This is a genomic window from Pseudomonas sp. GYB4201 (assembly GCF_056312595.1).
Genome location: NZ_JBWGIG010000041.1, coordinates 1 through 56,671, shown reverse-complemented (window position 1 = coordinate 56,671; position 56,671 = coordinate 1). Strand labels below are relative to the sequence as shown.

Annotated in this window: 47 protein-coding genes and 1 riboswitch; of the genes, 22 read left to right on the top strand and 25 right to left on the bottom strand. The window is 67.7% G+C overall.

The genetic code is table 11. The annotated features are described in order from the left end of the window. Positions 1-169: 169 nt before the first annotated feature. Positions 170-970, bottom strand: a complete 801-nt coding sequence (locus AC0Z2B_RS27450) for an AraC family transcriptional regulator (protein WP_476300835.1) — start codon at positions 968-970, stop codon at positions 170-172. A gap of 104 nt (positions 971-1,074) precedes the next feature. Between AC0Z2B_RS27450 and AC0Z2B_RS27445 the strand changes: the two genes are divergently transcribed. The 3 genes from AC0Z2B_RS27445 (at position 1,075) to AC0Z2B_RS27435 (ending at position 3,101) form a co-directional block, all read left to right on the top strand. After that, positions 1,075-1,437 (top strand): cupin domain-containing protein, encoded by a 363-nt coding sequence (locus tag AC0Z2B_RS27445; RefSeq protein ID WP_476300833.1) that lies wholly within the window; start codon positions 1,075-1,077, stop codon positions 1,435-1,437. Positions 1,438-1,610: 173 nt separating this feature from the next. Continuing rightward, positions 1,611-2,735: an alkene reductase gene (locus tag AC0Z2B_RS27440; protein WP_476300831.1), complete on the top strand. Its 1,125-nt coding sequence runs from the start codon at positions 1,611-1,613 to the stop codon at positions 2,733-2,735. Positions 2,736-2,795: 60 nt separating this feature from the next. After that, positions 2,796-3,101: an ArsR/SmtB family transcription factor gene (locus AC0Z2B_RS27435; RefSeq protein WP_416424907.1), complete on the top strand. Its 306-nt coding sequence runs from the start codon at positions 2,796-2,798 to the stop codon at positions 3,099-3,101. A gap of 49 nt (positions 3,102-3,150) precedes the next feature. Here the strand turns inward: AC0Z2B_RS27435 and AC0Z2B_RS27430 are convergent, their stop codons facing one another. Next, positions 3,151-3,642 carry a DUF3237 domain-containing protein gene (locus tag AC0Z2B_RS27430; protein WP_476300829.1) on the bottom strand — a complete coding sequence of 164 codons (492 nt, stop codon included), beginning with the start codon at positions 3,640-3,642 and terminating at the stop codon, positions 3,151-3,153. Between the two features lie 106 nt (positions 3,643-3,748). Between AC0Z2B_RS27430 and AC0Z2B_RS27425 the strand changes: the two genes are divergently transcribed. Continuing rightward, positions 3,749-5,371 (top strand): tannase/feruloyl esterase family alpha/beta hydrolase, encoded by a 1,623-nt coding sequence (locus tag AC0Z2B_RS27425; protein WP_476300827.1) that lies wholly within the window; start codon positions 3,749-3,751, stop codon positions 5,369-5,371. 67 nt (positions 5,372-5,438) lie between these two features. On the opposite strand, the gene AC0Z2B_RS27420 is transcribed toward AC0Z2B_RS27425, so the two are convergent. Beyond that, positions 5,439-6,695 carry an OprD family outer membrane porin gene (locus AC0Z2B_RS27420; RefSeq protein ID WP_476300825.1) on the bottom strand — a complete coding sequence of 419 codons (1,257 nt, stop codon included), beginning with the start codon at positions 6,693-6,695 and terminating at the stop codon, positions 5,439-5,441. Positions 6,696-6,886: 191 nt separating this feature from the next. Between AC0Z2B_RS27420 and AC0Z2B_RS27415 the strand changes: the two genes are divergently transcribed. The 5 genes from AC0Z2B_RS27415 (at position 6,887) to AC0Z2B_RS27395 (ending at position 10,271) form a co-directional block, all read left to right on the top strand. Beyond that, positions 6,887-7,459 carry an N-acetyltransferase family protein gene (locus AC0Z2B_RS27415; protein WP_476300823.1) on the top strand — a complete coding sequence of 191 codons (573 nt, stop codon included), beginning with the start codon at positions 6,887-6,889 and terminating at the stop codon, positions 7,457-7,459. Between the two features lie 192 nt (positions 7,460-7,651). After that, positions 7,652-9,028 carry a nucleotide 5'-monophosphate nucleosidase PpnN gene (gene ppnN, locus AC0Z2B_RS27410; protein WP_416424912.1) on the top strand — a complete coding sequence of 459 codons (1,377 nt, stop codon included), beginning with the start codon at positions 7,652-7,654 and terminating at the stop codon, positions 9,026-9,028. Between the two features lie 390 nt (positions 9,029-9,418). Continuing rightward, a complete protein-coding gene (locus AC0Z2B_RS27405; protein ID WP_416424913.1) occupies positions 9,419-9,673 on the top strand; it encodes a hypothetical protein in 255 nt (84 codons plus the stop codon). Positions 9,674-9,771: 98 nt separating this feature from the next. After that, entirely contained in the window at positions 9,772-10,092 is a 321-nt protein-coding gene (locus AC0Z2B_RS27400; RefSeq protein WP_416424914.1) for a glycine zipper domain-containing protein, read from the top strand. Then, the gene (locus tag AC0Z2B_RS27395; RefSeq protein ID WP_476300821.1) at positions 10,089-10,271 is read left to right on the top strand and encodes a hypothetical protein; all 183 of its coding nucleotides are present in this window, start codon (positions 10,089-10,091) and stop codon (positions 10,269-10,271) included. The genes AC0Z2B_RS27400 and AC0Z2B_RS27395 overlap by 4 nt, the downstream gene beginning before the upstream one ends. A 620-nt stretch (positions 10,272-10,891) precedes the next feature. Here AC0Z2B_RS27395 and AC0Z2B_RS27390 read toward each other — a convergent pair. Next, positions 10,892-11,284 (bottom strand): tautomerase family protein, encoded by a 393-nt coding sequence (locus AC0Z2B_RS27390; protein ID WP_476300819.1) that lies wholly within the window; start codon positions 11,282-11,284, stop codon positions 10,892-10,894. A gap of 108 nt (positions 11,285-11,392) precedes the next feature. Here AC0Z2B_RS27390 and AC0Z2B_RS27385 point away from each other — a divergent pair, with 108 nt between their 5' ends. Continuing rightward, positions 11,393-12,244 carry a LysR substrate-binding domain-containing protein gene (locus tag AC0Z2B_RS27385; RefSeq protein WP_476300817.1) on the top strand — a complete coding sequence of 284 codons (852 nt, stop codon included), beginning with the start codon at positions 11,393-11,395 and terminating at the stop codon, positions 12,242-12,244. Positions 12,245-12,246: 2 nt separating this feature from the next. Here the strand turns inward: AC0Z2B_RS27385 and AC0Z2B_RS27380 are convergent, their stop codons facing one another. From AC0Z2B_RS27380 to AC0Z2B_RS27365, 4 genes are all read right to left on the bottom strand, one after another. Continuing rightward, positions 12,247-12,738 (bottom strand): sterol desaturase family protein, encoded by a 492-nt coding sequence (locus AC0Z2B_RS27380; protein WP_476300815.1) that lies wholly within the window; start codon positions 12,736-12,738, stop codon positions 12,247-12,249. 107 nt (positions 12,739-12,845) lie between these two features. Continuing rightward, positions 12,846-14,285: an efflux transporter outer membrane subunit gene (locus AC0Z2B_RS27375; RefSeq protein ID WP_416424917.1), complete on the bottom strand. Its 1,440-nt coding sequence runs from the start codon at positions 14,283-14,285 to the stop codon at positions 12,846-12,848. Continuing rightward, positions 14,282-15,850, bottom strand: a complete 1,569-nt coding sequence (locus AC0Z2B_RS27370; protein ID WP_476300813.1) for an MDR family MFS transporter — start codon at positions 15,848-15,850, stop codon at positions 14,282-14,284. Before AC0Z2B_RS27370 ends, AC0Z2B_RS27375 begins: the two co-directional genes overlap by 4 nt. Then, positions 15,843-16,949, bottom strand: coding sequence for an HlyD family secretion protein (locus AC0Z2B_RS27365; RefSeq protein WP_476300811.1), 1,107 nt, complete (start codon positions 16,947-16,949; stop codon positions 15,843-15,845). The genes AC0Z2B_RS27370 and AC0Z2B_RS27365 overlap by 8 nt, the downstream gene beginning before the upstream one ends. Positions 16,950-17,049: 100 nt before the next feature. Between AC0Z2B_RS27365 and AC0Z2B_RS27360 the strand changes: the two genes are divergently transcribed. Further along, the gene (locus AC0Z2B_RS27360; protein ID WP_416424920.1) at positions 17,050-17,757 is read left to right on the top strand and encodes a CerR family C-terminal domain-containing protein; all 708 of its coding nucleotides are present in this window, start codon (positions 17,050-17,052) and stop codon (positions 17,755-17,757) included. Here the strand turns inward: AC0Z2B_RS27360 and AC0Z2B_RS27355 are convergent. From AC0Z2B_RS27355 to wecB, 4 genes are all read right to left on the bottom strand, one after another. Next, positions 17,747-18,760 carry a sensor domain-containing diguanylate cyclase gene (locus tag AC0Z2B_RS27355; protein WP_476300809.1) on the bottom strand — a complete coding sequence of 338 codons (1,014 nt, stop codon included), beginning with the start codon at positions 18,758-18,760 and terminating at the stop codon, positions 17,747-17,749. The two genes, AC0Z2B_RS27360 and AC0Z2B_RS27355, sit on opposite strands and share 11 nt — an antisense overlap. A 423-nt stretch (positions 18,761-19,183) precedes the next feature. Next, positions 19,184-20,506 carry an ABC transporter ATP-binding protein gene (locus AC0Z2B_RS27350; RefSeq protein ID WP_416424924.1) on the bottom strand — a complete coding sequence of 441 codons (1,323 nt, stop codon included), beginning with the start codon at positions 20,504-20,506 and terminating at the stop codon, positions 19,184-19,186. A 14-nt stretch (positions 20,507-20,520) separates the two neighbouring features. Continuing rightward, positions 20,521-22,260 carry an ABC transporter permease subunit gene (locus AC0Z2B_RS27345; RefSeq protein WP_473002789.1) on the bottom strand — a complete coding sequence of 580 codons (1,740 nt, stop codon included), beginning with the start codon at positions 22,258-22,260 and terminating at the stop codon, positions 20,521-20,523. 205 nt (positions 22,261-22,465) lie between these two features. Beyond that, the gene (gene wecB / locus AC0Z2B_RS27340) at positions 22,466-23,575 is read right to left on the bottom strand and encodes a non-hydrolyzing UDP-N-acetylglucosamine 2-epimerase (protein WP_476300806.1); all 1,110 of its coding nucleotides are present in this window, start codon (positions 23,573-23,575) and stop codon (positions 22,466-22,468) included. 323 nt (positions 23,576-23,898) lie between these two features. On the opposite strand from wecB, the gene AC0Z2B_RS27335 reads away from it, so the two are divergent. Genes AC0Z2B_RS27335 through AC0Z2B_RS27310 form a run of 6 tightly spaced genes read left to right on the top strand, consistent with a single transcriptional unit; the run spans position 23,899 to position 33,328 of the window. Beyond that, positions 23,899-24,708 (top strand): ABC transporter permease, encoded by an 810-nt coding sequence (locus tag AC0Z2B_RS27335; protein ID WP_476300804.1) that lies wholly within the window; start codon positions 23,899-23,901, stop codon positions 24,706-24,708. Then, complete coding sequence (locus AC0Z2B_RS27330; protein WP_476300802.1) at positions 24,698-25,978, top strand: ABC transporter ATP-binding protein; 1,281 nt, start codon at positions 24,698-24,700, stop codon at positions 25,976-25,978. Before AC0Z2B_RS27335 ends, AC0Z2B_RS27330 begins: the two co-directional genes overlap by 11 nt. Beyond that, positions 25,975-27,300 (top strand): polysaccharide pyruvyl transferase family protein, encoded by a 1,326-nt coding sequence (locus AC0Z2B_RS27325; RefSeq protein ID WP_476300800.1) that lies wholly within the window; start codon positions 25,975-25,977, stop codon positions 27,298-27,300. Before AC0Z2B_RS27330 ends, AC0Z2B_RS27325 begins: the two co-directional genes overlap by 4 nt. Beyond that, the gene (locus tag AC0Z2B_RS27320) at positions 27,287-27,973 is read left to right on the top strand and encodes a 2OG-Fe(II) oxygenase (RefSeq protein ID WP_476300798.1); all 687 of its coding nucleotides are present in this window, start codon (positions 27,287-27,289) and stop codon (positions 27,971-27,973) included. Before AC0Z2B_RS27325 ends, AC0Z2B_RS27320 begins: the two co-directional genes overlap by 14 nt. Further along, positions 27,966-32,141 (top strand): glycosyltransferase, encoded by a 4,176-nt coding sequence (locus AC0Z2B_RS27315; protein WP_476300797.1) that lies wholly within the window; start codon positions 27,966-27,968, stop codon positions 32,139-32,141. Before AC0Z2B_RS27320 ends, AC0Z2B_RS27315 begins: the two co-directional genes overlap by 8 nt. Continuing rightward, positions 32,114-33,328, top strand: coding sequence for a glycosyltransferase family protein (locus tag AC0Z2B_RS27310; RefSeq protein ID WP_476300795.1), 1,215 nt, complete (start codon positions 32,114-32,116; stop codon positions 33,326-33,328). The genes AC0Z2B_RS27315 and AC0Z2B_RS27310 overlap by 28 nt, the downstream gene beginning before the upstream one ends. Here AC0Z2B_RS27310 and AC0Z2B_RS27305 read toward each other — a convergent pair. Both AC0Z2B_RS27305 and AC0Z2B_RS27300 read right to left on the bottom strand, forming a co-directional pair. After that, positions 33,279-34,589: a voltage-gated chloride channel family protein gene (locus AC0Z2B_RS27305; RefSeq protein WP_476300793.1), complete on the bottom strand. Its 1,311-nt coding sequence runs from the start codon at positions 34,587-34,589 to the stop codon at positions 33,279-33,281. The two genes, AC0Z2B_RS27310 and AC0Z2B_RS27305, sit on opposite strands and share 50 nt — an antisense overlap. Before the next feature lie 80 nt (positions 34,590-34,669). After that, a riboswitch (Fluoride riboswitch) is annotated at positions 34,670-34,738 on the bottom strand. A gap of 141 nt (positions 34,739-34,879) precedes the next feature. Further along, positions 34,880-36,430, bottom strand: a complete 1,551-nt coding sequence (locus AC0Z2B_RS27300; RefSeq protein WP_476300791.1) for a carboxylesterase/lipase family protein — start codon at positions 36,428-36,430, stop codon at positions 34,880-34,882. 280 nt (positions 36,431-36,710) lie between these two features. Here AC0Z2B_RS27300 and AC0Z2B_RS27295 point away from each other — a divergent pair, with 280 nt between their 5' ends. Then, a complete protein-coding gene (locus tag AC0Z2B_RS27295) occupies positions 36,711-37,610 on the top strand; it encodes a sterol desaturase family protein (protein ID WP_476300789.1) in 900 nt (299 codons plus the stop codon). Between the two features lie 99 nt (positions 37,611-37,709). Here AC0Z2B_RS27295 and dhbA read toward each other — a convergent pair whose 3' ends face one another. The 4 genes from dhbA to AC0Z2B_RS27275 are packed head-to-tail and all read right to left on the bottom strand — an operon-like array spanning position 37,710 to position 42,191. Next, a complete protein-coding gene (gene dhbA, locus AC0Z2B_RS27290) occupies positions 37,710-38,456 on the bottom strand; it encodes a 2,3-dihydro-2,3-dihydroxybenzoate dehydrogenase (RefSeq protein ID WP_476300787.1) in 747 nt (248 codons plus the stop codon). A gap of 54 nt (positions 38,457-38,510) precedes the next feature. Continuing rightward, positions 38,511-39,383, bottom strand: coding sequence for an isochorismatase (locus AC0Z2B_RS27285; RefSeq protein ID WP_416424930.1), 873 nt, complete (start codon positions 39,381-39,383; stop codon positions 38,511-38,513). A gap of 10 nt (positions 39,384-39,393) precedes the next feature. Next, positions 39,394-41,004, bottom strand: a complete 1,611-nt coding sequence (locus AC0Z2B_RS27280) for a (2,3-dihydroxybenzoyl)adenylate synthase (protein WP_476300785.1) — start codon at positions 41,002-41,004, stop codon at positions 39,394-39,396. Further along, positions 41,001-42,191, bottom strand: coding sequence for an isochorismate synthase (locus AC0Z2B_RS27275; protein ID WP_476300783.1), 1,191 nt, complete (start codon positions 42,189-42,191; stop codon positions 41,001-41,003). Before AC0Z2B_RS27275 ends, AC0Z2B_RS27280 begins: the two co-directional genes overlap by 4 nt. A 288-nt stretch (positions 42,192-42,479) precedes the next feature. On the opposite strand from AC0Z2B_RS27275, the gene fepB reads away from it, so the two are divergent. Beyond that, positions 42,480-43,487: a Fe2+-enterobactin ABC transporter substrate-binding protein gene (gene fepB, locus AC0Z2B_RS27270; RefSeq protein WP_476300781.1), complete on the top strand. Its 1,008-nt coding sequence runs from the start codon at positions 42,480-42,482 to the stop codon at positions 43,485-43,487. On the opposite strand, the gene entS is transcribed toward fepB, so the two are convergent. Then, positions 43,463-44,698: an enterobactin transporter EntS gene (gene entS, locus AC0Z2B_RS27265; protein ID WP_476300779.1), complete on the bottom strand. Its 1,236-nt coding sequence runs from the start codon at positions 44,696-44,698 to the stop codon at positions 43,463-43,465. The two genes, fepB and entS, sit on opposite strands and share 25 nt — an antisense overlap. Before the next feature lie 161 nt (positions 44,699-44,859). Here entS and fepD point away from each other — a divergent pair, with 161 nt between their 5' ends. From fepD to AC0Z2B_RS27250, 3 genes are read left to right on the top strand one after another with little or no spacing between them, the layout of a single operon-like run. Then, positions 44,860-45,846: a Fe(3+)-siderophore ABC transporter permease gene (fepD, locus tag AC0Z2B_RS27260; protein WP_476300777.1), complete on the top strand. Its 987-nt coding sequence runs from the start codon at positions 44,860-44,862 to the stop codon at positions 45,844-45,846. Further along, positions 45,846-46,841 (top strand): iron-enterobactin ABC transporter permease, encoded by a 996-nt coding sequence (fepG, locus tag AC0Z2B_RS27255; protein WP_476300775.1) that lies wholly within the window; start codon positions 45,846-45,848, stop codon positions 46,839-46,841. The genes fepD and fepG overlap by 1 nt, the downstream gene beginning before the upstream one ends. Beyond that, on the top strand, positions 46,838-47,635 hold the full coding sequence (locus AC0Z2B_RS27250) for an ATP-binding cassette domain-containing protein (RefSeq protein ID WP_476300773.1): 798 nt from the start codon (positions 46,838-46,840) through the stop codon (positions 47,633-47,635). Before fepG ends, AC0Z2B_RS27250 begins: the two co-directional genes overlap by 4 nt. Before the next feature lie 162 nt (positions 47,636-47,797). Here AC0Z2B_RS27250 and AC0Z2B_RS27245 read toward each other — a convergent pair whose 3' ends face one another. The 6 genes from AC0Z2B_RS27245 to AC0Z2B_RS27220 form a co-directional block, all read right to left on the bottom strand. Further along, a complete protein-coding gene (locus tag AC0Z2B_RS27245) occupies positions 47,798-51,763 on the bottom strand; it encodes an amino acid adenylation domain-containing protein (protein WP_476300771.1) in 3,966 nt (1,321 codons plus the stop codon). Between the two features lie 13 nt (positions 51,764-51,776). Continuing rightward, positions 51,777-52,001, bottom strand: coding sequence for an MbtH family protein (locus tag AC0Z2B_RS27240; protein ID WP_416424939.1), 225 nt, complete (start codon positions 51,999-52,001; stop codon positions 51,777-51,779). A 34-nt stretch (positions 52,002-52,035) separates the two neighbouring features. Beyond that, on the bottom strand, positions 52,036-53,274 hold the full coding sequence (fes, locus tag AC0Z2B_RS27235) for an enterochelin esterase (protein WP_476300769.1): 1,239 nt from the start codon (positions 53,272-53,274) through the stop codon (positions 52,036-52,038). 9 nt (positions 53,275-53,283) lie between these two features. Further along, positions 53,284-55,470: a TonB-dependent siderophore receptor gene (locus tag AC0Z2B_RS27230; protein ID WP_476300767.1), complete on the bottom strand. Its 2,187-nt coding sequence runs from the start codon at positions 55,468-55,470 to the stop codon at positions 53,284-53,286. Between the two features lie 680 nt (positions 55,471-56,150). After that, positions 56,151-56,468 (bottom strand): hypothetical protein, encoded by a 318-nt coding sequence (locus AC0Z2B_RS27225; protein WP_476300837.1) that lies wholly within the window; start codon positions 56,466-56,468, stop codon positions 56,151-56,153. Positions 56,469-56,473: 5 nt separating this feature from the next. Next, the coding region (locus AC0Z2B_RS27220) for a hypothetical protein (RefSeq protein ID WP_476300839.1) at positions 56,474-56,671 on the bottom strand (198 nt) is incomplete at its 5' end.

Genomic DNA, 56,671 nt, shown 5'->3' with positions numbered 1-56,671 from the left:
CAAGCGGACGACGGCCCGGAATAGAAGCGCCTCCGGTTCCGTCTTCCTCGGCTCCGCCTCGGACCGCTTGCTCGACGCCTCCAGTCGGCCCTGGCGCTTTACGGGGCACACAATCAAGATCAAAGGCCGCACGGGATCAAGATCAAAAGCAGTTGGCGGCGTGGCGCCGCTAACGCGTACCCAACATCCGCAGCCACCTCCCCGGCGCCACCCCATACGCCTGCTTGAACAACCGGCTCATATGCGCCTGGTCATGAAACCCCGCCACCACCGCCGCCTCCACCAGCGAACACCCCGCCAGCATCGCCCGCCGCACACCCTCCAGCCGCCGCTGCACGCTGTAACGGTAAGGACTGGTGCCAAACAACGCACGAAAATCCCGCGACAGGCCCCAGCGATCACGCCCGCTGGCCTGCTCAAGGTCGGCCAGGCTGATGGCCTCGCCCAAGGTGGAATGGATGAACTGTCGGGCACGCTCCGCCGCGACGTAATCCAGAGCGCCACGCGGGCGCTTCTGCCCGGCGGCAGCTGCCAGGGCCTGAGCCACGTCGAACAGGGCGTCGTCCTCGGCCAGCGGGTCGATGGCGCTGTGCATGTCGCCCAGCAGCACCTGGGTGGCCGCGAACAGCCGTGGGTCATTGCTCAGGCCGCCCTCGATGAAGGGCAGCGGCTGGCCGCCCAGCACCTGCTGGATCAACGCCGGCTCCAGGTAGATCATGCGGTACTGGAACCCCGCTTCGGTGCCGGCCTGGCCGTCGTGCACCTCGTCCGGGTGCAACACCAGGGTGCCACCCGGCAGGCTGTGGCGCAGGGCGCGGCGGTAGTTGAAGCTCTGCACCCCGGCCAGGGTGCGGCCGATGGCGTAGGTGTCGTGGCGGTGCGGGGTGAAGCCGTGGCCGGCGAAGCGCGCTTCCAGGCGCTCGAAACGCGTGGGGTGCGCGGCAGGCAGTACCCAGTCGGTGGTGGTCATGCTCAGCTTCCTGCGGGTGATTCGCAACACTGCACGATCATACAAGACCCTGCCTGATGCCGCCCGCTAAGGTTCGCCCATCCACCACCAGAGCGAATCCAAGCATGCCAGCATCCATCAATTTCCAGCAGAAGTTCAGCCTGTTCAGCGAGCAGTGGCAGCCCAAGGTCATTGCCGAGATGAACGACTACCAGTTCAAGATCGCCCGCCTGCACGGCGAATTCGTGTGGCACAGCCACGCCGACACCGATGAGACGTTCATCGTGGTCGAGGGCTGCCTGCGTATCGAACTGCGCGACGGCGCGGTCACCGTCAATGCCGGGGAGATGTACGTGGTGCCCAAGGGCGTGGAGCACAAACCCTGCGCCGTGGACGAGGTAAAGCTGCTGCTGATCGAGCCGCGCGGCGTGCTCAACACCGGCGACCAGGGCGGCGACCGCACGGCCAGCAACGACGTGTGGGTGTAGCCCCGTAGCAGCTGCCGCAGGCTGCGTCCGCCGGCACCACGTTCCCCCGGGCGAGCGCGGTGGGGCGGGACGCGGCCTGCGGCAGCTGCTACGAGGTTAAATTGTGATATTGAGATATATGAATATCTAGTTTACCCTGTCGCCACTTTATCGCTGAACCACAGGCTCCCCCCTTGAAAGACTCCGCGCTGTTCCGCCCCGCCACCCTCGGCCCGTTCACCCTGAAAAACAGCATCGTGCTGCCACCCCTGACACGTTCGCGCAGCAGCCAGCCGGGCAACGTCGCCAACGCGCTGATGGCCACCTATTATCGCCAGCGCAGCAGCGCCGGGTTCATGGTCACCGAAGGCACGCAGATCGAGCCCCGTGGCCAGGGCTACGCCTGGACGCCGGGCATTCACAGCGCCGAGCAGGTCGCCGGCTGGCGCCTGGTGACCGAGGCCGTGCACGCCGAAGGCGGGGTGATTTTCGCCCAGCTGTGGCACGTGGGCCGGGTGTCGCACACCTCGCTGCAACCCAATGGCGACGCGCCGGTGGCGCCGTCGGCCATTGCCGCGACAGGCGTCAGCGTGTTCGTGGAAACCGGCCCGGGCACCTGCGCCCTGTGTCCACCCTCGACGCCGCGGGCCCTGAGCCGCGAGGAAATTGCCGAGCTGGTGCAGCTGTACGCCAGCGCCGCGCGCAATGCCCTGGACGCCGGCTTCGACGGCGTGGAGATTCACTGCGCCAACGGCTACCTGATCAACCAGTTCATCTCCGCTCACAGCAACCAGCGCGATGACGAATACGGCGGCAGCCTGGCCAACCGCCTGCGTTTCCTGCGCGAAGTCACCCAGGCCGTGGCCGCGGTGGTGGGCAAGGAGCGCCTGGGCGTGCGCTTCTCGCCGCTGTTCGAAAGCACCGACGAGGCGCGGGTGTACCTGGGGCTGGTGGAAGACGACCCGCGTGCCACCTACCTGCAGGCCATCCAGGTGTTGGAAGACATCGGCATCGCCTACCTGTCGCTTGCCGAGGCCGACTGGGACAACGCCCCGGAGGTGCCGACGGACTTCCGCCAGGTGGTGCGCGACACCTTCAGCGGCGCCATCATCTACGCCGGCAAGTACACCGCCGAGCGCGGCAACCGCGTGCTGGACGCAGGCCTGGCGGACCTGATCGCCTTCGGCCGGCCCTTCATCGCCAACCCCGACCTGCCGCGCCGCCTGGCCCACGGCCTGGCGCTGAACCCGCTGGATGCGGCGAGCATGTACGGTGGCACCGCACGCGGCTATATAGACTACCCGGTCCATAGCGAGTAAACCCCTGACGCGCCAGGCACAAGTGTCGTAAAATCACGGGATTACCCGACTGTGTGATTTATGAGCATCGATATCAACGAAGCCCTCAAGGCGCTCGACAACCCGACCCGCCTGGCGATTCTTGGCTGGCTGAAAGAGCCGAGCAAGCATTTCCCCGAACAACAGGTGAACCCCGACGAGGTGGGCGTGTGCGTGAGCATCATCCAGGCGCGCGCCAACCTTTCGCAGTCCACCGTGTCGCTGTACCTGGCGGCGCTGCAGCGCGCGCAGCTGGTGACCTCGCAACGCATCGGGCCGTGGACCTACTACAAGCGCCACGAACAGAACATCGAGGCGTTCCAGCAGGCGCTGCGGGCGTTGATCTGAATGGACGCGGCCGTCGTGTAGCAGCGGCCGCAGGCCGCGTCCCCAACCATCACCGCACCCGATACACCTTCACCAGCACCGCCTCCCTCGCCGGCTTGAGGCTGGTCAGGCTGCCCACGTACACCGCCTGGTTCAGCCAGCCATACGGCCCGTCCGGCGCCTGGATATTCACCGTCGAATACGCATAGCGCCCGGCGCCACTGCCATGCACCAGCACCTGGTTGCGCACGGTCAGCACCGCGCCGTCGTCGGTCTGCATCTCATACAGCGCGTCCAGCTGCTTGACGCCGTCGGCACGCAGCAGCTGGCGGTCGGCGCCGCCGGCCAGGATCCTGCCCTTGAGCCCCGCGCCATGGAACTCCCCACCGGTGATCGGCACCCGGAAGCGTTCGCCCAACGGGCCCTTGCCCAGGGTTTCGCCCGGGGCGATGTCGATGACGGCCTCGTACACCGGTTCCAACACCGGCGCGGTGTCGGCGGCGTGGGCCAGGGTAACGGGCAGCAGCAGGCTGAAAGCGAGTAATAGCGGGTGACGGCGCATGAGGGCATCCTTTCGAGTTGTTGTAGGGAAGCGGCTTGACCAGCAAAGTAGTTAATAGTATTAACCATATTGCTCATTCCACCACAACAACAAAAAGGATTTGCTCGTGAAACGACCTTTTGCCCCGACCCTGCTGAGCCTGTGCGTGGTGGCTGGTGCCGCCCTGGCCGACGACGATGCCCAGCGCTGCGCGGCGCTCACCAGCAGCAGCGCCGACGTCACCCTCAGCCTGCACCAGTGGCTGCCCGCCGGCCAGCTACCCCAGGCCAACCCCGGCCGCGCGGCGCTGACCGGCGCCGCCCTGAGCAAGGCCGCGATGCCGGCCCACTGCCTGGTGCAAGGCGTGATCGGCGCCCGCACCGGTGCCGACGGCCAGGCCTACGGCAGCCACTTCGAACTGCGCCTGCCCAGCCCGTGGAACGGCCGCTTCCTGTTCCAGGGCGGCGGCGGCATGGACGGCGTGGTCGGCCAGGCCCTGGGCGCCATTCCGTTCCGCGGCGCCAGCGCCCTGCCCGCCCTGGACCGCGGCTACGCGGTGGTCAGCACCGACTCGGGGCACAGCGGCAAGGACAACAGCGACTCGCGCTTCGGCGTCGACCAGCAGGCGCGCCTGGACTACGCCTACGCGGCCATCGGCAGCGTCACCGCCCAGGCCAAGGCGCTGATCCTCGCCTACTACGGCAAGGCCCCGGCGCACAGCGTGTTCATGGGCTGCTCCAACGGTGGCCGCGCGGCGCTGGTGGCCGCCCAGCGCTTCCCCACCCAGTTCGACGGCATCATCGCCGGCAACCCCGGCCTGCGCCTGAGCCGCGCCGCCGTGGCCCAGGCCTGGGACACCCAGGCCTTCAGCCGCGCGGCGCCGCGCACCGCCGACGGCCAGCCGATCCTGGCCCAGGCCCTGACCCAGGCCGACCAGGACCTGCTGGCCAAGGCCGTGCTGGACCGTTGCGACGCCCTGGACGGGCTCAAGGACGGCAGCATCGACGCCATGAGCCACTGCCAGTTCGACCCCGCCGTGCTCACCTGCAAGGCCGGCCAGGCCAGCGGCTGCCTCAGCCAGGCCAAGGTCGAGGCCTTGCACGCGGTGTTCAACGGCGCCCACGACAGCCACGGCCAGGCGCTGTACAGCGACTGGCCGTGGGACGCCGGCATCGCCTCCGACGGCTGGCGCGTGTGGAAACTGGGGCAGTCCACCACCGGCAAGGCCGACGCCCGCAACGCCACCCTCACCCCCGGCTCGCTGGGGCTGTACTTCATGACCCCGGCGCAGGCCAACCTCGACCTGGCCCACTTCAATTTCGACCAGGCGGTCGCAACCACGGCGCAGACGGCGGCGATCAACGACGCGGTGGCCACCCAGTACTCCAGCTTCACCCAACGCGGCGGCAAGCTGCTGGTGGTGCAGGGCAACAGCGACCCGGTGTTCTCCGCCAACGACCTGCGCCGCTACTGGGCGCGCTTGACCAGCGACAACGGCGGCCGCCAGCAGGCCGAGCAATGGGCGCGGCTGTTCGTGGTGCCCGGCATGACCCACTGCGGCGACGGCCCGGCGCTGGATGACTTCGACCCGCTCACCGCCATGGAAACCTGGCAGGACAAGCAGCAGCCACCGGCGCAACTGCTGGCCCGCGGCAGCGCGTTCCCCGGGCGCACGCGGCCGTTGTGCGCCTACCCGCAGGAGGCGCATTACCAGGGCCAGGGGGATGTGTTTGCTTGCCAGGAGCCTTGATTGAGTGGGACGCGGCCGTTGGCCGCTGCTACAGGGACGTAGCAGCGGCCAAAGGCCGCGTCAGGGCTCAAAACAACTTGATCGGATACCCCACCGTGAACCGCGTCTCATCCAGGCTGCTCTGGAACGTCGACCGCAGGCTGTACAGGCTCAACGACAGGCTCAAATCCTTCCACTGCCCCGACTGAATCACGTAGCGCACGTTGAAATCGCGCTCCCACTCATGCCCGTCCACCGCATTGCTGCGCTGCACGCCCCAGCCGTGCACGTACTTGGCCCCGGCCACCAGCCCCGGCACGCCGCTGGCGGCGAAGTCGTAGTCATAGCGCAGCTGCCAGGAGCGCTCGTGGGCGTAGCCGAAGATGTTGTTGACGTGGTTGGTCATCACCGTGGGGCTGTCCTGCAGGCCCACGAAGTCGTCCTTGCCGAACATTTTCTGCAGCCCCAGCAGGAAACTGTGGCCGCTCTGCCGCCAGCTAAGCCCGGCGTAGGCAGCGCGGTTGTCGAGGTCGCCAGCCTTGGCCGCGCCCTGCTCGGTGCTCACGTACAGGCCGGTATCCAGGCGCAGAATACCGGTGCCCATGGGCTGGTCGTAGGTGAAGCGGTAGAGGTCCTGGGCGTAGATATCCTTCAGCTCGGCATGCCAGTAGGCTAGCTGCAGGCGGCCGTCCACCAGGCGAAATTCACCGCCCAGGTAATCAAAGTAATCACCGTCGATGCTGCTGCCGTGCATGTGCAGCTTTTCCTGGTTGGTGGAATCGCGGTTGCTGAAACTGTCCAGCCGGCCGCCGTACAGCGTCGCCCATTTCACCGGGTCGGACACCAGGGTGGCGCCCACGTAGGTCTGCGGCAGCAGCCGCGCGTCGTTAGTGCGCACCACCGGCAAGCTGGGCATTTGCTCGCCCACCTTGACCAGGGTGTTGAAGCCCTTGAACTTCAGCGCCCCACCCAGCCGCCCGTACTCGCCGGGGGCACCGCTGGCGGTCTTGGGCAGCAGCCCGGAACCGGCGGTGCCGGGGCCGCTGTCCAGGCGTACCCCCCACTTGCCGATCACCTCGACGCCAACCCCGACCACGCCGGGGGTAAACCCTGACGTGCCCTGCAGGATAAAACCCTGGGCCCATTCCTGGCGCTTGTTCTGGGTGGCGTCGCTGTTCTTGAAATTGCCCTGGTAGAAGGCGTTGCGGGTGTTGAGGGTCGCGCTGGCGTCGTCGAAGAATCCTTCGGCCTGCACCCCGCTGGCCTGGGCCAGGCAGCCGACACTCAAGGTGACGGCCAGGGTGCAGGCGCGACGCGGCCTGCGCGGCATGAAAGGCTGTGCCATGGGCAATCTGACTCCGTTTATTGTTTTTGTCGGAACACGTGCCGATATCCTTCGGCACACCCGGAGTATGACCAACCGGATAATATTATTAACCATTAAGAACATTAACTGTTCGATCATCGCCCGCTATGTGTTCGGCGCCTGCGAACCGGGCTGGTACACTGCCTCTTCGTTTTTGCCCAAGGACCGCCATGATCCACATCCACCCCATGACCGACGCCGATTTCGACGCGTTCTGGCCCACCTTCCAGGCCGTGGTCGCCGCCCAGGAGACCTACGCCTACGACCCCGCGGTAACCGCCGAGCAAGCCCGCCAGCTGTGGCTGGGCCTGCCGCTGCACACCCTGGTGGCCGAGGAAGACGGCGTGCTGCTGGGCAGCTACTACCTCAAGGCCAACGCCGCCGGGCCCGGCAGCCACGTGTGCAACTGCGGCTACATGGTCACCGAGGCCGCCCGCGGCCGTGGCGTGGCGCGCTTGATGTGCGAGCACTCCCAGCGCCTGGCCCGCGACAGCGGCTTCCTGGCCATGCAGTTCAACTCGGTGGTGGCCAGCAACGAAGTGGCCGTGGCGCTGTGGACCAAGCTGGGCTTCGACACCGTGGGGCGCCTGCCCAAGGCCTACCGTCATGCCCGCCTGGGGCTGGTGGATTGCCTGGTGATGTACAAGTGGCTCGAGCCACAAAACCCGCAGGCCATGCTGATTGGCCGCAAGAACATCGAATCGGTGGTGTCGCGCCCGCGTCGCAAGCCTTCGGCCCGGTAAAAAACCACAAATTTGATAATCCACGGCATTGATGCCACTCTCGGGTTATCCGGTTTTTTCCATCATCGTCATCCGGTTCAAAGAGGAGGCTTTCTTCTGTCGTGCAGCAGTTCCGGCCCGTGCCAGGCCGGATTCACAACGTTTGAATGAAGCCAGCCGCGGGTTGGCTCCATTGCTCTCAAGGAATGTGCAATGACTCAACAACGACACGTAATCAATGCATCCGTCAGCCCCAAAGGCAGCCTGGAGACCCTGTCGCAACGCGAAGTGCAGCAACTGAGCGAAGCCGGTTCCGGCAGCATCTATACCCTGTTCCGCCAGTGCGCCCTGGCCATCCTCAACACCGGCGCGCATATCGACAACGCCAAGACCATCCTGGACGCCTACCAGGACTTCGAAGTGCGCATTCACCAACAGGATCGTGGTGTGCGCCTGGAGTTGCTCAACGCCCCCGCCGACGCCTTCGTCGACGGCGAGATGATCGCCAGCACCCGGGAAATGCTGTTCAGCGCCCTGCGCGACATCGTCTACACCGAGAACGAGCTGGACAGCACGCGCATCGACCTGAGCACCTCCCAGGGCATCACCGACTACGTCTTCCACCTGCTGCGCAACGCCCGCACCCTGCGTGCCGGTGTCGAACCGAAGATGGTGGTGTGCTGGGGCGGCCACTCCATCAACAGCGACGAATACAAGTACACCAAGAAGGTCGGCCACGAGCTGGGCCTGCGCAAGCTGGACGTCTGCACCGGCTGCGGCCCGGGCGTGATGAAGGGCCCGATGAAGGGCGCCACCATCGCCCACGCCAAGCAGCGCATGAGCGGCGGCCGCTACCTGGGCCTCACCGAGCCGGGCATCATCGCCGCCGAGGCGCCGAACCCCATCGTCAACGAGCTGGTGATCCTGCCCGACATCGAGAAGCGCCTCGAAGCCTTCGTGCGCGTGGGCCACGGCATCATCATCTTCCCTGGCGGCGCCGGCACGGCCGAGGAGTTCCTGTACCTGCTGGGCATCCTCATGCACCCGGACAACGCCGGCCTGCCCTTCCCCGTGGTGCTCACCGGGCCGAAAAGCGCGGCGCCGTACCTGGAGCAACTGCACGCCTTCGTCGGCGCCACCCTGGGCGAGGCCGCCCAGCGCCACTACCAGATCATCATCGACGACCCGGCCGAAGTGGCGCGGCAGATGACCCAGGGCCTCAAGGACGTGAAACTGTTCCGCCGCGAGCGCAACGATGCCTTCCACTTCAACTGGCTGCTGAAGATCGAGGAAGGCTTCCAGCGCCCCTTCGACCCTACCCACGCGAACATGGCCAGCCTGCAGTTGAGCCGCGCGTTGCCGCCCCACGAACTGGCGGCCAACCTGCGCCGGGCGTTCTCCGGCATCGTCGCCGGCAACGTCAAGGACAAGGGTATCCGCCTGATCGAGCAGCATGGCCCGTACGAGATCCACGGTGACCCGGCCATCATGCAGCCGCTGGACAAGCTGCTGAACGCCTTCGTCGAACAGCACCGCATGAAACTGCCTGGCGGCGCGGCGTACGTGCCGTGCTACCGGGTGGTGCAGTAAGCCCCGGACGCGGCCTGCGGCCGCTGCTACGCCCTGTAGCAGCGGCCGTCAGGCCGCGTCACCCACCACCATCAATTCCATCGATAACCACCATCGCACGCTTCGTCTTCCGCCTTTCCCCCAGCGGCGTAACATCCCCTGCATACACCACGTATCGGGAGGAACCGCCCCATGCTTATCCATCTGCTCACCTGCCTGGCCTTGACCGCCGTCACCCTGCACCTGTTCGTCCTCCCGGCCGTGGACATGGCGCGCGCCGCTGTCAGTAGCCAATAGCTATCAGCTTGTACATGCACAAACGTTCACTTGAGTTTCACCCGCCTGCGTTCGAAGCTCAGCCCAACGAATATCAACCACGTTGATGATTCCTACTGCCCCGGAGCCTGCCCCATGATCCGACCCGTGACCCTGAACGTCCGCTTCCCTCGTTTTGGCAAGAACTACTACGTGCAAGACGTGGTGTCGCTGAAAGCGCCGCTGCAACTGATCACCAACAACGGTTTCGACTCGGTGCTGATGCCCCAGGCCAGCCAGCACTTCAGCAACGAGGTGGTGGGCCTGAACGACCAGTTCCGCTTCCTCAACAACATCCTTGCCGCTCATCTGCTCGACGCGCCGCAGCCCCGTGGCAACGCCCGGTCTTGAGCCCTTGCCAGCATTTGTAGCATTCCAGATACCTTGATTAGCTTGCTATCTAACTAGTGGGTTCGCAGAATTGCGACTCTTTTCAACGAGTTAACGAAATGCGCATTCTTTCCGCCCTGGTACTTTCCCTGAGCCTCTGCAGCACCGCCGCCATGGCCAACGACGTCGTTGGCGCCGTAGTCGGTGCCGCCGGTGGCGCGGTCGTCGGCAATCAGGTTGGCGGCACCCAGGGCGCGGTCATCGGTGGTGTAGCCGGTGGCGTGCTGGGCGTGGCCGTTTCCAACCTGCTGGAGCATGATCACGGTGGCCACCACCACGATCACGGCGGCCCGGCCCCAGCGCCGATGCACGGCGGCCCAGGCCCAGGCCATGGCCCCGAGCACTTCCACCACGAAGGCGAAGGCGGCCCACGCCCTTGACGAAAAAACCCGGCGAATGCCGGGTTTTTTATAGCTGCGCGGTAGCTTTTGACGTGGCTTTTGATCTGGCTTTTGCTTTTGATCTCGTTTTTGACCTGGCTTTTGATCTGGCTTTTGATCTTGGCCCCGTTAAGCGCCCGGGCCGACTGGAGGCGTTGATCAAGCGGGCCGAGGCGTAGCCGAGGGAGACGGAACCGGAGGCGCTTCTATTCCGGGCCGTCGTCCGCTTGAGCGACGCCGGAGGGAGGGGACCCGTAGCGCAGCGGAGGGCCCAAGCAGGGGCGAGCCCTTTTTGCTTCCTTTTTGGGGCGACTGCCAAAAAGGGAGTCGCCGTAAGGGCGAAACGGTCGGTAGTCGCGCCACGAAAATGGATATGTCCACGATTTGAAAAGCGCTTCGAAGACCCTGGACATATCCATTATTTAGGGTGATGCACAATCACCTTTCCGCCCTTACGGCGGCTCACTTTTTGACAAACGCCTCAAAAAGTAAGCAAAAAAGGCTTGCCCCTGCTTGGGCCCTCCGCTGCGCTACGGGTCCCCTCCTTCCGGCGCCGCTCAACGGGCAGACGGCACCCGCTATAGAAGCCTGCGGGTTACCGTCTCTTCGGCCTGCGGCCTCGGCCCTTCGGGCAGCCCGTTGATCGACGCCTCCAGTCAGCCCGGGCGCTTTACGGGGCATACAATCAAGATCAAAAACCAGATCAAGATCACAAGCCAGAGCAAAAGCCAGGGCAAAAGCCAAGGTCAGCCTGGCTGCTAGAGGCCTGTGGAACAAGAAAGCTCATACTGCATGGCAATCACGATCGTGCCCCCTCCCCATTCATCCGCCCACCCCCAAACGACCATTCCTGCGCCGCCGTAGTAGTGATCACCACCATCACGTCCTCAGGGTCCAGGTCCACCGCATGCTGTAAACGCCGCACCAACGTCTGGTAAAACGCCCGCCGCGTACCATCGCTGCGCGGCTTGCCGGCGGTGATGGCGATGAGCACGAAAGCATCGCTGCGCGGGCCGGCCAGGTAGTTGCGGTCAAACAGCAGCTCGCCCGGGGCGTGCTGGTGAATCAGCTGGAAGCGGTCGCTGGGCGGTACGTCGAAGGTGTCGACCATGGCCTGGTGGATGCCGGTGGACAAGGCCTGCAGGTACTCTGGGGAGCGGCCCTGCAGCAGGGAAATACGCACGAACGGCATGGCTGAAATCCTTGATGGGCGGTTGACGTCCAGCAGGCTAGCAAGGGACGATACTTCCGAATATCAGATAAATCGAAAGCATCAATCCACTTTTTCAGGATTATCAATATGCGCCTGCCCGCCTTCGACCTCGACGTACTCCGCACCTTCGTCACCGGTGTCGAACTGGATAGCTTCGCCAAGGCCGCCGAGCGCCTGGGCCGCTCTACCTCGGCGGTGAGCGCGCAATTGAAGAAGCTGGAGGAGCAAGTAGGCGCGCCGGTGCTGGCGCGCTCGGGGCGCGGGCTGGTGTTGACGCCGCTGGGGGAGTTGCTGCTCAGCCACGCGCGGCGGTTGCTGGCACTCAATGACGAGATCTTCGGCCACCTGCACGGCACCCAAGCCCATGGCACGCTGCGCCTGGGGGTGCAGGAGGACTTTGGCGAGCACCTGCTCAGCGAACTGCTGCAGCGCTTCGCCAGCGTCTACCCGCGCATCGACCTGGAGGTGCGGGTAGGCCGCAGCGCCGAACTGCTGCCGCTGATTGAAAGCGCGCGCCTGGACCTGGCGCTGACCTGGGACACCGGGGCCATGACACCGTGGGCGACGCGGCTGGGCGACACACCCATGCAATGGATCGGGCGCAGCGAGCAGGCGTTCATGGACGAGCCCTTGCCGCTGGTGCTGTTCGACGCCCCGTGCGTGCTGCGCAGTGCCGCCATTCAGGCGCTGGACGCCGCCGGCATTGCCTGGCGCATAGCGCTCACCAGCCCTAGCGTGGCGGGGTTGTGGGCAGCGGTGAGCGCCGGGCTGGGGGTGACGTTGCGCACCCGCGTGGGCCTGCCGGCGCAGCTGCGGGTGATGGCGGGCATGCCGGCGGTGCCGCGCCTCGGCTATGTGCTGCATCGCGCCCGCGAGCAAGGGGGTATGGCGGTGGATGACCTGGCGCGAATGACGGCGCAGGTGATGCACAACAGCTGAAGTCAGCGTTGTTGCGCAGGGCCAGCGCAGCCTTCGGCAGCGGCTACGGGGCGGTCGCGCAGCTGTTTTTCCAGGGTGGCGATGGGCGGCGCGTAGAGGAAGCCGAATGACACGCTGTTGTGCCGGCCCTTGACCTTGTGGTGCAGCAGGTGGGCCTGGTACAGGCGTTGCAAATACGGATGCCGCGGGCTGGGGCGCACCGGCCAGTGGCGGTGAACGATGCCGTCGTGGAAGAACACGTAGACCAACCCATACCCCGCCACCCCGGCGCCGATGCACTGCAGCGTGGCGCTGCCCAGCACCAGCAGGCTCACCGCGACCAGCGCCAGCACCAGCAGGAACAGGTCGTTGTGCTCCAGCGCGCCCAGCTGTGCCTCGTGATGGGAGCGGTGCAGCCACCAGCCAGGGCCGTGCATGATGTACTTGTGCGCCAGGGTGCCAACGGCCTCCATGGCGCACAGGGTACTGAGGAAGATGAGGAAGTGGGTGATCATGGGGTGGAAGAATACCTGTGCGCCAGGTAAATGTCCCGTGCGCGGCGCCCAGGACGCAGCCTTCGGCAGCTGCTACGCATGACCTGTAGCAGCGGCCGCAGGCCGCGTCAGACGCGCCACCCCAGCCCCAGCGCCTTGTGCAACGCCGCGAAGTCCTTGAGCAGTTGCGCATCGCCGCTGATGCGGTTCTGCTCGGCGTCGAAGCGGGTGCGCTCGGCGTCCAGCCAGTCCAGGGTGCTGGCGGTGCCGGCCTTGTAGCGCTCGCGGGTGAGGCTGGCGGCGCGGCCCGACGAGGCTTCGATATCGCGCAGCAGCACCACGTTCTGGCGCTGGTGGCCGTAGCGCGCCAGGGCGGTGTCGGCATCCTTAAGGGCTTGCAGCACCACGCTGCGGTAATGCGCCTGGGCTTCGTCGCGGCCGGCGGTGGCGCTGTCGACGCTGGCGGCCACGCGGCCGAAGTCCAGGGCGTTCCAGGTCAGGCGCGGCAGCAGCAGCCAGGTGCCGTTGTCCTTGCGCAACAGGTGCGAGGGTTCGGCCGCGCTGAAGCCCAGGTCGCCCATCAGCGACAGTTTGGGGAACCAGTCAGCCTTCTTCTCGCCGATCTGCGCGTTGGCCGAGGCCAGCTGCCGTTCTGCCGTGCGGATGTCCGGACGCGCCTTGAGCAGGGCCGCCGGATCCGCCACCGGCACCTGCGCCGGCACCTTGGGCAGGTCCTTGGGCTGGCCCAGCTGGGCGTCGAGCTGGCCCGGCTCCTGGCCACACAACACTGCCAGTTCGTCCAGCGACTCGACGATCTGCGCCTGCAACGGCAAGCGCTGGGCCTGGGTGGTCTGCAGCTGGGTGGTCACCTGCTCCAGCTGCAACTGCGAGGCCACGCCGCGGGCGCGGCGCTGCTGGGTGAGGTCGAGCACCTGGCTTTCCAGGTCGGCGGTGGCGTCCACCAGGGCCAGGCGCGCCTGGCGGTCGCGCAGGTCGACGTAGGCCTGCACCACTTCGGCGGCCAACTGCACCTGGGCGTCGGCGAGGTCGGCCATGGACGCGTCGGCGCTGGCCGACGCCGCCTCGATGGCGCGGCGGGTGCCGCCGAACAGGTCGACCTCCCAGCTGGCGTCGAAGTCGGCCAGGTAGAACTGCACCGGCCCACGGCCGCCGCCGCTGTCGCCACCGGTCAGCGACGACAGGTCCGGCGAGCGCATGCGCAGGCTGGTGGCGTTGGCGCTGAGCTTGGGCATGGCGTCGGCCTGCTGGCTGTGCAGCCCGGCACGCGATTCACGCAGGCGCGCCTCGGCCGAGGCGATATCAGGGCTGCCCTTCAGCGCGGCGTCCACCAGCGCGTCCAGCTGCGGGTCGCCCAGGCCGCGCCACCAGTCGGCGGCGGCAGGCATCGTGGCGGCACCGGCGTCGGCGTGGGGCAGCTTGCCGGCGGCCAGGGTCTTGTCGGCCACCGTGGGTGCGCCGTGGTAATCAGGGCCCACCGTGCAGCCGGCCAGCAGGGCCAGCGCCAGGGCGCCAATCAGGGTCTTGTCGAACTTGCCGCTGTCGCTCATGGATGGCTCGCCGGTTTTTTCAGAAGAAGCGCCAAAGGCACGCAGACCACCAGGGCAATGCCCAGCAGGTAGAAGCATTCGTTGAAGGTCATCACCGTGGCCTGGGTGGCGATGTTGCTGGCCAGCTGCGCCGAGGCCTTGAGCTGCGCCAGCGCCTGGTCACCGGTCTGCGCCAGGAAGGAGGCCGTCTGGCCGGCCATGTAGTCCTGGCCCTGGGTGCTGTTGGCGGTCAGCGACTCGCGGATAACGTCGTCGTGGTAGGTGTTGCGGCGGTCGATCATCACCCCCATCAGCGCCAGGCCGATGGAGCCCCCCAGGTTGCGCGACATGTTGTACAGCCCCGCCGCATCCCCTGCCTCGTGGGTGGCCACGGCCGCCATGGACGCCTGGTTCAGCGGCATCATCGCCAGAATCTGCGCGAAGCCGCGCAGCAGCTGCGAGCCGTAGAAGTCATGGCCCACGCTAAGCGCCGTAAGGCCCACGTCCATGGCGCAGCTGATGGCGAACATCACCAGGCCGATGCTCACCAGCCAGCGGCTGTCATAACGCTGCAGCAGCGCCGGCAACACCGGCATTAGCAGGAACGCCGGCAGCCCCGACAGCAGCATGATCGAACCCGCCTGCTGGGCGTTGTAGCCGGCCACGGTGCCCAGGAACTGCGGCAGCAGGTAGGAGATGCTGTAGATCGCCGCGCCCACCGTCGAAACGATGAGGATGACGCTGGCGTAGCGCGGGTTGCGCAGCAGATTCAAGCGCACGATGGGCTTGCTGGCCGTGACCTGCCCCACCGCCACCAGGCAGAAGCCCAGGAACGACAGCAGGCTCAGCCACACGATCATGTGCGACTCGAACCAGTGCTCGCGTTGGCCCTCCTCCAGCACCACGGTCAGGGTGCTCAGGCCCAGCGCCAGGCCGAGGATGCCGATCCAGTCAGCCTTGATGAATTGCTGCAGGTCGGCCTTTTCCGGGCGCAGGCCGCTCCACAGCAACGCCACCAGCGCCAGGCTGATGGGCAGGTTGAGGAAGAAGCACCAGCGCCAGCTGGCGTTTTCGGTCAGCCAGCCGCCCACCACCGGGCCCATCAGCGGCCCCAGCAGCACGGTCAGGCCGAAGATGGCCATGCCCGCCGACATCTGGTGCTTGGGCAGGCGGGTACGGATGATGGTCTGCGCCGTGGGGATCATCGCGCCGCCGGCAAAACCCTGGCCGATGCGCCCCAGCACCATGGCCAACAGGCTGGTGGACAGGCCGCAGTACATGGAAAACAGGGTGAAGATGATGGCGTTGCCCATCAGGAAGCGGCGCAGGCCGAACACCCGGGTGAGCCAGGCTGCGAGCGGGATCATGACGATCTCGGACATCAAGTAGCCGGTGGAAATCCACGTGCCTTCGGTGCCCGAGGCGCCGATCTGGCCCTGGATCTGCGGCAGCGCCGAGTTGGTGATCGAGATGTCCAGCGTCGCCAGCAGCGCGCCCAGGGAGCCGGCGGCCACGGCCACCCAGTCACTGAGCGAGGCGTTGGCCTCGCGCGGCGCCGCGGCCGGTGCAGCCAGTGCCTCAGCCATGGGTGCGCACGTCCACGTCGACAGTTACTGACAGGCCTGGCACCAGCACCTTGCGCACGTCATCGGGCACGTCCATCTGGATGCGCACCGGCACCCGCTGGACGATCTTGGTGAAGTTGCCGGTGGCGTTCTGCGACGGCAGCAGGGCGAACTGCGAGCCGGTGCCCGGCGACAGGCTGTCGATATGCCCGGCCAGGTCCTGGCCCGGCAGCGCGTCGACGTGCACGGTGACCTTTTGCCCGGGGCGCATGTCGCCGATCTGGGTTTCCTTGAAGTTGGCGGTCAGGTACAGCGCCTGCACCGGCACCACGGTCAGCAGCCGCGTGCCCGGCTGGGTGAACTGCCCGACCCGCACGCTGCGGTCGGCCACGCGCCCGGCCAGGGTGCTGACCACGGTGGTGTCGTCCAGGTCCAGCTGCGACTGGCGGGCGCTGGCCTGGGCCACCACCAGCTGCGCACGGGCCTGCTGCAGCTGCGCCTTGAGAATGCCGGTGCGCGTCTGCGCCGACTCCAGCGCTGCCTGGCGCGCGGCCTGGCTGGTGCTGGCCTGGGCCAGCTTGTTGGTCAGCTCGGCCAGGCGCTCTTCGGTCTCGGCGCCGGACTTGGCCAGCGGCGCGTAGCGGTTGACCTCGGCCCGGGCGTGCTGGGTGTCGGCGCCCGCCCCGGCCAGCTCGGCGCGGGCCTGGGCAATGCTGGCGTCCTGCTGCACCAGGTCGGCCTGGGCCTTGGCCACGTCGGCCTCGCGTGAAGCCACGGTGGCCAGCGCCTCGTCCAGGGCGGCCTGGTACTTGCGCGCGTCGAGGCGCACCAGCGGCTGGCCCACTTCGACGGTCTGGTTGTCGGCCACCAGTACCTCGGTCACGTAGCCGCCCACCTTGGGCGCCACGGTCATGCTGTCGGCCGCCAGGTAGGCGTCATCGGTGCTTTCGATGAAGCGCCCGTGCAGCCACCAATAGCCGCCCCACACCAGCGCGGCCAGCACAATCAGCAGCCCCAGGCCCAGCAGCACCTTGCGCGGGCCGGCGCGCTGGGGCTCCTTGGGGTCTTCGGCCACGGGGGAGAGTTGCTCTTGCGGACCGAGAGGGCGATCGACGGACATGCCAGGGGCTCCAAAATATTCCAGTCGATACAAAATGTGACGGTAGCGAAATTATGTCAAGTGATATATTTTGCACCTGACTCACTCAAGGCACTTCGACATGGCACGACATCGACCGGCTAAGGAAGGCGGCTACCAACGCGGCGAAGAGACGCGCTCGCGCATCATCGACGCCGCCCTCGGGCTGTTCGCCGAACGCGGCTTCGACGGCGCCTCCACCCGCGACATCGCCACCGCCGCCGGGGTCAACGCGCCGGCGCTGCAGTACTACTTCGACAACAAGGAAGGCGTGTACGTGGCCTGCGTGGACCACATCCTCACGCACATCTGGGAACAGCTGAGCGGCGTGGTGCTGCACGCCGAGGCGCTGCTCGAAGACGCCGACGCCAGCGATGAGGCGTTGATCGACGCCTACCTGGAGGTGCTGGGCGGCTTCGTCAGCTTTATCCACGACACCCCGCAAAGCAGCGACTGGCGCCGCTTCATGGCGCGCGAGCAGGCCGGCCTTGGCCCGCCGGCGGCGTTCGAGATGATGAACCAGGGCTTCAACCAGCGCCTCAGCGCGGTGACCCGTGGCATCCTCGGCCGCCTGACCGGGCGCAGCGCCGACGACGAGGTGACCATCATTCGGGCAATGGCCTTCAACAGCCAGGGCATGGCCTTCCGCGTGCTGCGCCGGCCGGTGCTGCGGGCGCTGAACTGGGACACCATCGACCGGGCGCGCATGGAGACCGTGCGCGACACGCTGCTGTCGCAGAACCGCCTGACCCTGGAAGCGCTGGTGCGCGAGCGCGACGCTAGCCGATGACCACCTGGTTGCGGCCCTGGGCCTTGGCCTGATACAGCGCCTGGTCGGCGACAGTAAAGCTGTCCCGGGGCACGCTGGCCGGGGTGGCGAAGGCGGCGCCGATGCTGACCGTGACGTGGCCGAAACTTGAGCGCCGGTGTTCGATGCCCAGCTGCTGGATGCCCTTGCGCAGGGCCTCCAGCGCCTCCCGCAACGCGTCCGGCTGGGCGCTGCTGGCCAGCAAGCCGAATTCCTCACCGCCCAGGCGCCCGGCGATCATGTGGTGCGCGTCAGCCACCGCCTGGATCACCGCCGCCACCTGGCGCAGGCAATCGTCGCCGGCCGGGTGGCCGTAGGTGTCGTTGTACTGCTTGAAGTAATCGATATCCACCATCACCGCGGCCAGGGGCTGGCCCGCCGGGGCTTCCTGCCATTTGCGCTGGATGCTTTCGAGCATGAAGCGGCGGTTGAACAGCTGGGTCAGCGGGTCGATGGCGGTGGCCGTGCGCAGGGTCAGGTCGTTCTCGATCATCGCGCGCAGGTGGCGGAACACCTCGCGGCGCGGCTCGTCCAGCTCGCCCGGCTGCGGGTCCATGGCACACAGCGCACCCACCAGCTCGCCGCCGGGCGCGCGCAGGGGAATGGCGGCGTAAAAGCGCACGAAAGGCGCGCCGCTGACCAGCTGGCACTCGGCGTAGCGGGCATCCGCGCGGGCGTCCTCGACCACAAACACATCCTGCTGGCGCACCACGTGGTCGGCCAGGGAGCGGCCGCGGGGAATGCTGTCCAGCACCACGCCGGCCTCGGCGCGGTAATGCTGGTGCTCGGCGTCCAGCAAAATCACCGCGCTGTAGGCGGTGCCCAGCACCGTCTTCAAAATCGCCACGGCGTGGCGGAAGCACTCGCGCATCACCTGGTCGTCGTGCAGCAGCCATTCGATAATCCCGTGCTCGGGTTCGGGCGGCGCGCTGGCGGCGGTGTGCACACGGCTGGCGGGGCGATCCAGGGGGGAGATGAGACTCACGACATGCCTCTGAACGGATGGGGATGTGATCGTATCGACATGCGTTCGACAAGCTTGAGTCCGATGGTCGGGTATGGCCTCCCAATTACCCGTAGCAGCGGTGTGCCCGGGCGAAGGCGTGGCGCCCCCGACGCAGCCTTCGGCAGCTGCTACGCCGACCTGTAGCAGCGGCCGCAGGCCGCGTCACGGGCGCCGCGGTGTGCCTGGGCGAATGCGTTAGGCCCCCGACGCAGCCTACGGCAGCTGCTACGCCGACCTGTAGCAGCGGCCGCAGGCCGCGTCACGGGCGCCGCGGTGTGCCTAGGCGAATGCGTTAGGCCCCCGACGCAGCCTACGGCAGCTGCTACGCCGACCTGTAGCAGCGGCCGCAGGCCGCGTCACAGGCGCCGCGGTGTGCCTGGGCGAATGCGTGGCGTCCCGGCGTCAGCTCTCCCCTTCCACATCCTCAAGGCTGAACGTTTCGGTGTGGTCGTCGTAGGAGAAGATCTCCGCGTACCGCCCCCAGCTGATCACGCTTTCCAGGGTCTGCTCGACGAAGGCTTCGGTCAACGAATCTTCCAGCTCCTGCTCGAAACGCACGCGCGGGGCGTGGTGGCCGCGGCGTTCCTGCAGGATCAGGCGGATGCGCGCCGCCAGCGGCACGTTGCGCACCAGGTGCTCGGCGAACAGGGTCTTGCGCTCCTGGGTGCCGAAGTCGGCGAACAGCTTGCCCGGCTCGGTCAGGGTGATGTCCGCGCCCTTGAGCTCGACGAAGCCCAGGTGCTCGAGCATTTCCGCCACCGGGAACAGGTCGTCCACCTCCAGCAGCAAACGCTCGGCCACCATCGGCATGCCGGCGTGGCCGTGGTACGGCTCGGCCGCCAGGGCCTCCATCAAACCGGCCATGAGGTTGGTGGACACGTCAGGCAGCGGGCTGCCGACTTTCAGCTCGGCCCTGCCCTTGCTGGCGTCGGCGCTGCGGCGGTCGGTCATCAGCGCGTAGATGTCGTCGATCATGTTGCGGAAAGTGGGGTCCAGGCGGTTGCGCGGGTGCGCGAACGGCACGCGGATCTGCGCCACCACCCGGCCTGGGTTGGAGGACAGCACCAGGATGCGGTCGCACATCAGCACCGCCTCCTCGATGTTGTGGGTGACGATCAGGATCGACTTGATCGGCAGCTGCTTGTCGCTCCACAAGTCCAGCAGGTCGGTGCGCAGGGTCTCTGCGGTGAGCACGTCCAGCGCCGAGAACGGCTCGTCCATCAGCAGCAGCGTGGGGTTCACCACCAGCCCCCGGGCGAAGCCCACGCGCTGGCGCATGCCGCCGGACAGCTCGCGCGGGTAGGCGTTCTCGAAACCGTCCAGGCCGATCAGGTCGATGGCCGCCAGGGCCCGCTGGCGGGCTTCCTTGCGCGGCACCTTGAGCGCATGCAGGCCGGCCTCCACGTTTTCCAGCACCGTCAGCCAGGGGAACAGCGCAAAGGTCTGGAACACCATGGCCACGCCCTCGGCCGGGCCGGTCAGCGGCTCGCCGCGGTACAGCACCTCGCCCGCGCTGGGCTCGATAAGGCCGGCGATGATGCGCAGCAAGGTCGACTTGCCCGAGCCGGAACGCCCCAGCAGGCCGACGATTTCACCCTCGCGCAGGGTCAGGTCGACGTCGCTGAGCACCTGCAGGGTCTCCTTGCCCTTGCCGAAGCCGCGGCTGACGTTGCTCAGCGAGAAAATCTGCGCGGTGTTGCCCGGGTGTTGGTTCAAGGTATTCATCCACGGTTCCCCATTCAATTCATGCGCAGCTTGTTTTCAGCCATGGCGTACATCGGGCGCCACACCACCCGGTTGAACAGCACCACGAACAGCGACATCACCACCACCCCCAGGGTGATCTTGGGGAAGTCGCCGTCTGCCGTGGTTTGCGCGATATAAGCGCCCAGCCCGTGGGCCACGACCTTGTCCTGGCCCCAGGCGACGAATTCGGAAACGATGCTGGCGTTCCAGGCACCGCCCGACGCGGTGATCGCGCCGGTCACGTAATAGGGGAAAATCCCGGGCAGCATCACCGTGCGCCACCACTGCCAGCCGCGGATGCGGAAGTTCGCCGCCGCCTCGCGGAAATCGTTGGGGAAGGCACTGGCGCCGGCGATGACGTTGAACAGGATGTACCACTGGGTGCCCAGCACGATCAGCGGGCTCAGCCACACGTCCGGGTTCAACTGGTAGCGCAAAATGACGATGACGAACACCGGGAACAGCAGGTTGGCCGGGAACGCCGCGAGGAACTGCGCCAGCGGCTGGACCTTCTCCGCCCACTTGGGCCGCAGGCCGATCATCACCCCCAGCGGCACCCAGATCAGCGACGCCACGACGATCAGCAACAGCACCCGTAGCAAGGTAATCAGGCCCAGGCCCACCACGTGCAGGCATTCATCCAGGCCCACTTCACTGCCCACGTACTCGACGATGTGCCACAGCGCATACAGGGTCAGCGCGCCGATGGCCAGGTTCCACACCCAGTCCACCAGCCGCGACGCGGCCGGGTTGACGCTGGCCCGGCGCTGGCGGCGCGGCAGGCTGAAGCGGCGGTTGCCCAGGCGGCCGATGGTGCGGGTGACGGGCCGCAGCATGCGCTGTACCAGGCGCGTGCGCTGGATCAGGTTGAGCACCCAGGACTCCGGCGCGCCGGCCTGGGAGGCGGTGTTTTCCATGCGGAACTTGTCGGCCCAGGCCACCAGCGGGCGGAACAGGAACTGGTCGTACAGCAGGATCACCACCACCATGGCCAAAATCACGTAGCCCACGGCCTTGAGGTCCTGCTGCAGGATGGCGGTGGCCAGGTACGCGCCCACGCCCGGCAGGGTGATGGTCTTGTCACCCACGGTGATCGCCTCGGACGCCACCACGAAGAACCAGCCGCCGGACATGCTCATCATCATGTTCCACACCAGCCCCGGAATGGCGAACGGCACGTCCAGCTTCCAGAAGCGCTGCCAGGCCGACAGCTGCATGTTGCTGGCCACCTCGGCCAGGTCGTTGGGCACCATGCGCAGCGACTGGTAGAAGCTGAACGTCATGTTCCACGCCTGGCTGGTGAAGATCGCAAAGATCGCCGCGCACTCGGCGCCCAGCACCCGGCCGGGGAACAGCAGCAGGAAGAAGGTCACGGTGAACGAGATATAGCCCAGCACCGGCACCGACTGGAGGATGTCCAGCACCGGCACCAGCAGCTTCTCCGCACGCCGGCTCTTGGCCGCCAGGGTGCCATAGATCAAGGTGAACACCAGCGACGCGGCCATGGCCGCGAGCATGCGCAAGGTGGTGCGCACGGCGTACTCGGGCAGGTCGGCCGGGTCCAGGGAAATCACCTGGGTCTGCAGGGTGGAGATCGGTGCCCAGGTCTGGTGGGCGCCAATGGAGAAGAACAGCAGGAAGCCCACCACCAGTGGCAGGGCCATGAGGTCCCAGCGGTTGGGCAGCAACCGTAGCGTCGACGCCGGAATGTAGTGACGCAGTACCTTGTTCATAGGGCAAGTTCCGGCATTAACCTGCGCGCACGCCGCACGGCCACGCGGACCGTTACAGCACAGCACAAGATCAGGGGTTGGTAAAATAATGTCGGCGCGGCGCCGGGCGGGCGCCGTCGACGCGGAGTATAGGTAGGTGATTGTTACAATGGCGTAAAATAAGCGTCACGTTTGCCGTTCGTTCAGGTTCGGCGCTACCCCTGCGCTACCCCTGCCCTGCCAGGCTCGCCGCCAGCACCTCGACAATGCGCGCGGCGCTGTGGCCATCACCGTAGGGCGACACGCCGCGGGCCATGGCGACGTAGGCCTGGCGGTCGTCCAGCAGCCGTTGCACCTGCTCCACCAGGTGCTGGGTGTCGGTGCCCACCAGTTTCACCACGCCGCAGGCCACCGCCTCCGGCCGCTCGGTGTCCTCGCGCAGCACCAGCACCGGCCGGCCCAGCGCTGGCGCCTCCTCCTGCACACCGCCCGAGTCGCTGATGATCAGGTAGGCACGCTGCATGGCGGCCACGAACGAGGCGTAGTCGAGCGGGTCGCACAGCACAATGTTCGGGCAGTCGGCGAGCATGCCGTAGGCCACGTCGCGCACGTTGGGGTTGGGGTGCACCGGGTACAGGAACTGCAGGTCGGCATTGCGCTCGGCCAGCAGTTTGAGCGCCGTGCAGATCGCCACGATGGGCGCACCAAAGTTTTCCCGGCGGTGGGCCGTCACCAAAATCATCCGCGCCCCCGGGGCCAACTTGACGTCGAGGGTTGGTTGGCGAGCGCTGACGGCCAGCAAGGCGTCGATCACCGTGTTGCCGGTCAGGGTGATGGCCGCCCGGTCCACCCCCTCGGCCACAAGGTTGGCCACCGCACCGTCGGTGGGCGCGAAGTGCCAGCGCGCCAGGCGGCTGGCCATCAGCCGGTTGGCCTCCTCGGGAAACGGGCTGTCGAGGTCGAAGGTGCGCAGCCCGGCCTCGATGTGGCCGAACGGAATGCGCTGGTAGAAGCTGGCCATGGCGGCGCTCAGCACCGTGGTGGTGTCACCCTGGGCCAGCACCACGTCGGGGGCCTCGTCTCGCAACACCCGGTCCAGCTCCAGCAGCAGCCGGGCGTTGAGGCTGGCCAGGGTCTGGTTGGGCTGCATGATGTCCAGGTCGATATCGGGCTGGATGTCGAACAGCGCCAGCACCTGGTCCAGCAGCCCCCGGTGCTGGGCGGTGGCCACCACGCGGCAGTCGAACTGTGGATGTTGCTTCAATTGGTTGATCACCGGCGCCATCTTGATGGCCTCCGGGCGCGTACCGATCACGCAGACTACCTTGTGCCTCATCCTGTTCACCGTCATATCCCTATGCCATCTGCACCCCGCAGGATGCCAGACCCGGCCACTGCGTCAATTGCCCCGCCACGGCCGACGCCAGCCACCAGCGTGTTGCCAAGGTGCAATTTTTCGCTCAACCCACTGAATTTTATACAAAATATTTCATGACCGGCTTCTTCGTCGAATATGTCGCCATTTTGCCTAATTTAGTATCCAAATAGATACATTTAAGTATCTATTCTATTATTGATGCAACGCACTTGCGCAGCCCTGCGGCTCGGTTAACATGCCGGCCATGTGTGCGGGACGCATGCTCCAAAGGGTCGGCTTCAATGATTGAAGAGTTGCAGGCAGGGATGTTCAGCAGCCCATGGCGGCACCGCGAATTGCTGGTGGCCATGATCAGGCGCCAGGTCAGCGGCCGCTATCGCGGCTCCATCGCCGGCACCTTGTGGTCGGTGCTCCACCCCATCTTCCTGTTGTCTATCTATACGCTGGTGTTCAGCGCCCTGTTCAAGGCGCGCTGGCAGGGCAGCGACTCCAACGCCAACTTCGCCCTGATCGTGTTCGCCGGCTTCCTGGTGTTCAACCTGTTTGCCGAGTGCGTCAACGCCGCCCCCGGGCTGGTGGTGGGCAACGCCAACTACGTGAAGAAAGTGCTGTTCCCGCTGGAGATCCTGCCGTGGGTCAGCCTCGGCGCGGCGCTGTTCCATACCGTCGCGGGCCTGGCCGTGTGGCTGCTGTTCCACCTGTGCGTGGCCGGTTGGCCACCGCTGACGGCGCTGGCCCTGCCGGTGCTGTTACTGCCGCTGGTGCTGTTGACCCAAGGCCTGTGCTGGGCCCTCAGCTCGCTGGGGGTGTTCCTGCGCGACATCGGCCAACTGACTGGGGTGCTGACCACCGCGCTGATGTTCGTCTCGGCGATTTTCTACCCGCCTTCCGCCCTGCCCGGCAGCTGGCAGCACTGGCTGTTCCTCAACCCCATGGCGCTGTTCATCGACCAGGCACGGGCCGTGCTGATCCAGGGCCGGTTGCCCAGCCTGCAAAGCTGGTGCATTGAACTGCTGGCGTGCACGGCCGTGGCCTGGTTGGGCTTCCTGTGGTTCCAGAAAACCCGCAAGGCGTTTGCCGATGTCCTCTGAACTGCTGATCGACGCCCAGGCACTGAGCAAGTGCTACCAGATCTACGACCGCCCCAGCCATCGCCTGCTGCAATTGCTGCTGCGCAACCGCAAGCGCTTCTACCGCGAGTTCCATGCGCTGCACCAGGTGTCGCTGCAGATTCGTCGCGGCGAGACGGTGGGCATCATTGGCCGCAACGGCAGCGGCAAGTCGACCCTGCTGCAGCTGCTGTGCGGCACCCTCACGGCCACCAGCGGCAGCGTGCGCCGCCAGGGCCGGGTGGCGGCGCTGCTGGAGCTGGGCTCGGGCTTCAACCCCGAGTTCACCGGCCGCGAGAACGTCTACATGAACGCTGCGGTGCTGGGCCTCAGCCGTGCGCAGATCGATGCGCGCTACGAGGAAATCTGCGCCTTCGCCAACATTGGCGAGTTCATCCACCAGCCCACCAAGACCTACTCCAGCGGCATGCTGGTGCGCCTGGCCTTCGCCGTGTCGGTGTGCGTGGAGCCCGACATCCTGATCATCGACGAGGCCTTGTCGGTGGGCGACGCCTCCTTCCAGTTCAAGTGCCTCAACCGCCTGGAAAGCCTGACCGCCAGCGGCGCCACCCTGCTGTTCGTGTCCCACGACATGAGCATGGTCAAGCGCTTCTGCCAGCGCGTGTATTACCTGCGCGACGGCCAGCTGCTGGCCAGCGGGCCGGCCGAGGAGATGGCCGAGTTGTACCTGCTGGACATGCGCGACGAGCAACGGCGCTGGGCCAGCGGCGGGGGCACGCCGGTCACGCGCAAGGCCTTTCTCGACACCCGCGACGGCATGGCCTTCGGCACCGACGAGGGCCACATCAGCGCGGCCTGTTTCACCGTGACCGGGCAGTTGTTCTGCAGCTACCGCCACGGCGACGAGATCGAGCTTCAGGTGCAGGCACGGCTGCGCGCCAGCGTGGCGCGGCCCAACCTCAGCGTGACTATTCAGGAAGCGCGACTGCTGGTGATCGGCGGTGCCAATTTTGCCCTGCGCGCTGGCCCCGAGGAAGACGGCTGGTACCCGGCCAGCCTAAGCGTGCGCTTCCCGGCGCGCCTGGGGCCGGGGCGCTACCACATCACCCTGAAATTGATGAACGGCGTCACCGAAGACAGCTCGCAACTGATCGAGAAACAGGTCGGCCTGCTGGCCTTCGACGTGCTGCCCAACGACAAGCATTTTCTCGGCGTGGTCGACCTGGGGCTGCAGGGCCACGACGGCGCGAGCACCGACAGTAAGCGTCTGGACGAGGTAACCCCCCTGTGACTGAAGCGATCCGCCACATCGCCATCGTCGGCACCTTCGACGTGCAGAACTACGGCGACCTGCTGTTCCCGCTGCTGGCCGAGGCCGAGCTGCGCCGGCGCCTGGGCCCGATCCAGCTGCACCGCCTGTCCTACCACGCCCGTGATGCGCAAACCTGGCCCTTTGCTGTGACCTCGCTCAGCGACCTGCCGGCGTTGGCCAGCTCGCTGGACGGGCTGCTGATTGGTGGCGGCTTCCTGATCCGCTTCGACAAGCTGGTGGCGCCCGACTACCTGCCGCCCCACCCCGGCATCCACCACCCCACCGGCTACTGGCTGACCCCGGCGCTGATTGCGCTGCAACTGGGTATCCCGGTGGTGTGGAACGCCCCGGGCATGCACTGCAACCCCATCCCTGACTGGGCCGCGCCGCTGCTGCGCGTGGCCCTGGCGCACAGCGCCTGCGTGCGGGTACGCGATGCGCTGTCGCGCGATGCACTGCAGGGCGTATGCCCCGACGCCGCCATCGAGGTGCTGCCCGACACCGCGTTCGCCCTGCCCCGGGCGCTGGGCATCGAGCAGCCCAGCGCCGCCTTCAGCCAGCTATGCGCCGAGGTGGGCCTGGGCCCGCGCTACATCGTCATCCACGCACTGACGCTGGCCGAGCCCTATGTTCGCCTGCTGGAAAGCGACCCCCAGGCCTTCGCCCACCTGCAGGTCGTGCTGATTCCCATCGGCCCGGTGCTGGACGATGACTCGGCGCTGCTGGCCGCGAGGCTGCCCCAGGCCATCCGCCTGCCGCATTGGCCCGAGCCGCTGTTGCTGGCCGAGATACTGGGCAACGCCCAGGCGCTGATCGGCTACAGCTACCACCTGGCGATCACCGGCCTGGCCTTTGGCGTGCCGGTGTTCTGCCTGGCCGACCTTGCCGGCGGCAAGTACACCGCCCTGGCGCCCTACCCGGGCCTGCATGCGCTGGGGCCCGGGCAGGCACCGACGGCCGCCTGGTTCCTGGCGCGCTGCGGCAAAACCCGCCCCAGCGCCCAGGCCCAGGCGGCCATGCAGGCGCTGGACCGCTACTGGGACCACGTGGCGCACCTGCTGCGCCAGGGTCGTAGCCGCCCGGCGCCGGCCCTTGCCGCGCTGTGGCAAGACCTGCCCAACCTACTCGAAGACCCGAGCCAGGCCACCGTGGCCAGCTTGCGAGCTCAGCTGGCCCACAGTGAAGCCAGGGTCCGCCACCTGCAGGGGTCCAGGTCGTTGCGCCTGACCGCGCCCCTGCGCGCCATTGCCCGTGCACTCAGACACCTACGGAAAAATCGGGGGACCCATGCTCAATATTGACCGCATCCGCACTGCCGAACTCAACGCCCAGCCCTACGCCTGGGCGCAGATCGATCGCCTGTTTGCCGCGCACGACGCCGAGGCCCTGGCCCTGACCTTCCCGCGCGATCACTTCAAGACCGTGAAAGGTTACGGCGGTGAAAAAGACTACGAATACGAGGCCCGGGCGCTCAAGCCCATGGGCAGCGACGCCATCGCCCACGCCGAGCACCTGAGCGAGGCGTGGCAAGCGCTGGCCCGTGACCTGGGCTCACCCGCCTACCGCGCGGCGCTGTCGCACTTGACCGGCCGCGACCTGGGCAATGCGCCCATGGAGGTCAACGTCTTCCACTATGGGCCCGGCGCCAGCCTGGGCGCCCACCCCGACCTGGGCGACAAGGTGGTTACCCACATTCTCTACTTCAACGCCACCTGGGAGCGTGCCGACGGCGGCTGCCTGAATATCCTGCGCAGCAAGGACATCAACGCGGTAAGCGCGGTCATCGAGCCACGGGTGGGCAACTCGGCGGTGCTGGTGCGTTCCGATGAATCCTGGCACGCCGTGTCGCCCGTGGTGGAGGGCTGCAGCCATTCGCGGCGCAGCATGACCGTGACCTTCTACCGGCCCGGTTCGCTGAGCTCCATGTGGCCGGAAAACGACCCAAGCCCCCTGCACGAGTACCACCATGGCTGAGCAACACCCGCCTGTTTCCCTGGAAATCCTCGAGGCCGAACTCGAGTTGGCGCGCAGTGAGCGCGATGCCGCCCGCGCCCAGGTCGAGAACCTGCTGGGCAGCCGCACCTGGCGCCTGGGCGAACCGCTGCGCGCCGTGTCGCGACGGGTGCGCCATGGTGTCTGGCGGTACCCTGAGCTACCCGTGCGCAACCCGTTGACGGCCGCTGCCAGCCAACGCCTCGCCAGGCACCCCGGGCGCGCGGTCCAGCCAACCCTGCTGTGCTTCGCCAACATCCGCTGGGAGGCGCGCTACCAGCGCCCCCAGCAGTTGATGGCGCAGTTTGCCGACAACGGCTGGCGGGTGTTCTACATCGTGCCCTCTACCGAAGACCTGCGGGGCCAGCCCTACGTGCTCGAACACCCGCGCACCAACGTGACCCAGGTGCGCCTGGACTGCCCCGTGCCCCACGACTATTACACCCAACTGCCGGACGCGGCGCTGTGTGGCCACTTGCGCGCGGCCCTGCAAGCGCTGTACGCCGACCAGCAGATCAGCCACGCCTGGGCGGTGGTGCACCTGGCCTACTGGACGCCCTTGGTGCTGGGCCTCGGTTGGCCGGTGGCCTATGACTGCATGGACGACTGGGATGGTTTCCCCAATATCGGCCCACAATTGCTGGCCGCTGAACAACACCTGGTCACGGCTGCCGACTTGACCTGCGTCTCGGCGCGCCTGCTGCTGGAAAAGTGGCAGGGTCGTGCCCAGGCCTGCACCCTGGTGCGCAACGGCGTGGACTTCGACTTCTTCCAGCAGCATTGCCAGCCCAACACCCTGCTGCCGGCCTTCCCTGGCCCGGTGATCGGCTACTACGGCGCACTCGCGGCCTGGTTCGACTTCGGCCTGCTGGCCGAGGTAGCGCGCCAGCGCCCCGACTGGACCTTCGTGCTGGTGGGCGATGTGTTCGTCGATGACCTGGGCGGCCTCGACCAGTTGCCCAACGTCAGGCTGGAAGGCCCCCGGCCCTACGCGCAGATGCCGCTGTACCTGCACCACTTCGACGTGTGCCTGATTCCCTTCCGGCTCTACAACGTGACCCACGCCGTGGACCCGGTGAAGCTGTACGAATACCTCAGCGCTGGCAAGCCGGTGGTTAGCGTGCCGCTGGAGGAGATTCGCCATTATAGCGAGCACGTCTATTTCGCCAGCGACGCCCCGGCCTTCGTCGAACAGATCGCCCGCGCGCTGGAAGAACCCGCCAGCCGTCGCGCCCCGCGGGTGGCCCTGGCACGGGACAACACCTGGCAGCAGCGCCGCCTGGCGTGCGAACAAACCATGCAGGTGCAGGCGCCGAAGGTGTCGGTCATCATCGTCACCCACGGCAACCTGGCCCTGACCGCCCAGTGCCTGGACAGCGTGGCGCGCAACAGCCACTGGCCGGCGTTGCAGGTGATCGTGGTCGACAATGGCTCCCAGGATGCCACCCCCACCTACCTGGCGGCCCTGCGCGAACGCATGCCGGGCCTGGAGGTGATCCTCAACCCTGACAATCGTGGCTTCGCCGCTGCCAACAACCAGGGCTTGCGCCGAGCCGACGGCCAGGTCCTGTTGTTGCTCAACAACGACACCGTGGTGCCGCGCGGCTGGCTCAAACCGCTGCTGCGGCGCCTGCAGGACCCCACCGTGGGCCTGGTGGGGCCGGTCACCAACAACGTCGGCAATGAAGCCAGGGTTGCGGTGGACTACACCGACATCGCCCAGCTACAAGCTTTCGCCGACCGCCACCAGGCCGCCCAGGCCAACGCCAGTTTCGACATTCCCATGCTGGCGATGTTCTGCGTGGCCATGCGCCGCGACGTGTTCGAGCAGGTGGGCGAACTGGACGAGCAGTTCGGCATCGGCCTGTTCGAGGACGACGACTACAGCCGCCGCGTGCAGGCCGCCGGGCTGCGCACGGTGTGCGTGGAAAACGCCTACATCCACCATTACGGCCAGGCCACCTTCAAGCAGCTAATCGTCACGGGCCAATACCAGGCCTTGTGGGATCGCAACCAGGCTTACTTCGAAAGCAAATGGGGCGCCTGGCAGGCGCACCGGCCGCGTGGCGCCGAGCCCGCCGGCCCGTCGGCGGCCGAGCCCCTGCTACCGCCCCCGCGGCCCCGGCAACTGTTGCGCCAGTTCTATTATCGCTTGCCGCTCTCGCCCAGCGCCCGCTATCGCCTCGGCACCCTCTACCGGCGCCTGGTAAAGCCCGCATTGCGCCCGGTGCGCCAGGTGCTGGAAGCCCGCACGCCGCCGGCCGGCCTGCCGGCGCTGGCCGCGGCCGTGGCGGGCAGCCCCGACTACTTCGTGTGGGGCGTGATCGACTGGCACTTCCGCCACCAGCGCCCGCAGCAGCTGGCCAAGGTGCTGGCCAGCCAGGGCCACCGGGTGTTCTACGTGTCCAGCGAGCTGCTGGACCGCGACGAGCCCGGCTTCCAGGCCGAGGCCCTGGACACCCAGGGCCGCCTGTTGCAGATCAAGCTCTTCGCCCGCCGCGCGCCGAACATCTACCGCGACGCCGCCAGCGCGGCGCACCTGCGGCAACTGCACCAGGGCCTGGGGCAGCTGCTGCAATGGGCCGACGGCCAGGCCTGCGTGTCGCTGGTCAACCACCCCTTCTGGACCGGAGTGGCCCAGGCCCTGCCCGACCATTGCCTGGTCTATGACTGCATGGACAACCACGAAGGCTTCGGCAACGACAACGCCCACCTGCTGGCCATGGAAAAAGCCCTGCTGGCCAGCGCCGACCTGACGCTGTTCACCTCGACCTGGCTGGAGCAGGCCTGGGCCGGCCAGGCCCGGCAAACGTGCGTGGTGCGCAACGCCGCCGACTATGATTACTTCGCCCAGGTACCCGCCCAGCGTTACCAGGACCCCGGCCAGCGGCGCATCATCGGCTACTACGGCGCCATCGCCGAGTGGTTCGACCTGGCGGTGGTGGCGGCCATCGCCGAGCATTTCCACGACTGCTGCATCCTGCTGGTGGGCGCCGACACCGTGAACGCCGCGGCGCACCTGCGTGGCCTCGCCAACGTGGTGTTCACTGGCGAGGTGCCGTACGCGCAGTTGCCCTATTACCTGCATGCCTTCGACGTGTGCCTGCTGCCGTTCCAGGTCATCCCGCTGACGCTGGCCACCAACCCGGTAAAAGTCTACGAATACCTGAGCGCCGGCAAGCCGGTGGTGGCCACCGACCTGCCGGAGCTGCAGCAGTTTGCCGGCCACGTCAGCACTGCACGGCAAATCCCCGAGTACCTGGCGGCCATCCACGCCGTGCTGGGCACCCCCGACCTGCCCCAGGCCCAGGCCGCACGCCAGGCTTTTGCCCGCCAGCAGACCTGGGGGCATCGCGCCCAGACGCTGGTGCAGGCAGTGCAGGCGGCCACCCACCAGCCCAGCCTGAGCGTGATCGTGGTGACCTACAACAACCTGGCGCTCACCCGCCAGTGCCTGGCCAGCCTGGAGGGCGACGACGCGGTGCTGGAGGTGATAGTGGTGGACAACGCCTCCAGCGACGACACACCGGCCTACCTCAGCCAGTGGGCTGCCCAGGGCCAGGGCCGGCAAATCGTGCTCAACCCGGACAACCGCGGCTTCTCTGCCGCCAACAACCAGGGCCTGGCCTTAGCCCGCGGCGCTTACCTGATGCTGCTCAACAATGACACCCAGGTGATGCCCGGTGCCCTGCGCACCCTGCAACAGCACCTGCGCCGCGACCCGGGCATCGGCCTGATCGGGCCGGTGACCGACAACATCGGCAACGAGGCAAGAATCACCCTGCCCATGGCCCCCGGCGATGACCTGCGGCAAGCGGCGGCGCGCTACACCCGTGGCCACTGTGGGCAACACTTTGACCTACGTACCCTGGCCTTCTTCGCCGTGATGATGCCGCGCAGCACCTACGACACCCTCGGCCCGTTGGACGAAATCTTCGGCCTGGGGTTCTTCGAGGACGATGACTACTGCCGCCGGGTGGAACAGGCCGGGCTGAGGTGCGTGTGCGCCGAAGACGCCTTCATCCACCACCACCTGTCCGCCTCGTTCGACGCCATGCAGGCGCCCGCGCGCCAGGCGCTGTTCGAGCGCAACCGCAAACACTACGAAACCAAGTGGGGCCCATGGCAACCGCACACCTACCGCCCCTGAAACCAGAGCAAGCGCACCCTGCGGGGCTGCACGAGCGCCTGGTCTACCTGGCGCCCATCGCCTGGCAGAGCGTCACCCAGCGGCCCCACGAGATGGTCGCCTGCTTCCACCGGCAAACCGGCGGGCAGGTGCTATGGGTAGACCCCTACCCCACCCGCCTGCCCAACCTGGACGACGTGCTCGGCCCGCCCCAAGCCGCCCTGCCACGCGTGCCCGTGCCGCCCTGGCTACAGGTGATCAAGCCGCTGGCATTGCCCATCGAACCCCTGCCACTGTCCGCCTGGCTGAACCGCTGGCTGTGGCAAGGCACAGTACGCGCCGTGCAGGCCTTCGCCCGCCAGCCTGCCTTGCTGGTAGTGGGCAAGCCCTCGCATCTGGCCCTGCAACTGATGGCCTGCCCGCTGCTGAGCGACAACTGCTACGACGCCATGGATGACGTGTCGCTGTTCTACAAAGGCTGGTCACGATGGGCCATGGCCCGCCGCGAGCAGCAGACGGTGCTGGCGGCGCGCAGGGTCTGGTGCTCATCCAGCGCCCTGATGCAGCGCGTCCAGCAGTTGGGGGCAACGCCACAGTGGGTGGCCAATGCCTGTGCTGCAGAGCGCCTGCTGGCACCTTCCAGGTCAGCGCGGGCCGCGGGCACCGCACCGCTCATCGGTTACGTGGGGGCTATCGCCAAGTGGTTCGACTGGTCGTTGGTCATTGCCTTGGCCCAAGCGCGCCCCGACGCCTGCGTGCGCCTGATAGGCCCGGTGTTTGGCCAGGTGCCAGCATCATTGCCCGCCAACATTCACCTGCGCCCGCAGTGCAGCCACACCGACGCCATGCGCGCCATGCGCGACTTCGACGTGGGGCTGATCCCGTTCAAGATCGACACGCTGACCGAGTCGGTCGACCCGATCAAATATTACGAATACCGGGCCTTGGGCATTCCGGTCATCAGTTCGGCGTTTGGTGAGATGCGCCAGCACGCCAAGGCCGATGGCGTGTTTCTGGCCGACCCTGCCCAGCCATTGGGGCCGACGCTTGCGCGTGCCCTGGGCTACCGCGAGCCGCTGGCCAGCGTGCAGCGCTTTCGCGCCGCCAACGCCTGGTCGACGCGCTTTGCCCAGGCGCGGTTGTTCGTGCGGGCGCCCGCTACGGCTGACGCTTGCGCGCCTCGGCCTGCGTCGCTCGATACTGTTTGAGCTCGCCCAGGCGCAAGTCCTCGGGCAGGTCGCCGGCACGCCGCTTGCTGTGGCCCACGCGCTGGGCCTTGTAGATCCCTGTGTGCCCCGACACCAGGTAGCTGGCGATGCACGCCACCGCTGCCAGCGGCCCGATGTCGGCGCCGAACAGCTCCATGGCCATGATGATGGTCGCCAGCGGCGTGTTGGCGGCGCCGGCGAACACGGCGACGAAACCGATGCCCGCCAGCATCGCGAACGGCAGGTGCAGCAGCGGTGCCAGGGCGTTGCCCAGGGTGGCGCCGATGTAGAACAGTGGCGTCACTTCGCCGCCCTTGAAACCCGAGCCCAGGGACGCCACGGTGAACACCAGCTTGCCGGCCCAGTCCCACGGCGCCACGGGCACCTGGAAGGCCTGGACAATGCCGGGAATGCCCAGCCCGATGTAGTCGTAGGCCCCCAGCGCCCACACCGCCAGGGCAATGACGATGCCGCCCACGAACGGCCGCAGTGGCGGGTAGCCGATCAGGCGTTTCACCAGCGCGCCCAGGCGGTGGGTGGCGCTGGCGAACAGCAGCCCGGCGAGGCCGAAGACCACTCCGGCGATCAGCACCGCCACCAGGCTCCAGGCGCCCACCGGGACGATCTCGCCGATGGCATAGTGCACGTGGTGCACGCCCCACAGCAGGCCCACCTGGTCGGCGACGATGGCCGCCACCATGCACGGGAACAAGGCGTCGTAGCGCATACGCCCGATGGCCAGCACCTCCAGGCCGAACACCGCGCCGGCCAGCGGCGTGCCGAACACCGAGGCAAAGCCTGCAGCAATACCGGCCATGAGGATGATGCGCCGGTCTTCGCGGCGCAGGCGCAGCAAGTGCGTGAGTTGGTCGGCCAGCGCCCCGCCCATCTGCACCGCCGTGCCCTCGCGGCCCACCGAGGCGCCGAACAGGTGCGACACCAGGGTGCCGCCCAGCACCAGCGGCACCATGCGCAGCGGCACGACGTTCTTGGGGTCATGAATCTCGTCGATCAGCAGGTTATTGCCCGCCTCCACCGACTTGCCCAGCCGGTAGTAGATCCAGCCCACCACGAAGCCGGCCACGGGCAGCAACGCGATCAGCCAGCGGTGGCTTTCGCGGGTGCCGGTGACGTAGTCCAGGGCAAACAGGAAAAACGCCGAGGCACTGCCGGCCAGCACGGCCACCAGGCTTGCCAGCAGCAGCCATTTACCCAGGTAGGGCAGCAGTTGCAGTTGTTCGAAACGCTTGAATCTTGACATGAAGGGGTCAGCCACAAGGAAAAGAAGGTGCCTGACCAGGAGGGATTTGTTGCGCGTACGCCTACAGCCCCTGTGATCAGGTGTCTGTAGGCATCATCAGCTGCGGCCAGCGCGGCGGTTCAAGGAGGAATGCCATCTCCGGAGCGGCATCATAGCCAAAGAGCCCAGCCGCACACAACAGCGGCCCCACCGCTCCCAACGGAATATTCACCCCCCGTAGCAGCGGCCACAGGCCGCGTCCCAGGCGCCGCACAGGGCCCAGGACGCGGCCTGCGGCCGCTGCTACGGTGCTATAGGGCGGCGATGGGGACGGTTTCCCAGACGGCGCGGCGCGCGGCGCCGAGGTAATCACTGGCCACGCTGACCGGGGTGTCGAAGCGCAGGTAGGCCAGCGCCTGCGGCTCATGCCGCGGCCAGGTGGGCAGCGCTGCGGTCTGCGGGCTGCCGGTGTGGGCGAAGGCGATGAAGCTGTCGCGCATCTGCTCGGACAATGTCTGCTCGGCCGCGGTGAAGCTGCCCCGCCCCTTGCCCGGCTGGCCCAGGCCAAAGGTGTAGGGAATGTCGCTGCCATGGCACGGCCCGTAGGGCCCGGCGTTGGCGTAGTCGAAACGATACGCCCACACCGGCGCGCCCGCGGCGGCCAGGCGGTCGGCCAGGCGCAGGGCCGGCACACCGACGAAGATGTCGCTGAACAGCTCGCGCTGCCAGTCGCCCTCGGCGCCCGTGCTTCGCTGGTAGGTCTGCTCGACCTTGGCCCAGGTGGCCTCGCCGACCTTGGCGCGCACCCGCGCCGGCAAACCCTCAAGCAGGTTCACCGCCTTGCCGGCGACGAACAGCCCGCTCTCATCACGGCAGTGGCCAATCAACGTCGGCACCGCGTGGAGCGCCTCCAGCGGGTGCACGGGCAGCAGGCTGCCGTCCACCGCCGGGTGGTAGGCCTCGCCGCCCAACAGCGGCGTATTCGACTGCTCCGCCACCTGGATGAACAGGTTGTTCAGCTCGGCCACCGGCATCTGCTGCAACTGCGCGGCATCCACGCCGCCCGCCTGCAGCACCTGGTGCAGCACCTGCGCGGCCTCGTCGGCCTGGAACAACGGCCGCGCGCCGCCACTCTGGATGATCGCGCGGGCAAACAGGCCCTTGGCCGCCGGCACGCCCAGCAGGCAGCCGATGGACATGGCCCCGGCCGACTCGCCCATCACCGTCACGTTGTGCGGGTCGCCACCGAAGGCGCTGATGTTGTCGCGCACCCAGCGCAGCGCGGCGACCTGGTCCTGCAGGCCAAGGTTGGCGGCGCCCGGCTCCGCATGCACGCCCAGGTAGCCAAAGCCGCCCATGCGGTAGTTCACCGTGACGAAAATCAGGTCGCCGCGGCGGGCATAGTCGCTGCCGTCGAAGCGCGGGTCGCCGCCACTGCCCAGCACGAACGCACCGCCGTGCAGCCAGACCAGCACCGGGCGCACGTGCACTGCCGGGCTGGCGGGCGCCCAGACGTTGAGGTACAGGCAGTCCTCCTCGCCCTTGGGCTTGTCCTGCAGCACCGGCGGATAGGGTTGCTGCACCGCCCATGGGCCATAGGCCTCGGCCTTCAGGGGTGCGTACCAGGCCTGCAGCGGCTGCGGTGCCTTGAAGCGCAACTTGCCCACCGGTGGCCGGGCGAAGGGCACGCCCTTCCAGGTGCGGGTGCCGTCGGCCTGTTGCTGGCCTTGCAGCACGCCTTGGGCGACGGTCACCTGGGTGGGCGAAGCCAGGTCGGCCAGGGCGAACGGCGGCAACAGGGCGGCGGTGGAAACGCTGAGGCAGTGCTGGAGAAAACGGCGACGGGACGATTCGAGTGGCATCAAGACCTTCCTTGGAGCATCAGCTCCTTGCTTGTTGTTATGCGCCGGCGAGCGGCCCTGGAAGAATAGATAGTGAGCTAATGACCCGACAGAAAATAAATTGCCAACGGGGCGATCAGCGCACGCTTTAGGCGCCGTAGGAATTTTCTTCAGATCTCTGGGAAGCGTCCTACGTAACTGATGGGGTTGCGCCGTTACCGTCCCCTTGCGCCGTCTGTTCAAGCGCGCAAGCCCGTCAGCCACGGATGCTGTCGGCCCGATGACCCCAAGGGAGTTACCCATGCGCCTGCTGTTCGCCCGTCTCTACGCCCCGCTGTTTTTCTTCGGTTTCCTCGCCGCCGGCCTGTGGCTGGTCGGCGACGGCTTGCCGCTGCCCTTGCTGTTGGTGCTGCTGGCCACGGCTGTCATTGTCGCCACCCTGGCCGAACGCTGGCTGCCCTACCGCCCGCAATGGAACGCCAGCCACCAGGACGAGCCGCGCGACCTGCTGCACGCCCTGGTCAACGAGGGCATCAATGGCCTGGGCGTCATCACCATTCCGCTGCTGGCGTTCCTGTTGCCCACCCCCGGGCTGTGGCCCAGCCACTGGCCACTGTGGCTGCAACTGGCGCTGGCGCTGCCGATCGCCGACCTGGGCATTACCCTGGTGCATTTCGCCAGCCACCGCTTGCCGGTGCTGTGGCGCCTGCACAGCGTGCACCACAGCGTGCCGCGCATGTACGGTTTCAACGGGTTGATGAAACACCCGCTGCACCAGACCCTGGAAGCGCTGGGCGGCGTGCTGCCGTTGCTGTTGCTGGGGCTGCCGCCGCAGTTGGCGGCGTTGCTGGGCTTTGCCGTGGGCATTCAATTGCTGCTGCAGCACAGCAATGTCGACATGCGCATCGGCGCGCTGCGCCATGTGTTCGCCTGGGCGCCGGTGCACCGCCTGCACCACCTGAAATACGGGCGTGTGGGGGACGTGAATTTCGGCCTGTTCTTCACCTGCTGGGACAGGCTGCTGGGCACGGCGCTGCACCTGCCCGGCTACCGCCTGGGTGATGACGTGGGCATTGGTGACCGGCCGGATTACCCGGTGGGGTATGTGGCCCAGTGCGTGGAGCCGTTTCGGGCGCAGCGCAAGCAGGACGCGGCGGTGGTGCCGGACGCGTTGCGCGCAGCGTTGCGGCAAACCCCGTAGCCGCTGCCGACTGGGTGGGCTGGCCGTGGCGTGCACGTATGTTGTGTAGCGCACATTCGGGCCAGCGCAGCCTGCGGCAGCGGCTACGGGTTGGCGGTGTCAGGCGGTCAGCGTTGCCCCGCCGTCCACCACCAGGTCCTGCATGGTCACGTGGCTGGCCAGGTCCGAGGCCAGGAACAGCACCACGTTGGCGATCTCGTCCGGCGTGGCGATCTTGCGCAACGGGATACCCAGCTTGTACTGCTCGGGCAGGCCGGCCACCAGGCGCGTGAAGCCCTGGGGGCCGCCGACCATGTCGCGCAGCATCGGCGTGTCGGTGCTGCCCGGCGACACCAGGTTGCAACGCACGCCGTGTTCGGCCAGTTCCAGGCCGATGCAGTTGTTCAGCGCCACCATGGCCGCTTTCGACGCGCAGTAGGCGGCCATGTTCAGGCGCGGCACGTGGGCGGCGTTGGAGGCGATGCTCACCACCGCGCCCTGGCCCTGGGCCTTGAACACCGGCACCAGCTGGCGGAACAGGTAGAACGGCCCGGAGACGTTGACGTCGAAGCAGGCCTGCCAGTCGTCCACCGACAGCGCGTCGCTATTGCCCAGGCGCAGCACGCCGGCACCGTTCACCAGCACGTCGATACGCGGCTGCTGGCCGAGCATTTCCTGGCACACCTGCTCCACGGCGATGGGGTCGGTGACGTCCAGCACCACGGTCTGGAAGCTGTACGCGGGCTCATTGAAGGCGCGGTCAAAACCGATCACCTGGGCGCCGGCGGCCTGGAAACGCAACGCCACCTGCAAGCCAATGCCCTGCCCCGCGCCCGTCACCCATACGCACTTGTTGGTAAAATCCATTGCAGCTACTCACGGCAAGCCGCCCCACACTCGGGGCGGCGAATCAAAGGGAAATCAGGCGGCCTGGCGCTTGGCCGACAGCACCGCCAACCAGCCGGCCAGGGTCGGCTTGCTCGCCAGCTCGGCAAAGCTGACGTCCAGGCCGTCGCGCTGCCAGTTGCCGATCAGGGTCATCACCTGCACCGAGTCCAGGCCGTAGTCCATCAGGTTGTCGTCGGCGCCCGGCTCGCCGTCGTCGGCGTCCAGGAACGGCGTGAGCTGGGCCAGCAGCCAGGCCTGGTCCAGCGCTTGGCCCTGCTGGCCAATGATGCTCTGCACGTCGGTGACGAAGCCCGAACGGGTGGCCACGTAGCGCAGGGCCATGCGGTGCTCTTCCTCGGAGAAATCGGCCAGCGCGTCGCCGACGAAGAACGGCTTGATGTCACGCATGAACGCCTCGGTGGCGCTGACCATGCAGCCGATGTGGGCGTACACGCCGCAGATGATCAGTTGGTCGCGCCCGCCTTCCTTGATCATCTGCTCCAGCGGCGAGCGAATGAACGCGCTGTAGCGCCATTTCACCAGCACCGTGTCCTGGGGCAGCGGGCGCAGCGGCGCCACCACCTGCTGCACCTGGCGGCTGGCCGTGGTCAGGCCCGGACCCCACATGTCGTTGAGCAGCGCACGGTCCTGGGGGCTCTGCTCGGACGGCTGGGCGGTGTACACCACCGGGATGCCCTGGGCGTGGCACCAGGCGCGCAGGGCCACGACGTTGGCCACCAGCTGGGCCACCAGCGGGCTGTCTTCGCCGTAGAAGTCGAGGAAGTATTCCTGCATGTCGTGAATCAGCAGCACCGCCCGCGACGGGTCGAGGGCCCAGTTGACCTTGTTGGCCGGGAAGCTGGCGACCGTGGGCATGGGGTAGCTGGCGAGTTTCGGGATAGCCATGGGTAAAGCCTTATGCGGATGCGTTGTCGAGGGCTGCGCGCAGGGTCTCGCGCAGCTGCTTCTTGTTGATCTTGCCGACGGCGGTCAAGGGCAGCTCGGCCATGAACTGGAAGCGGTCGGGCAGCTTGTAGTCGGCCACGCCCTGGGCGCGCAGGTACTTGCGCAGGTCCGAGGGTTTCAGCGCAGGGTCGTTGGCCACCACGCAGGCGCAGCTCTTCTCGCCCATCAGCTCGTCGGGGATGGCCACCAGGGCCACGTGGGTCACGGCCTGGTGGTGCAGCAGCAGGTTCTCGATTTCCTCGGCGGCGATTTTCTCGCCGCCGCGGTTGATCACGTCCTTCACCCGGCCGACTACTTTCAGGTAGCCGTCGGCGTCCTGCTGCACCACGTCGCCGGAGTAGTAGAAGCCTTCGGCGTCGAACACCTGGGCGTTGTGCTCGGGGGCCAGGTAATAGCCGCGGAAGGTGTACGGGCCACGGGTGGCGAGCATGCCCGGCTCACCCGGCGCCACGGCGCGGCCTTCTTCGTCGAGCACGCGGACCTCGTCGTCGGCGCTCATGGGGCAGCCCTGGGTGGTAAACACCCGCTCGCTGTCGTCGTCCAGGCGGGTGTAGTTGACCAGGCCCTCGGCCATGCCGAACACCTGCTGCAGCTGGCAGCCCAATTCTTCAGGCACGCGACGCGCCAGGGCCTCGGAGAAGTTGGCGCCGCCCACCTGCAGCACCTTCAGGCTGTGCAGGCGCGCGCGATGCTCGGGCGCGGCGCGCAGCCACAGGGCCACCGCCGGCGGTACCAGCGGCACCCAGTCGACGCCATGGCGCTCGATCAGCGCGAAGCAGTTCAGCGGCTCGGGGTCGCTGGCCATCACCACGCAGCCACCAGCGATGAACACGCCCAGGGCGCCGGGCGAACTCATGGTGTAGTTGTGGCCGGCCGGCAAGGCGCTGAGGAAGCACGTGGCCGGGGTCAGGCCGCACAGCTCCACGCTGCGGCGCAGGCTGTAGTAGTAATCGTTGTGGGTGCGCGGGATCAGCTTCGGCGTGCCGGTGCTGCCGCCCGACAGCTGGAAGAACGCCACCTGGCCGCCTTCGCTGGGGCTGGCGACGAAGTGGCGCGCTGGGGTTTGCAGGTGCGTCTGCAGGTCGGCGCCGTCGAGCACCACGGTGGCCAGGCTCGGTGCCACGTCACGCAGTTCGTCGAGGAACACGTCGTTGGCGAACAGGGCGTGGCGGCTGGAAGCAATCAGCACCTTGGGCTGGATCTGCCGGGCGTAGGCCAGCAGTTCCTGGCGCTGGTGGCTGAACAGTGCGTTGACCGGCGCCACGCCCAGCTTCAACAGGGCGAAGAAGGTGACGTAGAACTCGGCGATGTTGGGCAGCTGCACCAGCGCCGCGTCGTGAGTGCGCAGGCCGCTGGCGTGCAGGTAGGCCGCGAGGTTGTCGGACTGGCGGTCCAGCTCGGCGTAGCTGAGGATACGCTCGCCGCAGATGATCGCCGGGGCGTCCGGGCGCGCCTGCACCTGCTGGGCGAGAATGTCGGTCATTGGCCGGTCCAGCCAGTGACCCTGGGCGCGGTAATGGGCGGCCAGGTCAGCCGGCCAGGGCGTGAAAGCGATGCTCATGCGCAGCCCGCCTGTGCGTCGAGGCCGCAGGCGGCCAGCATGGTGCCGAGCTTGGCCTGGGTTTCCTTCCATTCCGATTCGGGGCACGAGGCCTCGACGATGCCGGCGCCGGCGAACAGGCGAATGCGGTCATGCTGCACGGTGCCGCAGCGGATGGTCACCACCCACTCGCCGTTGCCGTGGCTGTCGCACCAGCCCACCATGCCACTGAACAGGCCGCGGGTCTCGGGTTCGACCAGGTCGATCAGCTTGCGCGCCAGTTGCGTGGGCGCGCCGCACACGGCCGGCGTGGGGTGGATCTGGCAGGCCAGCTGCAGCGCCGAGGTGTTGGGGTCGCGCAGCTGCCCTTGCAGGGCGGTGGACAGGTGCCACATGGCGGCGGTGCTCAGCAGCGACGGGCCAGGCGGCACTTCCAGCTCGCTGCACACCGGTTCCAGCACGCGGCGGATGTCGTCGATCACCAGGCTGTGCTCGTACTGGTCCTTCTCGGACACCAGCAGCGCCTCGCCCACTTCGCGGTCCTGCACCGGGTCGACGCGGCGCTTGGCAGAGCCGGCAAGGGGGTTGGTGAACACCTGGTCGTCGGTCTTGCGCACCAGCAGCTCGGGGCTCACGCCGATCAGTTCGGCGCCGTCGGCCATGGGCACGCGGAAGTGGTAGCCCGAGGGGTTCTGGGCGGCCAGGTTGGCCAGCACCTGCTCGACATCCACCGGCTGGGTCAGCTGCACGTCGAGCTGACGCGACAGCACGGCCTTGCGGATGGTGCTGGAGCGGAAGTTGGCAATGGCCTGGTTGACGGCGGCCTTGAAGCCGGCTTCGTCGGGAATGCTGCGCTGGTTCAGCACCGCCGGGCGCGCGGCCTCGGCCTGGGTAGCAGCCGCTGGCTGCTCATCGCGCCAGGCGCACTGGCGGGGAATGTACAGGCAGGACGGCTGGGTGGTGTCGAAGGGGATCGCGCCCATCACAATGGGGTTGTCGATGCCGGCCTCGCGCGCCCGCGCCAACGCGGCGCCGACTTCGGCGAGAAACGCGCTGGAGGACACGCCGCCGCTGCCGGCCGCGCTATTGATACGGCTGAAGATACCTTGGCCGCGCAGGCTGCGCGTGCCGGAACGGAAGAGGAACTGCGCCTCTTTGCTACCGTCTGGCGTACGGTATCGCTCGTTTTCCAGGTGGTGTGTCGTCATGACGTTCGCCTCGTGACTCGTAATGAGAATTGCTATCAATCATGTTAAGGTTATGGATAGCAGGAAACGTTGTCAACGAGACCTCGGTCTCACCGCCGGTACAAACCCACCCTGTAGCAGCGGCCGCCAGGCCGCGTCAGGGCCTTCGCGATTTCCATTCCGGGCCCGGACGCTGCCTGGCGGCAGCTGCTACGGGGCGTGTATCGGCGGCGATACGTGCTTGTGGTTGCAGGCACACACCTCATTGATAAAAATGAGATTTATTCTCCACCAGGGACGCCTACCTTCATGCCCATCCGATTCCCCCGCCCTGCCCTGCGCGCCGGCCTGTGCCTGCTGGCCGCCTGCCTGCCGCTGCTGGCCGCCAGCGCCTACGCCGACGCCGGCTGGCCGCGCACCCTCAACGGCGAGCACGGCAGCGTGGTGCTCAACCACGCGCCCACGCGCATCGTCTCCACCAGCGTGACCCTCACCGGCGCGCTGCTTGCCATTGATGCGCCGGTGATCGCCAGCGGCGCCACCACGCCCAACAACCGCGTGGCCGACGACCAGGGCTACCTGCGCCAGTGGGGCGCGGTGGCCAAGGCGCGCAACGTGCAGCGCCTGTACATCGGCGAGGCCAACGCCGAAGCAGTGGCGGCCCAGGCCCCGGACCTGATTTTGATCAGCGCCACCGGCGGCGACTCGGCCATAGCCCTGTACGACCAACTCTCGGCCATCGCCCCGACCCTGGTGGTGAACTACGACGATAAAAGCTGGCAGCAGCTGGAAACCCTGTTGGGCGAGGCCACCGGCCATGAAGCCCAGTCCGGCCAGCTGATCGAAGCCTTCGCCGAGCGCCAGGCGCAGCTGCGCAACAGCCTCAAGCTGCCGCCGCAACCGGTGTCGGCGTTCGTCTACAACCCGGCCGCGCGCCAGGCCAACATCTGGACCGCCGCCTCGCCCCAGGGCCAACTGCTGGCGCAGCTGGGCTTCGAACTGGCCGAGCCCTCGCCGGCCCTGGCCAACAGCCAGAACATGGGCAAGCGCAAGGACATCATCCAGGCCGGCGGCGAGCACATGGCCGACGCGCTCACTGGCCAGAGCTTCCTGATGTTTGCCGCGGAACCGGCGGACACCAAGGCCATCCTGGGCAACACGCTGCTGGCGCACCTGCCGGCCATCGACAAACAGCGCGTGTACGCCCTGGGCGCCGACACCTTCCGCCTCGACTACTACAGCGCCAACCACCTGCTCGACCGCCTGCAGGCGCAGTTCGGCACGCCCGGCGCTCAGGCCGCCACGGCGTCGAACTGAACCCGGCGCAGCTGGCGCATGCCCAGCGCCAGCACCAGCCCCACCGCCATCGCCGCCAGGCCGAACGCCAGGGCGGCGTTGGCCGGTAGCAGCCACGAGCCCAAGCCCCCCAGCAACGCCGCGCCCAGGGCGTCACCACTGACGTTCTGGGCGGTCCACAGGCCGTTGACCCGGCCCAGCAGGTGGTCGGGGGTCTGCGCCTGGATCAGCGCGTACTGCAGCAGCGCATTCACCGCACTCAAATAACCGAAGCCTGCCAGGCACAGCAGCGCCAACCAGAACGACGGCACCACGCTGAACCCGGCGATGGCGGCAAACGCCAGCAGCGCCGTGGCCAGCATGCGCTTGCCCGGGCGCGGCGTGGCCGCCAGGCGGCCGCTGGTGATGGCGCCGATGGCCGCGCCCAGGGGCGTGGCCGCGTACATCAGGCCCAGGTGCGCGGGCTCCAGCTGCCAGGCCAGGCCCAGCGCCGGGTACAGCACGCGCACGGCGCTGGCCAGGGTCAGCAAGGCGCCAATCAGCGCCACGGTGCCCACCACGCGGTTTTCGAACAGGAAGCCGATGCCGGTGGCCAGCGCCTTCAGCGGGTGTTCGCGCGGCACCGGTGGTGGTGGCAACGCCGGCAGGCGCAGCAACAGCAGCACCGTAATCAACGTGCCGAACGCCGCCAGGCCATAGTTCCAGGCCACGCCACCAGCGCTGATCAACAGCCCGCCCAGCAAGGGCGAGAGAATCGAGCCGATGCGCACGGTGAGCATGCTGATGGCCCCCGCCTGCACCATGTGCTCGCGGCCCACCAGCGCCGGCGTCGCCGCCAGCAAGGCGGTGACGCCAATGGCGCCGAAGAAGCCGTCCCACAGCGACAGCCCGTAGATAGCCAGCAGCGACGGCTGCGCCAGGCACGCGTTGAGGCACAGGCCGACGAAGGCGATGCCGCAGGTGGAACGCGCCAGCAGAATCAGCCGGCGTCGCTCATAACGGTCGGCCAGCACGCCGCCGAACATCAGCCCAACGAACATGCCGGTGCCGGCCAGTGTCACAGCCAGGCCAACCTGCAGGGGGGAATGGGTGAGGGCCTGGATCTGCACCGGCATGGCAATCGCCAGCAAGCCCAGGGAGATCAATGACAGCAGCCGGGCAAGGAACACTGCGCGAAACGCCGGGTGGCTGCGCAGCAGGCTGAGGTTGAGAAAAATCGACGGTCTGGCCATGAAACTCCCTTGTATCGACAGGCCTGTATCGATAGGCGAACTACCTATCAAGCGGGCCACATGATAGCATTCGCCAATCAGTCGTATAAACGAATGCTTCGTATTTGTATCGATACATTAAGGCGATTCACGATGTTCGCACCGCTCCGGCAGGGCCGCCCATGAGAGCTTCCCTGCGCCTGCCCCTCACCGCCCTGGCGCTGCTGGGCGCCGTGCTGGCCAGCCTCCAGATGGGCGCCCACCTGGCCCCGCTGTCACAGGTACTGGACGCCCTGACCGGCGCCTGCACCAGCGTCGACTGCGTGATCATCACCGACGCGCGCCTGCCGCGCACCCTGGCCGGGCTGCTGGCGGGCGCGGCGCTGGGGGTGGCCGGGGCGCTGATGCAGACCCTGACCCGCAACCCGCTGGCCGACCCCGGCATCCTGGGTATCAACGCCGGCGCCAGCTTCGCCCTGGTGGTGGGCATGGCCTGGCTGGGCGTCAACGGCCCGGACCAGTACGTGGTGTGCGCGGTCATCGGCGCGCTGCTGGCCAACCTGCTGGTAACCCTCAGCGGCTTCACCGGCGGGGGCCGCGTGAGCCCCATGCGCCTGACCCTGATGGGCGTGGCGCTGACCGCGGTGTTGGAAGGCATCGGCTCGGGCATCACCCTGCTCAACCCGCTGGTGTTCGACCAGATCCGCTACTGGCAAGCGGGTTCGCTGGACGTGCGCAATCTTGAGCTGATCAAGGCCGCCGCCCTGCCCATCGGCGCCGGCGTGCTGCTGGCGCTGGGGCTGAGCCGGGCGCTGGACAGCCTGGGCATGGGCCTGGACATGGCCGCTGCGCTCGGCACCCGGGTGCTGCGCACGCAGCTGCTGGGGTTGCTGGCGATTACCCTGCTGTGCGGCGCGGCCACGGCGATGGTCGGCCCCATCGCCTTCGTCGGCCTGATGATGCCGCACCTGGCGCGCTGGCTGGCCGGGCCCGAGCACGGCCGGCAGCTGCCGTTCATTGTGCTGCTGACGCCCACCGTGTTGCTGTTGGCCGACACCCTGGGCCGGGTGATCACCGTTGGCGAGCTGCGGGTGTCGGTGATGACCGCCTTTATCGGCGCGCCGGTGCTGATCTGGTTGGCGCGCCGCCAGCGCCTGGGGGCCAACTGATGAGCACATTGCACAGCAGACGCCCGCTGTTCACCGCCACCGCCCTCGCCCTGCTGTGCCTGGCCCTGGCCGCCTGGGCGCTGGCCAGCGGCAGCCTGGCGCTGAACCTGGGCCAGGTGCTGGACGCCCTGGGCGGCCAGGGCGCACCGGGCACGCAATTGATCGTGCTGCAATGGCGCCTGCCGCGGGTGGTGGCGGCGCTGGTGCTGGGCGCGGCGCTGGCGGTCAGCGGCGCGATCTTCCAGTCGCTGATGCGCAACCCGCTGGGCAGCCCCGACATCATGGGCTTCAACACCGGTGCCTACAGCGGCGTGCTGGTGGCCCTGGTGCTGTTTCACGGCAGCACCCTGGGCAGCGCCTCGGCGGCGCTGATTGGCGGCCTGCTGACCGCCGTGGTGGTCTACCGCCTGGCCTGGCGCAACGGCATCAGCACCCTGCGCTTGATCATCATCGCCCTGGGCGTGCGCGCCATGCTGGTGTCGTTCAACACCTGGGTCGTGGTCAACGGCTCGCTGGAAGCCACGCTGTCGGCGGGCCTGTGGAACGCCGGCACGCTCAACGGCATCACCTGGGCCAAGGCCGTGCCGGCGCTGCTGTGCATCGCCGGGGCCCTGGCCGGCAGCCTGGTACTGAGCCAGCGCATGCGCCTGCTGGAAATGGGCGATGACACCGCCAACGCCCTGGGCGTGCCGGTGGAGCGCTCGCGCCTGCTGCTGCTGTTGATGGGGGTGATACTCACCGCCGCCGCCACCGCCGTGGCCGGGCCGATTTCGTTCCTGGCCCTGGCGGCGCCGCAGATTGCCCGGCGCCTGAGCCCCTCGCAACACCTGACTCTGCCGCTGGCGGCGCTGACCGGCGCGGCCTTGTTGCTGGCCGCCGACCTGGCCGCCCAGCGCCTGTTCCTGCCCTACCAACTGCACGTCGGGCTGATTACCGTCAGCCTCGGCGGGCTCTACCTGATTGGCCTTCTGATTCGGGAAACCCGCAAGCGATGACCGCCCTGCCCGCCCCTTCGCGCCTCTGGGCCGAGCAACTGACCCTGGGCTACGACGACAAGGTCGTGGCCCGCGACCTGTCCGTGCACATCCCCGACGGCGAACTGACCGTGATCATCGGCCCCAACGCCTGCGGCAAGTCGACCTTGCTGCGCACCCTCAGCCGCCTGCTGCAGCCTACGGCCGGCCAGGTGTGGCTGGATGGCCAGGCCATCAGCCGCTATCCGACCAAAGAGGTCGCGCGGCGCCTGAGCCTGCTGCCGCAAAGCTCCACCGCGCCCAGCGACATCCTGGTGCGCGACCTGGTGGCGCGTGGGCGCTATCCGCACCAGACCCTGTTCAGCCGCTGGAGCGCCGCCGACGAAGCCGCGGTGCAAGGCGCCATGGCGGCCACCGGCGTTGCCGAGCTTGCGGAAAAACCGGTGGATACCCTGTCCGGCGGCCAGCGCCAGCGCGTGTGGATCGCCATGGTGCTGGCCCAGCAGACACCGCTGGTGCTGATGGACGAACCCACCACCTGGCTCGACATCACCCACCAGATCGACCTGCTGGAACTGCTGCGCGAACTCAACCGCGATCAGGGCCACACGCTGGTGGTGGTGCTGCACGACCTGAACCACGCCTGCCGCTACGCCACGCACCTGATCGCCATGCGCGGGGGCAAGGTGCTTGCCAGCGGCAAGCCGGCCGACATCGTCACACCCGAGTTGATCGAGGCGGTGTATGGCTTGAAGTGCGTGATCATCGACGACCCCGTGGCGGGCACGCCGATGATCGTGCCGCTGGGGCGCTGACGCGGCCTGGTGATTGTTGTAGCAGCGGTCCCAGGCCGCGTCCAAGGCGCCACGCCTTTCCCGGCACGCCGCGGTGCCCCCTGACGCGGCCTGCGGCCGCTGCTACGGGGCCCCGCACGGCGCAGGGTTTCTGTAGCAGCGGCCGCCAGGCCGCGTCATGGGTCAAAGCGCCTTCAACGCCCGGTTGATCAACGGCCCCACCTGCGCCATCGAGGCCGGCGAGATGATGTCCACGTGCGCGCACGGCAGGCGGTGCACCTTGAGACTGCCCACGAACGGCCCCCAGGTCTGCTGCACGTCCATGCCTTCAGGCAGGGTTTTCTCGGCCACGAACAAGGTTGCCTCGCCGCTATAGGCCGAGCTGCGCGCCGTGGCCAGCAGGCGCACGGAGTCGGCGTAGTTGGCTTCGATGTCGTCGAACATGCCGCCACCGCCTGCCGCCATGGCCGCATCCTGCAGGCCCTGCTGGGCCGCCAGGAACAGCTCGCGCTCGCGATTGACCTCGTCCAGCACCTCCTGCTTGAGCACGTTGCGGCCTTGGCGTTCGTCCCAGTTCTGGGTTTCAGGCGGGTAGGTGTCGAGCAGGCCCAGGAAGGCTACCTGCTCGCCCGCGGCCTGCAACCGCGCGGCCACGCCCTGGGCCAGGGTACCGCCCAACGAATAGCCGGCGAAGTGGTACGGGCCACGGGGCTGCAAGGCGCGTACGGTGAGCAAGTGCGCATCGCAGGCGGCGTCGAGGTTGGCGCAGCTGTGCAGCGGGCCATTGCCGCGCGGCGACTGGATACCCACCAGCGACCAGTGCGGGTCGATGTAGCGCTGCAGCACGCTGAACTGCCAGGCAAAACCCGAGGCCGGGTGGAAGCAGAACAGCGTCGGGCCGTTGCCCTGGCGCAGTGGCAGCACGCTCTCGAAACCGGCCCGGCGGGTTTCGTCTTCGCTCTGCTCGCTGGCCAGCAGCTGGGCCAGGCGCTCCACGGTGGAGGCGATCATCACCTGCCCCACCGCCACCGGCCGCTGCAGTTCGCGGCGCAAGGTGGCGGCCAGGCTCATGGCCAACAAGGAGTGGCCGCCCAAGGCGAAGAAATCGTCCTCGGCGTTGACGCCGTCGCGCTCCAGCACCCGGGCGAAAGCCTCGGCGATCTGCGTTTCCAGGCCTTCGGCGGGTGCACGGCCGCAGGCCTTGGCGCTGGCCTGTGGCAACGGCAACGCCTTGCGATCCAGCTTGCCGGTGGCGCCCAGCGGGAACTCATCCAGCTGCACCAACGCCACTGGCACCATGTGTGCCGGCAGGCGGTCCACCAGGGCCATGCGCAGGGCAACCAGGTCCAACTCGCGGTCGCCCTGGGCGATCACGTAGCCCACCAGCTGGCGCGCGTCACCGCCGCCCACCTGGGCCTCGCCCAGCACCCGGGCGTGGGTCACGGCCTGCTCGACGCCCGGCAAGGCCAGCAGCGCGTGGTCGATTTCGCTCAGCTCGATGCGCTGGCCGCGAATCTTCAATTGGTCGTCGCTGCGGCCCAGGTATTCCACCGCGCCGTTGTCCAGCCAGCGCGCCACGTCGCCGGTGCGGTACATGCGCCCGCCGTTGCCGTAGGGGTCGGCGACGAAGCGGCTGGCGGTCAGGTCGGCGCGGCCCAGGTAGGCGTGGGCCAGCTGCACGCCGGTCAGGTACAGGTCGCCGGCAACGCCGGGCGGCACCATGCGCAGGCGCCGGTCGAGAATGCGCAGGCCGGTGTTCCACACCGGGAAACCGATGGGCACGCTGGCGCCCTGCACGCCGGCCAGGGCGTCACCGTGGGCCGGGTACCAGCTGACGTCGACGGCCGCTTCGGTGGGCCCGTAGAGGTTGTGCAGCGGCACGCCAGTGCGGCGCTGCCACAATTGCGACAGATCGGTCGGTAACGCCTCGCCGCTGCAGAACACCTGGCGCAGGCTGCGGCAATGGGCGATGGCGGCGTCGTCGTTCAAGGCACTGACGAACGCCGCCAGCATCGAAGGCACGAAGTGCGTGGTGGTCACGCCCTGCTCGCTGAACAGCCGCTGCAGCGCTTCCGGGTCCCGGTGCGCCTCGGGCGGCGCCATGTGCAGGCGCGCGCCGGTGATCAGCGGCCAGAAGAACTCCCACACCGACACATCGAAGCTGCACGGGGTCTTCTGCAGCACCACGTCGGTGCTGCCCAGGGGGTACTGGTGCTGCATCCACAGCAGGCGGTTGACGATGGCCTGGTGGCCGACGATCACGCCCTTGGGGCGGCCGGTGGAGCCGGAGGTGTAGATGATGTAGGCGGCGTGCTCGGGCGTCGGCTGGGCGAACTGCAGCGGGCCGTGCGGGTCCAGCTGCAGCGGCGCTTCCAGCAGCAGCGCCGGGCAGCTGGCCACGCCGGCGAAGCGCGCGGCCTGGGCGGTGTCGGTGATGATCAGGCGCGGCGCGGCGTCCTCCAGCATCAGCTGCAGGCGGTCGTCGGGGTAGCCGGTGTCCAGCGGCAGGTAGGCGGCGCCCACCTCCAGAATGGCCATCAGCGCCAGGGACAGGAACACCGAGCGTGGCAGGGCCACGGCGACGATATCGCCAGGCTCCACGCCCTGGGCCACCAGCCGTTGGGCCAGGGCCTGCACCTGTTCGCGCACCTGTTGATAGTCGAACTGATACTGGGCGTCCGACAGCGCCGGTGCGTGGGGCGTCAGCAGCGCCTGGGCGGCCATCAGGCTGACCAGGGTGTCGTCGGTCAGCGGCTGCTCGGTGGCGTTGGCGCGGGCCAGCAGCGCCAGGTCCTGGATGTCCAGCAGGTTGGCGGCCTCGCAGCGCAGCTGCGGGTTGGCGCCGAACTGCGTCATCAACAGGCTCAGGCTGCGCAGGTGGCGGGCCAGGGTGGCGTCATCGTAGCGCTCGGCGTTGGCCAGCAGCTCCAGCGACAGCTCGCCGCGCGGGGTCAGGAACAGCGCCACTTCCAGGTCGCGCACCGGGCCCGAGGCCAGGGTGTGGGTGACGCCGGCGATGCCGTCCAGGTCCAGGGCGAAGTCGAACAGCTTGAGGTTCTGCACCACGCCGTACAGCGGCTCGGCGTCGCCGATGCGGCCCAGGTCGCGCTGGATCTGTTCGGCGTCGTAGCGCTGGTGCTTGCGCAGGCGCTTGAGCTCGGCGGCGATGCTCTGCGCCAGTTCCGCCAGGGTGGCCTGGGGCTCGACCTTGACCTGCATGGGCAGCACGTTGATCACCGCGCCACTGGCGCTGGCGGCGGCCGAGCCCATGCGGCGCATGAAGATGAAACCGGCGGTGAAGGCGTCCTGGCCGCTGAGGCGCGACAGCCACAGGTTGACCAGCGCCAGGGCCATGTCGGCGCGGCTGATGGCGGGCGGCTGGTCGGCCATAAGGCGGTCGAAGGCCTGGGTGTCGAAGTTCAGGGTGTGGCGCAGCACGCGGCTGCTGGCGCTCTGGCCGCCCAGCGGCTGGCTCGACAAGGTGGCCGGCGGCGGCAGTTGGCGGCCCTTGTCCAGCCAGAACTGCGCGTCGCGTTCGCACGTCGCGCCCTGGCGGTAGGCCTGGTACTCGGCCACCACCTGGCTGAACGGGGTGAACGGCGTGGGGCCGGCGGCCTCGCCACGACGCAGGGCGTTGTAGTGCTCGGCGATGCGCCGGGTGATGGCGGCGAAGCTGTAGCCGTCCACGGCCAGGTGGTGATAGCGCTGGTACCAGAACCAGCGGCCCTCGCCCACCTGCATCAGCCGGTTCACGCACTCAAGCCCACCGCTGGCCACGCGCAGGTCGCCCTGCAGGTCCTGGCGCATCCACGCCAGTGCGGCGGCGGCCGGGTCGGCCTCGCCGCGCAGGTCGGCGCAGGTGGGGCGTGCCGGGGCGCGGCTGAAGTCGAACCACTGCAGCGGCTGGCCGTCGCGCTCGGCGACGTGCAGGTGCAGGGTGTCGACCTCGGCCAGGCCTGCCTCGATGGCTTGCAGCAGCAGGTCGCTGTCCAGCGCGCCGGCCAGTTCCACGTAGTGGGCCACGGCGTAGGCGTTGTGGTGCGGCGACAGTTGGTCGGCCATCCAGATGCCCGGCTGGGCGGCCACCAGGGGCATTTCGTGGCGGGTAGCGGCCAGTGGGGTCACAGGCGCGGGGTTTGACAGGTTCATCCGTGACTCCGGTTCAGGAAGCGTTGGCGCCCAAGGCGCGGCGCAGGGAAGCGGGACGCAGGTCGCGCCAGTGCAGTTCCAGCCACTGCCCGCAGGCTTCGCGGCTGGCGGGGCCGTGGACGATGGTCCAGCCCGGTGGCACGGCGCAGAAGTCCGGCCACAGGCTGTGCTGGCCCTGGTCGTTGATCAGCACGTGACAGCCCTGTTGCGGGTCGTCGAAAGGGTTGAGTTGCTCCACGGAATGTTCCTTGTCGTGAGAGGGTCGCGGCGGTTCAACCCGCCGCGCAAAAGTCGGCCCACAGTGCCGCCAGGCCATCGAGCAGGCCCTGGCGCCAGCACAGGGCATCGTGGCCGCCGTTGACCACGCGGTACTGCGGGGCAAGGCCGGCGTCGCGCAGCGCTTGCACCATGCGTTGGTTGGCGCGGTGGATCACCGGTTCGCGCAGCCCGGCTTCGATAAACAGTTTCAGCGGCTGGCCATGACCGAGCCCGGCGTCGACGCGCTGGGGCAACTGCCGCGCAAGGTCATCGCGGGGCCACCAGAACGAGCCGGACTGGGCCAGCACGCAGCCAAAGCGCCGCGGCCACTGCAGGCCGGCGTACAGCGCCGCCAGGCCGCCAAAGCTCTGCCCGGCGACCACGGTGGTGGCGGGGTTCGCCGAGTGGGCCTGCCAGCTCATCACCTGCGGCAGCAATTCTTCCTGCAGGGCTTCCCAGAAGGCCGGGTTGCAGGCCAGTTCGGCGCTGCGGTGGGCGGTGTCGATGCTGTCGACGAACAGGTACACCGCACCCGGCAATGTGCCGTTGGCGGTCAGCGCCTGCAGCGGCTCGGCCAGGGGCAGGCTGGCGGTCCAGAAGGCGCCGTCCAGCAGCACGGCCAGGGGCCGGCTGGGGTCCTGGGCGCGGCCGGTACTCAGCAGCCACACCCGGCGGCTGTTGCCCAGGCGCGAGCTGTGCCAGTGGTATTGCTGCACGCTGGCGGCCGGCGCCTGGCCGGCGTCCACCGGCAGCCAGGCCGGGTGCGCGGGCGCCTGCGGCATGTGCAGGCCGGACACGCCCAGGCCACGGCCGCCGGTCCAGGGCCGCATGGGGTTCAGGGGATCGTGCTGCGCGCGCGGGAACATGGCTCGCCACCAGGGGCGCAGCGCGTTCAAATCGGGGTTGCCGTGGGCGTCGACGGCATCGAAATCGCGGTCGTCGTCGCAGGGCATGAAGCTGTAGCTGCCGCGCCAGTTCGCGTCGATGCGCGTCTGCCACAGCCAGATGTCGGTGCCGTCGATGCGCGCCAGGCTTTGCGGCGCGCATTGGCGGTGGTGGTCGGTGAGACCGGTGATGTTGATCCAGACGCGTCGTGTAGCCGACGTGGCGGCCGTGCCGCGGGGGTCACGCCAGACGAAGGTCACGGCGTGCCCCCCGGCCTGCGCCGGGCCGACCAGGGGCGTACCCTGCTCGGCCAGCGCCTGCCACCACGACTCGCTGCCCAGGTCCTTGCGTGCCAGGAGCTTGTCCATGGGGACCTCTTAGAACTCGTACCGGGCGCCGACGCTGAAGGCGCGGGACTGGCCGAGGAAGTTGAAGGTGGCCGCCGAGCCGACGCGCGAGTAGTAGTCGCGGTTCAGCAGGTTGGTACCGTCCAGGGTCGCGGTGAGTTTCTTGGTGATCGGGTAGGACAATTTGGCATCCACGGTGGCGTAGCCAGGCGCGGCCACGGTGTAGGTGCTGGTGGTCATGTAGAAGTCGCTCATGGCGGTCACGCCGCTGCCGATGGCCAGGCCTTCCAGCGGGCCGCTGGCGACGGTGTACTTGTTCCACAGCGAGGCGGAGTGCTTGGGCATGGTCTGGAAGGTGCTGACCGCGTCGCCGCTGAGCACCTGGGTGTCCATGTAGGTGTAGCCGGCCAGCACGTCCCAGTTGGGCAGCAGCTTGCCGCTGACTTCGAACTCGGCGCCGCGGATGCGGGTCTTGCCGGACGCTACGTCGTAGGTCGCGGTCGGGTCATCTTCAGGGGTGGTCGCACGGTTCTTGTCGGTCAGCTGGAACACCGAGACGCGGGTGTTCAGGTCGCCGCCGAAGTAGCTGCCCTTGATACCGGCTTCATACTGCTCGCCGGTGCGCGGCTTGAGCACGTTGCCGGCCTGGTTGGTCTCGGTCTGCGGCTTGTACACCTGGGAGTAGCTGAAGTACAGCGAGTTGTTGGCGTCCAGGTCGTACACCGCGCCACCGTACGGGGTGACGTGGGCGCTGATGGTCTGGTCGTAGTCGGTCTGCGCGCCGGTCTTGAGGGTGGTGGTGTAGCCGCTGCCCTTGTAGTAGCTCAGGCGCGCGCCGCCGATCAGCGCCAGGTCGGCGATGGGGCGGAAGGTCAGCTTGGAGTACAGGCCGTATTCTTCGGACTGGGTGCCAACCTTGGTGGCGGTGCTGCTGGCGTAGATGTCGGTCGGCTTGGCGAACGACGTCGGGTCGTAGCTGTTGACGTTGATGGTGCCCAGGGTGCCGGCGGCGTTCTTGTAGTAGTTGTGGTAGTTCTTGTAGTCGGTGCCCACCACGAACTCGCTGACGTTGCCCATGGCCTCGAACGGCTGGCTGTAGCTGGCGTCCATGGACACGGTGTTCTCGGTGAACTCGCGGCCGGTGTAGCCTTCGGTGGCGGTGCCGGTGCTGGACACGCCGCTGCGGGTGAAGGCGTACAGGTAGTCGGCGTCGCGGTCCGAGGTGCGCAGGGCAACGCGGCCGTTGCCGCCGTTGTCGAAGTGGTGGGTCAGCTCGGCGGTGAAGTCGGTGGTCTTGCCGTCGAAGTAGTTCCAGTCGGCGCCCAGGAACTTGGAGCGGCTGAAGTTCAGCAGGTTGCCCTTGGTGTCGGTCGGGTAGCCGTTGTTGGGCGTGATGTTCTTCACTTCGTGATTCAGGCCGAACGACAGCTGGGTGGCGTCGTCGAGGTCGATGTCCAGAGCGCCGTAGTAGGTTTCGCTGTCGCTGGCGTTGTAGTCGACCATGCCGTTGCTGGCGTCACGCGAGGCGATGAAGCGCCCCCGCACACGGCCTTCGGAGTCCAGCGGACCGGAGACGTCGACCTGCTCGTGGTTGGTGTCGAAGGTGCCGTAGCTGGCCTCGACGCTGCCCTGGAAGTCGGCGGTGGGGCGCTTGCGCACCATGTTGACGATGCCGCCCAGCTCGCTGGTGCTGCTGAACAGGCCGGCCGGGCCGCGCATCACTTCCACGCGGTCGTAGGCGACCAGCGACGGCACGGTGCCGAAGATGCTGGTCATGGGCGCTGGCAGGCCGTCGATCTGGTATTCGTCGTACTCGTAGCCGCGCGAGTAGATGGACGAGCGACCGCTGTCGTTGGTCAGCACGCGCAGGCCGGCGGTGTACTTGGCCAGGTCATCGAGGTGGACGAACTTGCGGTCCTTGATGTACTCGCTGGTGTAGGTGGAAATGGATTGCGGAATGTCCTTGAGCGGTGCCGGGGTCTTGGTGCCCACGGTGGCGCCCTGCACGGTGTAGCCGCCGGTCTGTTCGGACGGTGGCATGTCGTAGAGCTTGTTGCCCTCGATGGTCAGGGTGTCCAGCTCCAGCGGCGCGCTGGCCTGGGCCTGGGGCTGGGCAACGGTCTCGGCCAGGGCACTGAGCGGGAATGGCGCCAGCAGGCCAACCAGTACCAAGCCATGGGTGCGTCGCAGGGCACCGCTACGTTTACTTCCGTTCATACCACTTCCTTTGCATGATCTGTTCGACAGATGTCTTTTTCCTGCGCCCCGGGCGCAGCCTTTGTGATGCCGCGTCATGCAGCCCTCAGGTACCCGCCCTGCCCCGCTTCGCCAGTGGCCCCCGCCACTTTTTCTGGGCAAACGTCTGCCGGCCAGGCTTTTGCAGGCGTGAGCGAGACGATTGGGCGAAGCGTCGGGGGCGGTTACCCGCGCCTGGTGAGGCGCTGTGAAACGAGGTGCGGCATGGTGCGGCGCGTTGATGGTAATAACTCTCAATAACAATCGCAAACGCAATTGGTAGTATTTCTTGATTGTTACATTGCCGTAGATGGGTTACGCGGCCAGGCCGCGTGGTGCGCGGGGGGTGATGGGTGCGTATCAGGACCAATACCGCCGGCCTGTCGTCACCTGGTACACCGCGCAAGGCCGCGTCACCTGGCACACCGCGCAGGGCCCGGACGCCGCCTGCGGCGGCTGCTACAGGAGCGTGCGCAACCCGCTGAGCGCAGCGGTTGCTGTAGCAGCGGCCGCAGGCCGCGTCACCTGGCACACCGCGCAAGGCCAGGACGCCGCCTGCGGCGGCTGCTACAGGGGCGTGCGCAACCCGCCGGCGGGTTGCTACCTGGCACACCGCGCAGCGCCCGGACGCCGGCTGCGGCGGCTGCTACGGAAACGGTGCGCTACAGCCACACCGCCGCAACCATCCCCAGCGCCCCCAGGCAGAAGCCGATCAAGGCACCCCGCCCCGGCCGCTCGGCGAACAGCGCCCAGATCACCACCGGCTCCAGCAACAGCAACGAAGTCACCGAGACCACGGTGATCAGCCAGATATCACCGGCCGCACGAAACCCCAGCCAGTAGGCCGCGATCAGGCAAAACCCGGCCACGCACATCACCGTGGCCGGCATCAGGAAATCAAGCCAGGAAGTGTGGCCGGTGTGAGCCAGCCGTGCAGTGACGACCTCGCTGTAGATGGCGCAGAACTCGCCAGCCACCATCAGGCCTATAGCAGAAACTCCGAGTAGTTCTTTGGACATGTGACAAACCCCTTGGTATTGAGCGCCAGATTTTTCAGCTCCCAGGCCGTGATCGCGCCGTTGATCGAGACGGCGGGCCGGTAGCGAGGGGTGGTGGCGGGTTCGCTCAAGGTGAAGCAGGGGTACATGGCCAAGCTCCTTTCTGGTGGAAAAAGTAGTGTAGC

What these genes read in the sequence shown, in the direction of transcription:
- fes (WP_476300769.1), bottom strand. Translation starts at nt 53,274, where the DNA reads ATGGACAAGCTCCTGGCACGCAAGGACCTGGGCAGCGAGTCGTGGTGG.
- fepD (WP_476300777.1), top strand. Translation starts at nt 44,860, where the DNA reads ATGAGAGCTTCCCTGCGCCTGCCCCTCACCGCCCTGGCGCTGCTGGGC.
- AC0Z2B_RS27420 (WP_476300825.1), bottom strand. Translation starts at nt 6,695, where the DNA reads ATGGCACAGCCTTTCATGCCGCGCAGGCCGCGTCGCGCCTGCACCCTG.
- ppnN (WP_416424912.1), top strand. Translation starts at nt 7,652, where the DNA reads ATGACTCAACAACGACACGTAATCAATGCATCCGTCAGCCCCAAAGGC.
- AC0Z2B_RS27245 (WP_476300771.1), bottom strand. Translation starts at nt 51,763, where the DNA reads ATGAACCTGTCAAACCCCGCGCCTGTGACCCCACTGGCCGCTACCCGC.
- AC0Z2B_RS27250 (WP_476300773.1), top strand. Translation starts at nt 46,838, where the DNA reads ATGACCGCCCTGCCCGCCCCTTCGCGCCTCTGGGCCGAGCAACTGACC.
- AC0Z2B_RS27315 (WP_476300797.1), top strand. Translation starts at nt 27,966, where the DNA reads ATGGCTGAGCAACACCCGCCTGTTTCCCTGGAAATCCTCGAGGCCGAA.
- AC0Z2B_RS27360 (WP_416424920.1), top strand. Translation starts at nt 17,050, where the DNA reads ATGGCACGACATCGACCGGCTAAGGAAGGCGGCTACCAACGCGGCGAA.
- wecB (WP_476300806.1), bottom strand. Translation starts at nt 23,575, where the DNA reads ATGAGGCACAAGGTAGTCTGCGTGATCGGTACGCGCCCGGAGGCCATC.
- AC0Z2B_RS27405 (WP_416424913.1), top strand. Translation starts at nt 9,419, where the DNA reads ATGATCCGACCCGTGACCCTGAACGTCCGCTTCCCTCGTTTTGGCAAG.
- AC0Z2B_RS27335 (WP_476300804.1), top strand. Translation starts at nt 23,899, where the DNA reads ATGATTGAAGAGTTGCAGGCAGGGATGTTCAGCAGCCCATGGCGGCAC.
- AC0Z2B_RS27380 (WP_476300815.1), bottom strand. Translation starts at nt 12,738, where the DNA reads ATGATCACCCACTTCCTCATCTTCCTCAGTACCCTGTGCGCCATGGAG.
- fepG (WP_476300775.1), top strand. Translation starts at nt 45,846, where the DNA reads ATGAGCACATTGCACAGCAGACGCCCGCTGTTCACCGCCACCGCCCTC.
- AC0Z2B_RS27445 (WP_476300833.1), top strand. Translation starts at nt 1,075, where the DNA reads ATGCCAGCATCCATCAATTTCCAGCAGAAGTTCAGCCTGTTCAGCGAG.
- AC0Z2B_RS27300 (WP_476300791.1), bottom strand. Translation starts at nt 36,430, where the DNA reads ATGCCACTCGAATCGTCCCGTCGCCGTTTTCTCCAGCACTGCCTCAGC.
- AC0Z2B_RS27430 (WP_476300829.1), bottom strand. Translation starts at nt 3,642, where the DNA reads ATGCGCCGTCACCCGCTATTACTCGCTTTCAGCCTGCTGCTGCCCGTT.
- AC0Z2B_RS27225 (WP_476300837.1), bottom strand. Translation starts at nt 56,468, where the DNA reads ATGGTGGCTGGCGAGTTCTGCGCCATCTACAGCGAGGTCGTCACTGCA.
- AC0Z2B_RS27230 (WP_476300767.1), bottom strand. Translation starts at nt 55,470, where the DNA reads ATGAACGGAAGTAAACGTAGCGGTGCCCTGCGACGCACCCATGGCTTG.
- AC0Z2B_RS27310 (WP_476300795.1), top strand. Translation starts at nt 32,114, where the DNA reads ATGGCAACCGCACACCTACCGCCCCTGAAACCAGAGCAAGCGCACCCT.
- AC0Z2B_RS27370 (WP_476300813.1), bottom strand. Translation starts at nt 15,850, where the DNA reads ATGGCTGAGGCACTGGCTGCACCGGCCGCGGCGCCGCGCGAGGCCAAC.
- AC0Z2B_RS27280 (WP_476300785.1), bottom strand. Translation starts at nt 41,004, where the DNA reads ATGAGCATCGCTTTCACGCCCTGGCCGGCTGACCTGGCCGCCCATTAC.
- AC0Z2B_RS27330 (WP_476300802.1), top strand. Translation starts at nt 24,698, where the DNA reads ATGTCCTCTGAACTGCTGATCGACGCCCAGGCACTGAGCAAGTGCTAC.
- AC0Z2B_RS27375 (WP_416424917.1), bottom strand. Translation starts at nt 14,285, where the DNA reads ATGAGCGACAGCGGCAAGTTCGACAAGACCCTGATTGGCGCCCTGGCG.
- AC0Z2B_RS27320 (WP_476300798.1), top strand. Translation starts at nt 27,287, where the DNA reads ATGCTCAATATTGACCGCATCCGCACTGCCGAACTCAACGCCCAGCCC.
- AC0Z2B_RS27305 (WP_476300793.1), bottom strand. Translation starts at nt 34,589, where the DNA reads ATGTCAAGATTCAAGCGTTTCGAACAACTGCAACTGCTGCCCTACCTG.
- entS (WP_476300779.1), bottom strand. Translation starts at nt 44,698, where the DNA reads ATGGCCAGACCGTCGATTTTTCTCAACCTCAGCCTGCTGCGCAGCCAC.
- AC0Z2B_RS27390 (WP_476300819.1), bottom strand. Translation starts at nt 11,284, where the DNA reads ATGCCGTTCGTGCGTATTTCCCTGCTGCAGGGCCGCTCCCCAGAGTAC.
- AC0Z2B_RS27450 (WP_476300835.1), bottom strand. Translation starts at nt 970, where the DNA reads ATGACCACCACCGACTGGGTACTGCCTGCCGCGCACCCCACGCGTTTC.
- AC0Z2B_RS27295 (WP_476300789.1), top strand. Translation starts at nt 36,711, where the DNA reads ATGCGCCTGCTGTTCGCCCGTCTCTACGCCCCGCTGTTTTTCTTCGGT.
- AC0Z2B_RS27415 (WP_476300823.1), top strand. Translation starts at nt 6,887, where the DNA reads ATGATCCACATCCACCCCATGACCGACGCCGATTTCGACGCGTTCTGG.
- AC0Z2B_RS27385 (WP_476300817.1), top strand. Translation starts at nt 11,393, where the DNA reads ATGCGCCTGCCCGCCTTCGACCTCGACGTACTCCGCACCTTCGTCACC.
- AC0Z2B_RS27435 (WP_416424907.1), top strand. Translation starts at nt 2,796, where the DNA reads ATGAGCATCGATATCAACGAAGCCCTCAAGGCGCTCGACAACCCGACC.
- AC0Z2B_RS27275 (WP_476300783.1), bottom strand. Translation starts at nt 42,191, where the DNA reads ATGACGACACACCACCTGGAAAACGAGCGATACCGTACGCCAGACGGT.
- AC0Z2B_RS27350 (WP_416424924.1), bottom strand. Translation starts at nt 20,506, where the DNA reads ATGAATACCTTGAACCAACACCCGGGCAACACCGCGCAGATTTTCTCG.
- AC0Z2B_RS27400 (WP_416424914.1), top strand. Translation starts at nt 9,772, where the DNA reads ATGCGCATTCTTTCCGCCCTGGTACTTTCCCTGAGCCTCTGCAGCACC.
- dhbA (WP_476300787.1), bottom strand. Translation starts at nt 38,456, where the DNA reads ATGGATTTTACCAACAAGTGCGTATGGGTGACGGGCGCGGGGCAGGGC.
- AC0Z2B_RS27365 (WP_476300811.1), bottom strand. Translation starts at nt 16,949, where the DNA reads ATGTCCGTCGATCGCCCTCTCGGTCCGCAAGAGCAACTCTCCCCCGTG.
- AC0Z2B_RS27285 (WP_416424930.1), bottom strand. Translation starts at nt 39,383, where the DNA reads ATGGCTATCCCGAAACTCGCCAGCTACCCCATGCCCACGGTCGCCAGC.
- AC0Z2B_RS27345 (WP_473002789.1), bottom strand. Translation starts at nt 22,260, where the DNA reads ATGAACAAGGTACTGCGTCACTACATTCCGGCGTCGACGCTACGGTTG.
- fepB (WP_476300781.1), top strand. Translation starts at nt 42,480, where the DNA reads ATGCCCATCCGATTCCCCCGCCCTGCCCTGCGCGCCGGCCTGTGCCTG.